Genomic DNA, 54,913 nt, shown 5'->3' on the forward strand with positions numbered 1-54,913 from the left:
CGCCGCACATGTTCCAGATCCCGATCCAGGCGGCGATCGGCGGCAAAGTGATCGCGCGCGAGACGGTCCGCGCGCTGCGCAAGGACGTCACCGCGAAGTGCTACGGCGGCGACATCACGCGCAAGCGGAAACTTCTGGAGAAGCAGAAGGAAGGCAAGAAGAAGATGCGGCAATTCGGCAAGGTCGACATTCCGCAGGAAGCCTTCATCGCCGCGCTGAAGGTCGACAGCTGAGGCGAGCGCCGAAGTCCGCCAGACGGATACATCAGCGACCGTCATGCCCGGGCTTGTCCCGGGCATTCACGTTTTTGGAGCCATGGATGGCCGGGTCGAGCCCGGCCATGACGACAACGGCGAAGTTCGGATTCCACAGCGAGATCGGGACGCGTCGCAGCGTCTTGCTGGCCCGCCGACAAAAATCTCGAAAACAACCCCATGCACAGTAGCCGCGGCCCTGCAGGTGCGATTTCTGTTTTTGCGAATATTGTTTGACGCGTCGGGCAAAACACCGGCAGAATGCCATCATCGCGGTGTGTGTGTGTGTGTGATCGCAGAGTTCCTGGCGTATGAGGTGGTCAAACCCGCGAGGGCGAGAGGCTTTCACCGCAAGAGAACTTCTTTCAGAAACGTCTTCACAAAATCGCTGACGCATTCGGCGACATAAGACTGTTTGCCGGGCCATTGGGAGAGACTGAACTCAGGCGTCCGCGGGCGATCAATCACCTTAACGCCCATGGTTGACGACGCGAGGGGACGCTCATGTGCTCGGGGACTCAAATCGGGACCAATCAAGTCGAGATCGACTCGGCGCCCACCGGAGATGAGAAACAGATCCGTCTTCTTCTCATCTTGCTGAACAACTGAAAATACCGGGATCAACCCAAAAATCATGTCAGAATCGATCGGAACCAACTTCGCGGAAACGCCATGCCGAACAATTCGAACTTGCGTAACTCGCTTTTCGCAAAGCAAAACATAGAAGTCATAGCGAGTCGTGCCCGCAGCAACGGCAGCTGACAGTTTCAATGCTTTGATGATCCGATACATCTCGGCCTTGAACTTAAAACCGTTCGCTGGGGTATCTTCAAAGACCTCGGCGCTTAATTCTCCTCCCTCGCTGATGCTTCCCGCGACTTGAACCAGGATACTCTTGATGAAGGCCTCGATGGAGGCTTGCACTGCAGCGAACAAAGCATTTCGATCCTCACGGGCTTTGTCAGCGTCTCTCTTTAATTGATTGTCCTTTTGCAATTGCTTTCGGATATCTCTGATAATTCGTTGGGATTCGTCGTCGAGCACATTTTGACGCGCAATCGACGCCCATTCGCTGATTGTAGTTAGGCCAGAAACGACTTCCGCCATTTCTATGCGGCGCTCTCTGGGCGCAACCATTCTTGCGAACAACATGCGGAGCATTTCGGCACGTTCGCCGGAAGGAAATAACGAATCATGTTCGCTCGAATGCACGTTCTCACGGTGAAACGTACGGCCGTCGCTCATGAGATAGAAGAGAAGCTGCCCGAGAGAGTAGACGTCAACGCTGGGAGCGGCATCTGAAACACCGCCCTCAATCTCCGGAGCAGAAAATCTTCGGGGTCCGATGATGGCGCCTGACGGCGTGTCACGCAGCTCCTTCTCAAGTCTGCATATTCCAAAGTCGGACAGCCAAATAGCCAGCCCTTGGTCAGGAAATAGTATGTTCCCGGGCTTAACGTCGCGATGAACGACGCCTGCCCTGTGCGCCGCCAGCAATGCCTGGGCGGCTTGCAATCCAACCTGCACAACATTTTCTACGTTGCTGACAAAAAGAGGCAGGCGTTTCTCGGCATCTCCCCCGAGAGCAAGCGGCATTACGAGATAGTGGGCCTTGTCGGCTGGATTCGAAAGATCCGAGTGATCCAGTAATGCAACGATATTTGGGTGATTGAGCCTCTTGAGCGCAGCTATTTCGTTTTGAAATCGATCGAGACGCCTGACATCTCGCAATCGCTTGAGCGCATAGTCCTCCGGCGAAGGAGCTGCCTCATCGACGACCCTGAAGACATCCCCCTGTCCTCCTCCGCCCAGAGACGCTCTGACCCTCCATCTACTTCCATAAAGCTTGCCCATAGCTCGCCGTATTGTTGCAGTGCGATTCGAGAACTCACTCTCGGAGTGCGGCCCACTTTCGAGGCCTCGTGAACCACGAGAAATCATAGCACCTGGTTCACCGCTTCCATAAGTGCTTGAAATCGTACGCTTAGACGACTCATCGGGAGCAACAGCGATACATTATGAACCTTGCTCCTGGCCCATGGATGGGTCACGATATCCCCGCGCGCACCATCAACAAGACCAAAAGCGCGAGGAAACGCATGAGCAAGTCGTCTGGCTTCGATTACGGCTGGGTGATCGTCGGCGCGGGTGCGCTGATGACGTGTGTCGGCTTCGGCACGATGCTGTCGCTGGCGGTGTTCCTGCAGCCGATCTCGGAATCGATGGGCTGGTCGCGCGCGGGCGTGTCGGCGGCCGCGACGTTCGATTTCCTCTGCATGGGCTTTGCCGCGTTCTTCTGGGGCGCGCTGTCGGACCGCTTCGGCACACGCATCGTGGTTCTTGCCGGAAGCGTGCTGCTGGGCCTCGGCCTCGTCACCGCGAGCCGGGCAACGAGCCTGTGGCAGTTCCAGCTTTTCTTCGGCGTGCTGATCGGCGTCGCCGCCGGCAGCTTCTACGCGCCGATGATGGCGCTCGCGAGCGCGTGGATCGAGCACAATCGCAGCCTCGCGGTGGCGCTGGTCTCGGCCGGCATGGGCGTCGCGCCGGTGACGATCGCGCCCAGCGCCAGCTGGCTGATCGCGGCGTATGACTGGCGCACCGCGATGCTGGTGATCGGCATCGCCGCATGGGCCCTGCTGATCCCGGCGTCCTTCCTGGTGCGCCCGGCGCCACGCGCGGCCGATGCCGCGACGGATGCCGCGCCGGAGACGGAGCTGACCGCGGCACAGGCGCTGCGCACGCCGCAGTTCATCGCGCTGGCGGCGGCACATTTCGCCTGCTGCGCTGCGCATTCCGGGCCGATCTTCCACATGGTGTCCTACGCGATGGTTTGCGGCATCGCGCCGCTCACGGCGGTGACGGTCTACAGCGTCGCCGGCCTCTCCGGCCTCGGCGGGCGCCTGCTGCTGGGCACGCTGGCCGATCGCGTCGGCGCCAAACCCGTGCTGGTCGGCGGCCTGTTCGTGCAGGCGACATGCATCGCGACCTATCTCGCGGTCGCCCAGCTCGGCGAATTCTACGCGCTCTCGGTCGTGTTCGGCCTCGCCTATGGCGGCGTCATGCCGCTCTATGCGGTGCTGGTCCGCGAATTCTTCGGGGCGCGCATCATGGGCACGGTGTTCGGCGCGGTATCGGCCTTCGCGAGCATCGGCATGGCGCTCGGACCATGGGCCGGCGGGCTCGTGTTCGACACGTTCCAGCGCTACACGTGGCTGCACGTCGGCTCCTTCGCGATCGGGCTTGCCGCCGTCGCGGTGGCGTTGAGCTTCCCGACCCGGCGCAAGCAACGGCTCGAGCTCGGCCGCGCCGCGGCCTGACGAAGCAACGACGGCCGGGCCGCCGAAACAAGCGCGCCTCAGACGTTGCGGTGAACGTAGAATTTCGAATCGACCGCCATGACCGGGAATGACGCGGGCAGATCGGCTTTCCGCACTTCGGCAAAGCCCCTTTTCTCGTAGAACCGATGCGCGGCGAGGAATTTGTCGGTCGTGCCGAGGTAGATGTCGGTGACCCGCTGCAGGCGCGCGTGCGCCAGCAGTGCATCGAGCAGCTTTCCCGCCACGCCATGGGCTGATCCGCGGAACGGCGCCGCGACGAACATCTTGCGCAGGGCGGCCTGCCCCGCGCCGATATCCTTCAACCCGATCGTGCCGACGATGCCGCCACCGGACCTCGCCACCCAGAAGCCGCCGCTACCCGTTTGATAGAAGCCGGAGATATCCGCGAGATCGGGTTGATCGGCTTCCGTGATGGCAATGCCGAATTCCTGCCGCTGGATCGGCAGGATGACGTCGACGACGCCTCGATAATCCGCGGCGCGAAACGCATCGATGTGAATGTCAGGCATGGATGTCCCGATCGCGTCCTCGAGTGAATTCCGAACGACCGAAGGCGCTCAGCCAACGGCATTCAGACAGGTGTGCCGGAAGGCGATACGCGCAAGCGGGCCATAACCGTGCAGTTTTTCGTTCCGCCTCGTTCTTCACGATCGCGAAGCGCCATTTGCTGTGCCTCATGTTCATCCAGAAACGGACTCGCAAACCATCGCCCGATTGCAGGCAATACGAAACATCTCAACAGCCCCGAACCGAAACGAGAACCTTTATCGGCCGCGTTCGGCAGACGGGGATTTACATCATCGATCCACGAGCTTGAGAAGGGCGTTTACGACCTGGGGTGCAGACTGGCGGTGGGCTCCGACAGGCGACCCCCGCTGCACTTGCAAGGCCCCCCGGCTCCCGATGCCTGCGAGCAGGCGGTCGTCGTGAAATGAGCTGAATGATCGCCGGCGCACATCACTGCGACGCTTTGTCACTCGGAATTGCATGCTGGCGTCCTCGCAGCGTCTGGGCGCGCAGTGCGGCCTCCACACGCGCACTGCATGGAGTCATGCAAAAGCACGGCACCGATCTCCGTTGAATCACGGAGGCCGCGCCGCCCTTGTTGTTAAGCATTTTCTGGGACCTTTCCGCAAAATCGCAATCTGGAAATGCCTGGGAATTCTCGATGCTCAAGATCAGATCGATCGCCGCCCGCCTGGTGCTCGCCATCGCGCTCACCGTTGCGGTCGCCTGCGCCATCCTCTCGGGCTTTTCGATCACGCAGCAGCGGGCGCTGACGCGGATGGCGCTCGATCAGCAACTCAAGCTGCAATATGAGAGCGTGATCGCCGCGATCGACTATGAGGGACGCGCCGCGCTGGCGGTCTCGTCCGTGATCGCGGCGCTGCCGCCGGTCGGCGACGCAATCGCCCGGCAGGACCGCGACGGCCTGCAGGCGCTGCTCGGCGACGCCAACAAGGCGCTGAAGACGCAGGGTATCCCGCTGATCACGTTCCAGGTGCCGCCGGCGGTCGCATTCTACCGCGTGCACGCCCCCAAGACGTTCGGCGACGACGTCTCCGCGCGCCGCGAGACGGTGGTCGAGGCGATCAAGGCCGGCCGGTCGATCGTCGGCGTCGAGCCCGGCCGCGAGGCGCTCGGCATCTTCGGCATGACGCCGATCATGCGCGACGGCAGGAGCCTCGCGAATGTCGACGTCGGAGCCGCCTTCGGCAAGGAATTCGTCGACCGCGCCAAGAAGCGTTTCGGCATCGACCTCGCCGTCTATTCCCTCGACGGCAAGAGCCTCAACAAGCTGTCCTCGACCTTCGGCAACACCGTCGTCACCACGCTGGACCAGTTGAAGGGCGCGGTCGACGGCCAGCCGCTGCTGCGCGAAGCCGAGCTCGACGGTCATCCGGTCGAAGTCTATGCCGGCCCGATCAAGAACTACGCAGGCCAGCCGGTCGGCGTTCTGGAGATCGTCAAGGACACCACGGAATATGAGGCGGCATTCGCCGCCGCCGAGCGCAACCTGATCCTCGGCACGGTGGCGATCCTCGTCGCCGCGATCCTGCTCGCGCTGCTGCTCGGACGCGGGCTGTCGCGCCCGATCGCCGCGATCACCGGCGTCATGAACCGGCTGTCGAGCGGCGACACCAGCGTGACCATTCCCGGCAGCGAGCGTCCGGACGAGCTCGGCACCATGGCCAGGGCGGTCGACGTATTCCGCCTCAACATGCTCGAGGCAGGTGCGCTGCGCGAGGCGCAGGAGGCCGACAAGACCAGGGCCGAGATCGAAAAACAGGCGCTGCAGCGCCAGATGGCCGACCGCTTCGAGGCCGACGTCAAGGGCGTGGTGGCTTCCGTGGCCAGGGCGACCGAAGGCATGCACCACGTCGCCGGCGAGATCACGTCCAGCGTCAACGGCACCTCGCAGCGCGCATCCGCGGCCGCCGCGGCCTCCGAGGAGGCCTCGACCAGCGTCAACGCCGTCGCCGCCGCGACCGAGGAGCTCGCCTCATCGGTCACCGAGATCGGCCGCCAGGTCACCCATTCCAGCGCGGTCGCCAGCAACGCCGTGCTCAAGGCGACCGAGACCACCGAGATGGTCACGAGCCTTGCCACCGCCGCCGAGCGCATCGGCGACGTGCTGCGCCTGATCAGCGAGATCGCCAGCCAGACCAATCTCTTGGCACTCAACGCCACGATCGAGGCGGCGCGCGCGGGCGAGGCCGGCCGCGGCTTCGCCGTCGTTGCCTCCGAGGTGAAGGAGCTGGCGAGCCAGACGGCGAAGGCGACCGACGAGATCGCGAGCCAGGTCAGCGCGATCCAGGCAGCGACCGGCAACTGCGTCACCGCGATCTCCGGGATCAGCGACACCATCCGTGAGATCAGCGGCATCGCCACGACGATCGCCGCCGCGGTCGAGGAGCAGGGCTCGGCGACCCGCGAGATTGCACGCAGCGTGCAGCAGGCTTCCGCCGGCACCACCGATGTTTCCGCCAACGTCGCCGGCGCAAGCCAGGCCGCCGATCAATCGCGCGCGCTGGCCGACAATGTCATGGTCGCCTCGGGCGAGCTCGGACAGCACGCATCAGCGCTGATGAAGAGCGTGGACACATTCCTGGCAGGGCTGCGCGCGGCGTAGTCTACCGCAGCAAGACTTTCACGGCGTCATGGCCGGGCTTGTCCCGGCCATCCACGCCCTTCTCGCAACGCCTGAAAACGTGGAGGCCCGGGCCTTCGCCTTGCGGGAACGCTTCGGCCGCGCAGGCGGGACGAGCCCGGGCATGACGACCTCTGGGAATCGTCGAGCGTCGCGTGCTGACCGCCGGCCATCGATCCCGATCAAACGGGTTCAGGCGACCAGTGCGGCGTCGCCGTCGATGCCGCGCTGCGCCTGCAGCAGGCCGACGATCTCGGCGTTGGGGCGTGCCTTGCTGAAGAGATAGCCCTGCCCCTCGTGGCAGCCTTCGGCGCGCAGGCAGCTCAGCTCGGCCTCGGTCTCGACGCCCTCCGCGGTGATGGTGACGCCGAGGCCTTTGCCGAGACTGACGATCGAGCGGATGATCGCCTGGGCCTCGCGGTTGGCCCCGAGATCGCGCACGAAGGACTGGTCGATCTTGATCTTGTCGAAGGGAAAGCTGCGGAGATAGCTGAGGCTGGAATAGCCGGTGCCGAAATCGTCCATCGAGATGCGCACGCCGAGCGCGCGCAGCGCATGCAGCGTCGCCAGCACCTGGGCGCTCTTCTCCAGCAGCAGCGTCTCGGTGATCTCGAGCTCGAGCCTGCGCGGCGGCAGGCCGGACTGCTTCAGCGCGTCCGTCACCATCGCGAGCAGGCTGCCGCCGCGGAACTGGAGCGGCGACAGATTGACGGCGACGCGGACGTCGTCGGGCCAGGTCGCCGCATCGAGACAGGCCCGGCGCAGCATCAGCCCGCCGAGCGGATTAATCAGCCCGGTCTCCTCGGCGACGGGAATGAACTCGGCCGGCGAGACCATCCCGCGTTCCGGATGCGGCCAGCGCACCAGCGCCTCGAAGCCGGTGATGCGCCCGCTCGAAAGATCGATCAGCGGCTGGTAGTACGGCCGCAGCACGTCGTTCTGGATCGCATCGCGCAGCTCGACCTCGATCTTGCGGCGGCTCTGCGCCCGCGCGTCGAGCGCGGCCTCGAAGAACGCGAAGGTGCCGCGGGCATCGGCCTTGGCGCGCGACAGCGCCATGTCGGCGTTCTTCAGCAGCTTTTCCGATTCGTCGCCGTCGCCGGGCGCCATCGCGATGCCGATGGAGGCCCCGATGACCACGGAATGGCCGTCGAGCAGATAGGGATCGGCGATGGCTTCCAGCAGGCGCTTGGCCATCATCACCGCGTCTTCCGGACGCGTCAGCCCGCTCTGCACGATCGCGAACTCGTCCGAGTTCAGCCGCGCCAGCGCGTCCTCCTCCCGCAGGGTCGAGCGCAGGCGCTTGGAGACGCCGCGCAGGAGCTTGTCGCCGACGCCGTGCCCCAGCGTGTCGTTGACCGCCTTGAAATTGTCGAGCCCCAGCATGAGCACCGCGACCTTGTCGGAGCTGCGCCGCGTATGCGCGAGCATGTCGTCCATCTGCTGGCGCAGCAGGTTGCGGTTCGGCAGGCCGGTGAGGCCGTCATGCTGCGCCATGAAGGCGAGCCGCGCCTCGGCGCGCTTGCGTTCGGTGATGTCCATCAGCGCGAGCAGGACCGCGGGCCGCTCGGCATAGCTCAACTCGCGGGAATAGACCGCAAGGTCGATCAGCGCGCCGTCGGCCTTGACGTGCTTCCAGGTGCGCGCGGCCTGCTCCTCTCCGGTCGGAGAGGTGGTCCAGGGCGGCTCGCTCTCGAAGGCCTGCAGCGACCGGATCGTCAGCTTCTCGAACTCGGCGCGGCTGTAGCCGTAATGCGCGACCGCGGCGTCGTTGACGCCGAGGATGCGTTCGTCGTCCAGCGCGCAGACGATCATCGGAACGGGGTTGCCGTCGAACAGCAGGCGGAACGAGGCCTCGCGCTGCTTCAACTCGGTGATGTCGACACGCAGGCCGACGACGCCGCCGTCGTCGGTCAAGCGCTCCTCGATCAGGATGACGCGGCCGTCCGACAGTTTCTGCTCGTGCCGCTCGGCGGGCTGATACAGCTTCTGCAGCCGCTCGGCGATCCATTCGTCCTCGTGGCCGGCCGCCTCGGGATAATCGCCGCGCGCGACGCCGATGCGCAGCGTGTCTTCGAGGCGCGCGCCTTCCGCAAACAGGTCGGCGGTCTTGTTGTAGATCTCGGCGTATTTCCTGTTCCAGAGCACATAGCGGCCCTCGGAATCGAGAAACACGATGCCTTGCGGCAGGATGTCGATGGCCTGGCGCAGGCGCTCATGCGCCTTGCGCGCGTCGGCAATCGCGGCTTCCGCCTCGGCGCGGCTCTGCACGAGTTCGTCGGTCGCGACGGTAGCCCGGGCGGCGGGCGCGAATCTGGGCTTGCGCGGCCGCCGGCCGGCCCGCGCGAGCGCGGCGCGCTTTCGCTTCCCTGGTTTTCGCGACTCCGAACTCAACTCACACGCCCCAATCGCGCCCTGCGGCGCAAGTCTTTGACAAAGTCATGGGGCAAGTCTCTGAAAAAAAAGTAATCCTGGCCGCGCGCGGAGCCGGATGCGTCGCGTCACGCTCGGCGCGAATCACCCGCAATGCCTGTTTGCGAGGCGCCCGCGGCAAGGAGCGGCGCGCCAGGCCTGCTTGCCCGACGCAATCGGAGCGCGATCTGACGCAAAATTACGCGCTGTCCTGAACGATTTCCGAAATCGCGCGCGATTGCATACGCGCCGCGCCATCTTCTCACGCTGCGCACGAATTTTGGTCAGTGCAGCATAAGGTTATCACGCCGTTAAAGATCGCCGACCGGCACGGCGTCGGGCGGCACGGGAACCCCGGATGTGCCGTCATCGCGCCGCCGCGACCGTCAAGAGACCGTGAGACCGCGCGCGGCCGGCGGCCCGATTCTTAACCCTGACACGGCGTTGGGCTATAAGACGCCGGCATGAGTCCCCGCCGCATCACGCCTCTCCTGCTCGTCATCGCGCTCCTGACTGCCGGCCCCGCGCTGGCCCAGGACAAGGGCAGCGTGGCTCCGAAGCCGCTGCCGCCGCTGGCCGATCCGAACGATCCCAGGATCGGCGCCAAGGAGTTGTTCGCGCGAAAGCTGCTGCCCTCGACGGGGCCCGCGCATGTCATCGGTTCCTACGCCAAGGGCTGCATCGGCGGCGCGGTCGAGATGCCGCTGAACGGCGACAATTGGCAGGTGATGCGGCTGTCGCGCAATCGCAACTGGGGGCATCCCGACATGATCGCGCTGATCAAGCGCCTCGCCGCCAGGGTGCGCAAGGATGCCGGCTGGCCCGGCATCCTGGTCGGCGACATCGGCCAGCCGCGCGGCGGGCCTGCGCTGTCCGGCCATGCCAGCCATCAGATCGGCCTCGACGCCGACATCTGGCTGACGCCGATGCCGGACCGCCGGCTCTCGCGCGAGGAGCGCGAGGAGATGTCCGCGGTGATGATGGTGCGCCGGGACCGGCTCGACGTCGATCCGAAGGTGTTCACGCCGAGCCACGTGCTGGTGCTGCGCGACGCGGCGCAGGAGCCGGCGGTGCAGCGCATCTTCGTCAACGCCGCGATCAAGAGGGCGCTGTGCCGCGAGGCCAGGGGCGATCGCTCGTGGCTGTCGAAGATCCGGCCGTGGTGGGGACATGATTATCATTTCCACATCCGCATGCATTGTCCGCCCGGTGCCGCCGACTGCGAAGGCCAGCCGTCGCAATCCGAGGACGAAGGCTGCAAGCCCTCCGACCTCGCCTACTGGTTCAGCGACGGCGTGCTGCATCCGAAGCCGCCGCCGGAGCCGCCGAAACCCAAGCCGCCGATGACGCTGGCGCAGATGCCGGCGGCCTGCAAAGCGGTGCTGCACGCGCCCGACGCAAAGCCGTAAGGTACGTGTCCAGGCACGCTCGAACCGACCCACCGCAGTCGTCCCGGACAAGCGGAGCGCAGATCCGGGAGCGATGCGCTGAGGAAAAAATCGCGGCGCGAGCCGGCAACCACGGGTCTTCGTCAGACACAATCTCGTGGTTATGGATCCCGGATCTGCGCTTCGCTTGTCCGGGATGACGAACGAGTTGTTTGGTCCGCCCGCCTGAAATGCGCTAGGATCGCCCCTGTCGCCCGGCCGCAAGCCCGGCGGCTTGCCGGGATGCGCATCCCGACCTTCGACCGCCCGACCACATCCTCCGAATGACCAATGATGGGATCTGACATGCGCGTCCTCGCCCTGCTCGCCGCGCTCTCGATCGGCACGACGTCCGCACTCGCCGCCGAGGAACCCAGCGGCTGCGACAAGTTCAAATGGCCGATCGAGCGCGAGCGGGCCGCGCTCACCGCACCCGACCGTGCCAAGGTCGCCTCGGGAAGCGAACAGGCGGCCCTGCCGGCATCGGCCATCACGCTCGGGCTGGTCGCGCCCGCGGACGCGAAGCTGCCGACGCCGCCGGAGCGCGCGCCCAAGGACGGCACCTTCGCCGGCTTCACCAGCATCAAGACCGCGAAGGCCGGGCTCTACACGATCAGCCTGTCCAGCGGCGCCTGGGTCGACGTGGTCCAGAGCGGGCATTTCCTCAAGCCAGTGGCCTTCAGCGGCGCGACGGATTGCGAGGGCATCCGCAAAACCATGAAATACCAGCTCTCGGCCGATCCCTTCGTGCTCCAGGTCAGCGGCGCCAGGGACAATTCGCTCTCGATCGCGATCCTGCCGGCGCAATAGACGCCAATACGTTGTTGTTCGCGCATGATCTTTTCGGAAAGCCGCAGCGCACTTTTTGCGGATCATGCGTTAGACAAACGGTCGCCTTTCACCTGAAGCCCCAGCCTGCTATCTTCGCAGATGCGATATTCCCGCCGGCCGTAAGCCGTTGCGGGGACACGCGGAACAGCGCTTCCGCCGGTCGCACGCCCTGACCCACCCAACGCCAGATTTGCGCGTGCGCCTGCGCGCGCGAATTCGCACGGAGCGCTATTCATGTTTCGCATTGCCGGACTTTTCGCCGCCTTCGTCATCGTCGCGGGCGCGAGCCTTTCGCCTGCCGCCGCCGAGGACAAGACCATCACCGTGTTCGCCGCCGCCTCGATGAAGAACGCGCTGGACGAGGTCGATGCCGCCTACACCGCCAAGACCGGCGTCAAGTTCAGCGTCAGCTATGCCGCGAGCTCGGTGCTGGCCAAGCAGATCGAGCAGGGCGCGCCGGCCGACGTGTTCGTCTCCGCCGACACCGACTGGATGGACTACGCGATCTCCAAGAAGACGATCAACGAAACGACCCGGGTCAATCTGCTCGGCAACAGCATCGTGCTGATCGCGCCGAAGGATTCCAAGATCGACAACGTCACCATCGCGCAGGGCTTCGACCTCGCCAAGCTCGCCGGCGACGGCAAGATCGCGACCGGCGACGTCAAGTCGGTGCCGGTCGGCAAATACGCCAAGGCCGCGCTCGAGAAGCTGGGCTCCTGGCAGGCCGCCGAGCCGAAATTCGCGATGGCCGAGAGCGTGCGCGCCGCGCTGACGCTGGTGGCTCGCGGCGAGGCCAACCTCGGCATCGTCTATTCGACCGACGCCAAGGTCGAGCCCGGCGTGAAAATCGTCGGCACCTTCCCGGCGGACTCGCACCCCGCGATCATCTATCCCGTCGCCGCGACCACGACCGCGAAGCCCGAGACCAACGATTATCTCGCCTTCCTGCGCTCGACGGCCGCCAAGACCATCCTCGAGAAATACGGCTTCAAGTTCCTGGTCAGCCCGACCACTTGATGTCCGAGATTTCTCCCGCCGAATGGACGGCGATCCTGCTTTCACTCAGGGTCGCCGTCATCGCGACGCTCGTGGCGACGCCGTTCGGCATTGCGCTGGCCTGGCTGCTGGCCCGCAAGGATTTCTGGGGTAAGGCGGTCCTCGACGCCGTGATCCACCTGCCGTTGGTGCTGCCGCCCGTCGTCACCGGCTATCTGCTGCTGCTGACCTTCGGCCGCCGCGGTCTCGTCGGCGGCTTCCTCGCCGACCATCTCGGCATCGTCTTCGCATTCCGCTGGACCGGTGCCGCACTCGCCTGCGGCGTGATGTCGTTTCCGCTGCTGGTGCGCCCGATGCGGCTTTCGATCGAGGCGATCGACCGCCGGCTCGAGCAGGCGGCGGAGACGCTCGGCGCCGCGCCCTGGAAAGTGTTCTTCACGGTGACGCTGCCTTTGGCGCTGCCGGGCGTGCTCGCCGGCATGGTGCTCGGCTTCGCCAAGGCGATCGGCGAGTTCGGCGCGACGATCACCTTCGTCTCCAACATTCCCGGCGAGACCCAGACCATCTCCTCGGCGATCTACTCGCTGATCCAGACGCCGGACGGCGACGCTGCCGCCGCGCGGCTGGTGATGATTTCCGTCGGGCTCGCGATCGGCGCGCTGATCGCCGCCGAATGGTTCGCACGCCGCGCCACGCAGCGCCTGCACGGGAACTGACCATGCTGCGCGTCGATGTCGAAAAGAAGCTCGGTGAATTCTCGCTGACCGCGTCGTTCGAGAGCGAAGGCCGCGTCACCGGCCTGTTCGGCGCCTCCGGTGCCGGCAAGAGCTCGCTGATCAACATGATCGCCGGGCTGCTGCGCCCCGACCGCGGCACCATCGTGATCGACGGCGAGACCGTCGACGACACCGCGGCGCGCCTCCACGTGCCGACCTATCGCCGGCGCATCGGCTACGTCTTCCAGGACGCGCGGCTGTTTCCGCACCTCAACGTCGCGCAGAATCTCGACTATGGACGGCGGATGAACGGCCTCCCGCCCGATCCGGCGCAGCACACGCGTGTGGTCGAACTGCTCGACATCGGTGCGCTGCTCGACCGCCGCCCCGGAAAGCTGTCGGGCGGCGAGCGCCAGCGCGTCGCCCTCGGGCGTGCGCTGTTGTCGAAGCCGCGCCTGCTGCTGCTCGACGAGCCGCTCGGCGCGCTCGACGAAGGCCGCAAGCTCGAGATCCTGCCCTACCTCGTGCGGTTGCGCGACGAGGCCAACGTGCCGATGGTCTATGTCAGCCACGACGTCGCCGAACTGCGCCAGCTCGCGACGCAGATCGTGATGCTGAAGCAGGGCCGGGTGACATCGTTCGGCGGCGTGAAGGTGCTGACATAGCAACGAGGCGGACCGCTTGTCGGCGATCCGCCTCGCTTCAGAGATCCGCAATGGGCCGCCGGCTACCAGCCGCGATCGACGTTGCGCACTTCGCCGGTCCTGGCATCGACATCGACTTCCATCCAGCGGCCGGAATAATCCCGACCCTCGATCTGCCATTCGTCACCGGCGAACTCGGTTTGCGAAATGGTCGCGACGCCGATATTGGCCGCGACGTCGAGCGCGGCCTGCATCGAGAGCTGATCGCCGCTGTCGTAGGCCATTGCCGGTGCCGCCGCTCCGAGACCGATGGCGACGATGGCCGGCAAGATGAATGTCCGCATGAAGTGCTCCTGTCGATACGTTGATCGTTACGCGGCTAAGAACGAGCAGCGGCGCGGAGCGTTCCGGTGCGGGGATCACGAAGCCGCGCAAATCCCGGGCGGTTGCGGCGATTTGGTGGCCAGCTCGCCACAATCAGGCAAATGCGACCGTCTGCTGCTCTCTGCCAAGCACTGAGCGAGGCGCTGCAGAGCCGGGGCCCGCAACACATCGTGAGTCCCCGCTTCGCGAGCAATGTTTCACGCCGGCCGCGTCCCGGGACTCGCGCGGGAATTAAACTCCTGCCACCGACGTCCAGACATCCGCGAGCTTGCGCCGCAGCGCCTGGCTGCGGGTCAGCGGCGCGGGTGTCTCGTCCTCTTCAGGCAGACGGAGGCCGACGACGCTGACGCGGCCGCCGGAGATCGAGCGCGCTACGAGCACGATCGAATCCAGCGCGAGCTCGGCGCCTTCCTTCGGCGCCCGGTCGAGATGAACGTCGAAATAGTCGGCGAGCGTGAGCTTGCTTTCGTCCTCGCCGGCCTTCACGCCGTAGATCTCGGCGAGCTCTCCCAGCGTGTGCTCGCCGGAGACCATGAAGTCGCCGAGCAGATGCGGATCCGGCGCCGAGCTCGGCTGCATGTCGACGAAGAAACGGTCGAGAGCCTCCGCCTTTTCCGGCGGCGCCAGCAGATAGATGTAGTCGCCCGGCGCGATCGGATCGGCTTCCGCCGGCGTCAAAATGTGCTCGTTGCGGATCACCAGCGTCGGCTTCGACCAAGACGGGATCAGGCCGCGGCGGAAATACAGGCTCTTGGGACGCACCGAATAGCCGACGAGCTGCTGCTCGAGCTGGCCGGGCAGATCGAGTTCGACACGCCGCGGGCCACGCTCGGCGCGCGGCAGGGCGACGTGCAGCTTGCGCGCGGCCGGCGCCAGCGTCCAACCCTGCAGCAGCAGCGAGATGATGACGACGACGAAGGCGACGTCGAAATAGAGATAGGCTTTCGACAAGCCGACCAGCATCGGGATCGACGCCAGGAAGATCGCGACGGCGCCGCGCAGGCCGGTCCAGGCGATGAAGATCTTCTCGCGCCAGTTGAAGCGGAATGGCGCCAGGCACACGAACACCGCGAGCGGCCGCGCGACCAGCATCAGCACGAACGCGATTCCGACCGCCGGCAGCACGCTGGCGCCGAGCCGGCTCGGCGACACCAGCAGGCCGAGCAGCACGAACATCACGATCTGCGCCAGCCAGGTCGCGGCGTCGAGGAAGGCCACCACCGAATTATGCGCGCGCGTCGGCCGGTTGCCGATGATGATGCCGGCCAGGTACACCGCGAGGAAGCCGGACGCGTGCATGATCTGGGAGCCGCCGAAGATCACCAGCGCCCCCGTGGTCACGAAGGGCGCGTGCAGGCCCTGCGGCAGCGCGACCTGGTTGAGCGCGATGACGACGAGACGTCCCCCGATCACACCGACGACGGCGCCCAGCACGGCTTCCTGGACGAATTCCATCAGCACGTGGCCGGGCGTGCTCGAGCCCAGCGAGATGTACTCGACCAGCATCAGGGTGAGGAAGATCGCGAACGGATCGTTGGTGCCGGATTCCGCCTCCAGCGTCGCGCCGACGCGCGGACGCAGGCGCAGGCCCTGGGTGTGCACCAGCAGGAAGACGGCGGCCGCGTCGGTCGAGGCGACCACGGCGCCGACCAGCAGTGCTTCCGCCCAGTTGAGATCGAGCGCGAATTTCGCGAACGGCGCCGTGACCAGCGCGGTGAGGAGCACGCCGACGGTCGCAAGCACGAGGGACGGGGCGAGCACGGTGCGGATGCTGGCAAAGCGCGTCTTCAGGCCGCCGTCGAACAGGATCAGGGCGAGAGCCACCGAGCCGACCAGATAGGTCGTGCCGACATCGCTGAACTGGAGCTGCCCGGGGCCGGAATCGCCGGCGAGCATGCCGATGAGAAGGAAGACGAGCAGCAGGGGGGCGCCGAAGCGCAGGGCGAGGAGGCTCGACAGGATACCGGCCATCACCAGGACGGCACCGAGCAATATTGCGAGGCTGAAGGAGTCGAGGGAAGCCATGCGGTGCTGCGGGTTACTCCAGAAAACGGATGCCATAGGGGTCAGGGAGGCACCGGCAGCGCACTCCCTCGCCCCGCTCGCGGAGAGAGGATCGGGATGAGGCAGGCTCTCGACGCGGGCGATGACGGACGGGCTCGCGGAGAGCTCCCCTCACCCGGATCGCGTCCGACGATGCGATCCGGCCTTTCCCCGCGAGCGGGGCGAGACGAGGCGCACGTTTGCCGACAGACCTGTTCAACCTACAATCATCCTGCTCAAGCATCCTTATCGTCGCGATACCGGCTCGCCAACCCATTTTCTCCCACTCGCGGCAATCTGCCCGTATTTTGCGGACTTAACGCACATCACATGCCGGTGTATCGATGGCCGGGCCGTCCCCTTTGTGGGATTCTGCGGCGTTTTCGAATCAATCTTCCCGCCCGATCGCCGACGAGACCTCCCGATGGACATGGACCTCAAAGACCTCATGGAGTTCGCGCAGACGACCGCGCGCAGCGTCGGGGCCGAGATTTCGTCCCCCTGGTTCTACCTGCAGTTCGGTCTCATTCTGGCGGCGGCCGGCCTCGCCTATGCCACGGAGGCGGCGGTCCGCAGCCGCGTCGACATGACGTCCCTGGCGACGCACTGGCCGTTGCCGCTCCGCCACTTCGTCCGGGTGATGGTGTCGAGCGCCTCGACGGCGATGTTCACCCTGCTGGTCATTATTTCGCGCGTGGTGATGTATCACGCGACCTGGCCGAGCCGCAGCTATCTGCTGATGGTCGCCGCCAAGCTCGGGCTCGCCTGGCTCGCGATCCGGCTCGTGACGTCGGTGCTGCGCAACGCCTTCATCGTCAGGCTGGTGTCGATCTCGGCGTGGTTCGTCGCGGCCCTTTCGATCATCGGCCAGCTCGATACGACGGTCGACCTGCTCGACTCCTTCGCGATCGTGCTCGGCGGCTTGCGGCTGACGCCGCTGCTGGTGATCAAGGCCGGCGCGCTGCTGATCATCGCCCTGTGGCTCACCAACATCGCCAGCAATTTCATCGAAAGCCGGATCAACAGCGCGACCGACCTGACGCCGTCGATCCAGGTGCTGCTGATCAAGATGATCCGCATGGGGCTGCTGGCCGTCGCGGTCGTGATCGCGCTCGGCGCGGTCGGCATCAACCTGTCGGCGCTGGCGGTATTTTCCGGCGCGGTCGGCGTCGGTATCGGTATCGGCCTGCAGAAGATCGTGGCCAACTTCATCTCGGGTATCATCCTGCTGGCCGACAAATCGGTGAAGCCCGGCGACCTCGTCACCATCGGCGACAACACCGGGCGCATCAGCGCCATGAAAACGCGTTATATTTCGGTCGCCGCCGGCGACGGCCGCGAATTCCTGGTTCCGAACGAGGATCTGGTGACGCAGAAGGTCGTCAACTGGACCTACACCGACAAGAACACGCTGGTGAAAATCTCCTTCGGCACCAATTACGACGCCGACCCGCGCCTAGTGTGCAAGCTCGCCGCCGAGACCGCGGCCGCCCACCCCCGCGCGCAGAAGGGCAGGCCGCCGAACAGCATCCTGACCGAGTTCGCGGAAGTCGGGATGAAGTTCTCGCTGACCTTCTGGATCGCCGATCCCGACGGCATGGACAGGGTCAAAAGCGACGTGATGCTGTCGCTGTGGGACGCCTTCAAGCGCGAGGGCATCCGGGTTCCCTACCCGGTCCGCGAAATCCGCGTCCGTGGCGGTGCCCTGCCGGTCGAAACCACCGTGGAAGTCCCGAATTAGGTCCACTTTCGGGCGCAAGGTGGCAGGCTCGGCTTGCATGAGGGCCCGCGATCATTAGATTAGGGCCTGAAATCAAGCCTTTCCGCCGATCCCCGAGCCCGTAAAGACCGTACCCCGCATGAGCTACGTCGACGCCACCGATACTTCCCTGCGCAAGACCGGACAGATCAAGCTGCACGGGCCGGGCGCCTTTGCCGGCATGCGCAAGGCGGGAGCGCTGGTGGCCAAGTGCCTCGACGAGCTCACCGACATCGTCGGGCCCGGCGTGCCGACCTCGCATATCGACGAGTTCGTCCGCGAATTCGCTTTCAGCCATGGCGCCTATCCGGCGACGCTGATGTATCGCGGCTATCGCTACTCGACCTGCACCTCGCTCAACCACGTGGTCTGCCACGGCATGCCCGGCGACCGCCCGCTCAAGGAAGGCGACATCGTCAACATCGACGTCACCTTCATCGTCGACGGGTGGTATGGCGATTCCAGCCGGATGTACGCAATCGGCCCGATCGCCCGGAAGGCCGAGCGCCTGATCGAGGTGACGTATGAGGCGATGATGCGCGGCATCGCCGCGGTGAAGCCCGGCGCCACCACCGGCGACATCGGTCACGCCATCCAGAGTTTCGTCGAGCCGCAGGGCATGAGCGTGGTGCGCGACTTCTGCGGCCATGGCCTCGGACGCCTGTTTCACGACGAGCCGAACATCATCCATATCGGCCGCCCCGGCGAAGGCGTGCAGCTCAAGCCCGGCATGTTCTTCACCATCGAGCCGATGATCAATCTCGGCAAGCCGCATGTGAAGATCCTCTCCGACGGCTGGACCGCCGTCACCCGCGACCGGTCGCTGTCGGCGCAATTCGAGCACTCCGTCGGCGTCACCGCCACGGGCGTCGAGATCTTCACGCTGTCGCAGCGACACGGCGAGAAACAGATCGGCTGATTGCCGCCATCGTCGCAACGCGATCCTGCCATGCTCCCTGCCGATGACGATATCCCGTCAGAACGACCGGAAGGCATGAGTGAGTAAGTCGACGCGCCGCGGCTTCTTAGGACTTGTATCGGCCGGCGCGGCCGGACTGCTGCCGAGCCGCGCACAGGCCGCCCCCGCCGCAACGGATGGCGAGCCGTCCTGCATCCTGACGCCGCAGGCGGAGGAAGGGCCGTTCTATTCCGATCCGAAGCTCGTCCGGTCCGACATCACCGAGGGCAGGCCCGGCATACCGCTGCGCTTGCGGCTGCGCGTGATCGAAGCCGGTCCCTGCACGCCGGTCACCGGCGCGCGCGTCGACATCTGGCACTGCGACGCAAAGGGTCTCTATTCGGCCTTCCCCGGCCAAAGCGACGGCCACGATGTCGATACCACCGGCGGCACCTTCCTGCGCGGCACCCAGATCACCGAGACCTCCGGCTGGGTCACGTTCGACACCATCTATCCCGGTTGGTACGACGGCCGCACCACGCACATCCACTTCAAGGTGTTTCTCGGCGATCGCACGGTGCTGACCGGGCAGACCTTCCTGCCCGACGCGCTGAACGAATTCATCTACACCAACGTGCCCGACTACGGCGACCGCGCGCGGCAGCGCATGGTGATCAACGCCAACGACCATGTCATCGAACGTTCCGACCCCGGGCATCGCGCCTTCTGCGCGGTGAAGGAGGAGCGCGACCGCTACGTCGCGACGCTGATCCTCGGCGTCGACCGCCGCGCCGATGCCACCATCGGGCGTGCCGGCCCGCCGCCACCACCGCCCGGCATGCGTGGCGGACCACCACCCGGCCCTCCGCCGATGGGCGGCCCGATGTTCGGCCGTCCGATCAAGGACCGGCTGGCCGCGCTGGTGCCGGGGTTGAAGCGCGACCGATAGCGCCGTCCGGGCGATCGCGGTCAACGACACTTCCCGGTTGCAAAACGCTCCGGGTGCGGCATCCTTGCCCGCGATGCCCGCCAGAAACGACACCAGCAAGACCGACGCCGGCAAGCCCAAGCCCGAGGAAGCGCCGCACTATCACGGCCATCGCGAGCGGCTGCGCGAGCGCTTCTACAGCGCCGGCGCGGAGGCGCTCAGCGATTACGAGTTGCTGGAGATGGCGCTGTTTGCCGCCCTGCCGCGGCGTGACACCAAGCCGCTCGCGAAGACGCTGATCAAGACCTTCGGCTCGTTCGCCGAGGCCGTGCACGCGCCGGTGGCGCGGCTGCGCGAGATCGACGGCATCGGGGAAGCCGCGATCAACCAGCTCAAGCTGATCGCGGCTGCGGCCCACCGCGTCGCCAAGGGCGAGGTCAAGACCCGCAGTGCGCTGTCGTCGTGGAACGAGGTGATCGACTACTGCCGCAGCAGTATGGCTTTCGCCGACAAGGAGCAATTCCGGCTGCTGTTCCTGGACAAGCGCAACCAGCTCATCGCCGACGAGGTGCAGCAGACCGGCACCGTCGACCACACGCCGGTCTATCCGCGCGAGGTGATCAAGCGCGCGCTCGAACTATCGGCCACCGCTCTCATCCTGGTGCATGACAAGCCCTGAATAGGTCTTGACAACGAAAACCCTTGTTTTTCAGGGTTTGTCGTTTTTAGGCATCGGCCATGTTGGCAGTTCTGTTGCCAGTAGCGCGTTTGATACTGGATGCCCTAAACTTCGCAATTCCTCTTACCTTTACTCGCAAATGGAAGCGTCGGAATCAAACGAATTCCGCGTTGATCATCCTGAGCCTCTGACGCCTCGCGAAGCTCAGGTGTTGCTATGGACGGCCGAAGGCAAGACGGCATGGGAAGCCGGTGCGATACTCGGTATCACGGAAGGCACGGCACGCATTCACATGAGCCGTATCCTCGCCAAGCTCCGCGCATCCAACAAGCCGCACGCCATCGCCCGCGCCTTTGGCCTTGGTATCTTGGCGGCCAAGGCGGTCGTTACGATCATGATTATTTGCTGTTCGCTCAATCCGCCCGATGACGACGCCAGCCGCGCCCCCAGGCGTCCGAACCGCCGCGCAGAGCGGTCGGAATCACTCGCAGGATTTGGCCGCCGCCTCTAGGCGCGTTTCGTATGCCTGGCGCTGCGTTATCTCGGCCGCCATGGCGCGCACGCGCTCATACAGCGAGGCATTAGCCGGCAGGGTATCGAGCGCCCACATGGGTGGCTTTATCGGCTGCACATGACACGGCACAGGCACAGGAACTTCGACGCGCTGAGTTGTGACGATGGGCGGCGCGGTAGCGCAGCCTGCAAGTATCGAGGCGGCCAACAGGGCGGCAAATCGTTTCATCGTGTGCGCTCGCGCAGAAAGTCGGCCGTGAACATATCGACGGCTTTGCATTGGTCGGGGTCAGGCGCAGGCGTTCGCAGGATATCTCGCACGCGCTTATCCGCCTCGCTGGCCCGCTGCTCGGCGTCGGCAACAGCCTTCGCGGCGGCGTCTGCCCTGGCCTGAGCCTGGCGGCGTAGATCGTCAACGGCGGCGTTGGACGCGGCCACATCAGCGGCGCACGTCTTGTTTGCGCTCTCGGCTGTCTTCGCGCGAGTATTGGCCGCCGTCAGGGCGGTATCAAGCGCATCAATGCGCAGCCCCTGAACGTACCACGCCGCGCCGGCCCCCAGGCTCAGCGCGGCGATAGCGGTTGCGGCGTATCCCTTCCAGCCGGCCAGGATGCTCAGAAGTTTTTCAATCATGGTGTATTGAGCCAATCAGGAACATCAGCGGGCGGTTTGGGCGGCGGCGGATTTGTGATGGCGTCCGTAATGGTATCGGCTGCTTTTTCGAATTTCTGAGCTGCTTGTGTCGTAGCGGTCGCCGCCTGTGTCGATGCCGTAGCCGCCTTGCGCGCCGTGGCGGTTGCCGTCTTCGCTTCCTTCGCGGCGTTCTTGGCCGTTTCTGACGCTGTGCGCGCTTGGCTGGCCGCGTCGCGCGCCGTCGATGTGGCGGTATGCAGCAACGAATACATGTCGGCCAACATGTCAGAGATAGGCGGCAACTTGCTTTCCAGCAGGTCGCGGAGCTGCTTGTTTGAATCGCGAAGGCCGACCAAGCGAGCGTCGCAAGTCGATTGCACCTGAGCTACCGCGTTATCTGTCGTGACTTTTTGGTAGAGCACGCCTGCGCAAACGCCGCCCACGAAGATAACAGCCACCATGAGCACCGCAACCATGGCGGCAACCGTCTTGCGAAACGCTACGCTCTTGCGCGCGCTATCAATTGGATTTTGCATCTACACTCTTCCGAAGCGTGGTCAATTCAGCGCGGAGTTGTTCGACAATTCCGGTCTGCTCGGTCAACTGCTGTTGCATCGTCGTGACACGCGCCATCAACTCGCCGACCTTGCCGAGCAGTTCGTTTCGCTCTTGAACAACATTTTTCGCCCACGTCTCGGCCGCATCGGCGCGCTTGTTGGCGTTCTCAACCTGCGTGTTCAGCATGTCGATAATGCCGGCCTCGGCCTTCGCGCTGCCCAACGCCGCAGCCAGGCGCGCGAACAAGATGGGAAGCGTCTTCCAAATGCCAACGCCACCCGCCAATGTCGCAATGATCAGCGCAAGCAGTTCACCGATTGATGTTTGGTCGCCAAGATTCACGCAACCCCCGTCGCGAGCTGGCCGCCCGCTTTGACGTATGCCGCCCGCAAATTCGAAATTTGCTGTTCGTGCTGTCCGTAGCCAGCACCCGGTAAGCTCGCCCATATCTTCCGTACCTTTCGCACCGCGTCATCGAAGCGTCCCGCCTTGATGTCTTCGAGCGCCCCGCATTCCTTAATCTGCTGAATGGCGATGCGGTCTTGGCTCTTCGGCGAAAAGTCGGGCAACTTCAACATGACGCGGTATGCGTCATAGTTTCTCGAAAGCTCTTGATAGCGACCCGCAGCCGTCGATTTGATTTTGTAGCGAGGAAGGTCCACCAGCACGCGCGGATGGTCCGCGTAGCCCTTGAACGTCCCGCCGCCTACAAGAACATCGTAGCCGTGATCGCTTGTCGCCTGCTTGCCATTGTCCGTCCCCTCGCTGTAAGCCAACATATCGAGGAAGGCCGGAACATTCTTGCCGGCTTCCTGCTCGGTAATCACCGCCATACCTGTTCCCCCGGTTGAAATATAACCGCGCAGCATGCGCGCCCGTGAAACGGATTATACCGATGGATGACAAACCGAAGCCGGAAAGCCGGGTAAAGCCGGGTCGTTACAGCTTGATGTGTGCGTATAAAAAGACAGTCGGTTGCATGTTGTTGTGCGCAGCGTCGCCGCCTTGCGATGCGTTGCTAATGCTCACGCCCGACGATGCGCCCGCATTGTTGAGCGTTACGCCGGTAGCCTTCGAAGCGTTGTTGATGGAAATTCCCGTGGCTGCGGCCGCTGTGTTATTTGGGGTCGAATAAAAGACACCAGCCTGCCCAGCAGCACCGCCGCCAGAAGTGCCGCCAAATTGATAGCCCATGCTGTGAACGTGGCCGGGATCGCTCAGCGTGTTTGCGTGAACGTGGCCCGGATCGTTGATGGTGTTGGCGTGCGAGTGGCCGGGATCGCTCAACGTGTTTGCGTGCGTGTGCGCTGGCATTTCGCCATTGCTGAGCACATGCGTTTCAGCGCCCACCGTTTGGGCTATGCCTCGCAGCGACAGGCCCGAACCATTGCCAGCGACGGCCAGCGCGCGGCCTAGCATCTTCGTCAGGCCGATGGACTTGTTTGCGGTCCAGTCGTCAGCAGCGGATGCGCCACGGCCGCCGACCACAGGCGCATAGGTGTTGCTAACGCCATTCCATAGCAGCTTAAACAGCGTTTCACATTCGGCGCTGCGCTTGTTCGTCGCCGAGCTGTCTTCGCTGCCTATGCTGCCATCATCACAGACAATCCATCCATCCTCGGGAGTCGGCTGCATCGTCAGCTTGAAATCGCCGGTACGCCAGGCCGGCAGAGGCGGCGGTATCAACGCTTGGATAGCGGCCAACAACTGCGCGTTGTTCGGCTTTTCAAGCGGCATCCCTGCCGCCTCAACAACGTTGACGATTTCGGTTTGAACGGCGTTGAGCCAGTCATCCGTTACGACGGTTGCCGGCGTGCCGCCGACAGGATCGCCGATGGTGAATAAGCCTTCCGGCGTCGCGGTAGAAGAATCGATTTTGTGCATTCACTTGCCCCGGTAGTTGTAGGTGCAAGTGCATTGTGTCTGCCGTTCTGCATACGCGACATTTGCAGAACGGCATATTGCGCTGAGCTATCAAGCAGGCTCATCAGGCCAAGTAATCGATGCGGGATACCCGGCCTGTTGCTCGATTCGATTGAGAGCTACGCGGTACTTTTTCCACGCAGTAAGCGACGCCTGTTCCTCGGTCGTGGAAATTCCCAAATCATCAGCGTCCTGCAAGGGAGCGATGCGCAGCGCAGCGATGCGCAAAAGGGAATCGCGATGCGCCAAAGCGGCGGCGGAAAGCTCTTCGTTCGAAGGCGGCTCTATCACGGGGTCGGCAAACTTCCCGTCCGCATAAACCTGGCCTTGCGCCGCGCTTCCTGTTGCTTCCGTCACTTCCACCAGCTCGGCCACAAATTCGGGCGTATAGCGAACAGAGATATCAATCTCCGCGCCGCTTTCGTCTTCGGCCGGTAAGATGATTTCCGCGACAATGCCGTTTTCAATTCGTGCGTATGTTTTCATTTATGCGTACTCCCAAATAACCACAGCCCCACGGAAACCGGCTCCGCCCTGCAAGGATACGCGGCTACCGCCGTTTGCCGTTCCACCGCCGCCCGCGCCGGTAGATGCCGCCGCTTGCCCGTTTGAGTTCGCAACCTGCGTACCGCCACCCCCGCCGCCAAGCTCTGATGCGCCGCCAGCCGAACCGACGCCATTGCTACCAGTATCAAACATGAACGATGTTCCGCCGACTTCGCCTATCTTTGCGCGGATAAGAAAAGTATTCGCGCCAGAGCTGCTATTGCCGCCGCCTGCGCCGCCGCCGCTTAGTTGAGGGGCGGCCGCACCACTGGCCGTAATGAATCCGCCGCCGCCTCCGTTCGCCGTGAGCAGAGCGCCGAAAGCTGATGCACTTCCAGCAGACCCCGCCGCATTCGATCCGCCGTTGCCGCCTGCGCCGACCGTTACGGCCGCCCCGGAAAATCCAGCAGTAATCAGGCCCATGATATAGCCGCCTGACGCGCCGCCGCCGCCCACGGCACAAGTACCGGCCGCAGTACCGACCGCACCACCACCACCACCGCCGCCGCCTTGAACCTCAACAACAATCAGCTTTGTGCCAGGCGTCGGCGTATAAGTGAACGTTCCGGCGTTCGTGAAACGCTGTACACCAAAAAGTCGGCCAGGTGCCAACAGCGGGATTGCATTGGCAAGTTGATTTAACGCCGTCTTGCTCGGCGCAATTCCAGCGGCCGTAAGGATGGCGATAAGCTCGGCCTGAATGCCGTTCAGAAAATCATCCGTAACGATGGTAGCCGGAACGCCGCCAACTGGATCGCCCTTCGTGAACCATCCCGGCGTGCCAGCAGCGGCCGGGGTCGGCATCGAAGCGACGGCGGTTGAATTGTCGATTTGAAACATAGTCGCCCCTTAAAGTCAGTCCACGTACCCAAACAGCAGTACGGTATGTGCAGGCTTGAGGCGGCTGAAAACGCACTCAAGCAATTCATTTCCCCACTTGCGCAACGGCTCGCCAGCGGCGCTCAGGCTCGCGCGAAAATCCGTGATGGTTGTTCCTGGCGCGTTGATGCGCCAAGCATACTGCCAGTTTTCACCCGCGAGCGGATCGCCGGCACGCGAGAACCCGGCGCGGAACGGTTCGAATTCATCGATTGTGATCGTGTAGCCAAGCGACGCAGCGAGCTGAATAAAATACGGGATCGAAGCGCCGCCGACCTCGGTAAGCTTCGAAATCAGCGCGGCACGACGCTCTTGCAGCGTCTGCCCCGATGACACGCAGTCATCAGGAAGGCCCGCCGCAGCTTCCCAATCAGGCAGCAGCTCTGAGGTTGTCGCCGGGTTCGCCTCGCGCACAAGATCATCGCCGCGAGCGTCTACGCGCGAGAACTCTTCCGCGAGTGCGCGAGTAAGCAGGCGAATTCGGGCGTCTTGCTCACGCGGCCAGGCAAGCCCTTGCGGCAACAGTGCGTCTAGCTGTTCGCCATATTGATCGCCGGTCATACCCATGTGATCGTCCCCAATCTTGGAATATGCCCCGTCGCAGATACGACGTTCGCAGACGGGGACACCAAAGTATGATCGAATTCGCCGGATGCCGTGCTGATTGCCTCATTGATGCGCGACAGATAGAGCGTCCCGCCTGGCTCGGCTTCACGACGGAAGAAATCGGCAAGCTCTGCGGCTATCGCGTTTTTGACGGCATCGGTTGATGGATTGACGGAAATCTGGAAATTCAGCGTGTCAGGCACAGGCGCAAACACAGTGACTTTAGCCGTCACGGGCCGAACGCTGTTGATGTACGTTTGCACGGCCGCCACTTCGTCGCCGCTCGGAATGGGCGACGGCGTATCGTCGTCGCGCATAAACGTGACGCCAACTGTCCCCGGCCCCAAGTGCAACGGATAGCACCAGGCCCGCGTCACGCCAGGCACATCAAGCGCCCATTGCACATAATCGTCCGCGTCGCCGCCCTGCGGCGGCTTCTGGATGCGCAGCAACAGGCGAGCGCGCAAGCTCTCATCCAGCTCAACGTCACTGCCGTTCGTCAAGCCGTCAGCATCGACGGTCGCGGAGCTGTTTACGCCGGCAATAGGAAATATCAGCGTCAGCGTAACGCCGGCCTCTGTGTTGCCCGCCGCGCCGGCATCCACGGCGCGAACGTCCGCGCTCGCCGTGCCTGCCGATATCGTCGCGTCGGCCTGCGTCGTGAACTCGACGCCATCCGAGCGCTTTACAGTAGAGCCGGCCGGAATGGTCGTTCCGTTGATCGTGCCGACGAAATTTACCGTACCTACGGCAAACTCTGCTTCGCGGCGCGCCACACCCCACACGGCCGCCCATAGCGCCAGCCAAGCGCCTTCGGCCGTGGCCGGGTTTATCTGCTTGGCGAGATAGTCAAGATGGCCGTGCAGCAAATGCGATGCGCCAGCCAGCACACGCGCCAGAACGCCGACGACGGAGCGACGCAGCAACGCGCCCTTGAGCTGCAATCGGCTTGTCAGGTCGCTGAATGTGCGCTGGATGATTTCGGGTAGGGTCGGGCGCTGAAACGGCATAACGTTTCCTATTGATCAGGTTTTTGCCGCCTGAGCCTGCCAAGCGTAATCAAACTTGAATTGTACGGGATCGCCGCTTGGCCTGTAGATTTTGCCTTGTATGACAAGCCCAAATTGTTGTCCGAAGGGAACAGCAGTCACGTCTATGTCTATACGCTTCGCTACCCGGTCATCGATCATCCATTGCAGGCATTCGCGGGCATACTCGTTAGCGCGCGTGATTACTTCGGGAGTGTTCTTTTCTCGGCTCAGCAGCCATAGGCGCGAGCCGATCATGTCGCCAGGCACTTCCGCGTCCGTGTCACCCCACCATCCGCGCCGGCTCGTTTCGCCTATCGGCAATTCCTCGCCCAACTCGGCGCGCCTATCCGAGAACAGGGAAATATAAGCGGCCGTCTGCAATCCATCGTCCGTCACAAGATCGGACGCGCCAATATCGATATCGGCGTGCATCGTTGCGTCATTCCAACTCAGTGCAATGTCGCCCATGGTCTACATTCCTTGGTTCGGCTGATTGGTGTTGCTGCCCGCGCCGTTTTCATGGTGCGTGTGCGTGTCGTAAACAGCACGCATCGAATCCATGGAACGGCCGCCCGCCGTGTCGGCCAGGTCAGTAATCGTTCCGGTTGCCTCTATGGGCATTTCAAAGCGCGCCAGCGGCGCATTTTTGAAAGTGATTTGCTTACCCGCTCCGTCAACAACGATGCCATCGCGGGTAAGGTGAACTTTCTGGCCTTGATCGTCGTAAATCGCGACCTCGCCGCCTGCCAGCGCTTTCAATCGATATCGGGTATCACCCGTTGCGATGATAACGCCGTGCCCGCGCTCGCCGCCGACGAACACGGAAACCGCTTGCGCGCCAGGTAGTGGCACGCTGGTAAATCCGTATTCGCTCATGCGCTCCATTTTATCGCGGACCTCGCCAGCAAGTAGCGACGCCTGCACCATCTGCGACGACGCACTGTCGTTCACCGCATTCAGCACGGCGCGACCTATTGCCAGCATGATGCGGCGTTGCATGGGGGCCAGCAGGCGGTTTAATTGGTCGATCATTGGAACGTGTCCCACGGGTCAGGCCCGATTCCGGTTTTTGCGTCTTTCTTGTCTTTCTTGACCTTGGCCTGGCCGAGCAAATACGCATCCGGTCGCGTCAATTGTAGTTCGGTCGTTATCCCGTTCTGCGATGACACGATGAATTTCGTTTCCGAAATCAGAAGCTCTTGATCAATGGAAAGCAGCGGGCTGCGAATGCGAACCATCGAATTCAGCGGCCACAGCTCGCCGTTGCTTTGCGTCCAGCCCTGCACGGTAACTGTGATCTTGGTTGATTTCCCCGCGCGCGATGCGGCTTCCAGTTGGGCGCGGTTCGTTGCGCTCCCGTCGCTCGCCTGAACCTCTGCCATGATGATCTTTGGCCGATAGCGCTTTACGTTCGGGTCGGTTGCCTTGCTTTCGACAGCAACCGTTGCCGGCTCCCATCCATCGCCGGACGCAGCGGCCTGGCCCTTGACGATGTACTGGCTAAATCGCTGCGAGTAATCATACTCCGCGCTCGCGGCCTTGATGTTCTGGCCTTCCATCAGCGCGTCGTTTGCGCGCGTCTTGCCGATGTCGGCGATAACCAGCGCGCCAAGACCGTCTGTTGTCACAACCATGAACCGCTGTCGCGCTGCGCGCTCGATGGCTTCCCAGGCTGTCTCAGCAGGCTGTATCGCGAACGACGGAAACTTAGGCCCGCCGTCAACTTGCGCATTCACCTTGATGCCGAATGGTTTTGCGATTGCTGCGGCGATGCCCTGTAGCGTAAGGCCGTTCAGCTCACTACCTGGCACGATGGCGGAGCAATCCACCAAATCGGCGGTTTTGTCGCGTCCCAATATCTTGATGCCGTGCGCCTGCGCGTCGTAGTTCGGGCCAGCCTTATCGACGTAGCCGGTTATCAACGTCTGCCCGTTGATGACAATCTTGCATTCGTCGCCGGGGAAGATCGTCCACCGCTGCGCCTGCGTTTCCCACTTGTCCATCGACACCAAATCGAACTTGCCCGCGATGGCATCGAGGTTGCGGGTAACGGTCGCCTCTTTCCAGCCGCCGTAAATTTTTCCCTTCACATAAAGCAGGATATCGTCAGTCATTTGTCAAAACGCGCAGAGGCTCAGCGCCAGGCACAAAGCCAGGGTAAGCGATGTCGTTTCGCGACACGATTTCGGTATCTCGGTTCGCGTCTTCGTACAGGTCGTAGGCCAGCACCAGCGCCGGCAGAGTCTTGATTGGTGTATAGGTAACCAAATTCGGGAGCGCGACGTTTGGGGGCGGAACGCCTTTCACAACCGCCGTGCGCACGTCTTGCAACGACGTGAAAACATCATCCGTCGTAGTCGGGTCTTCCGATATATCATCAACCTGCGCGGTCAGGCTGTCGCGCACTTGCTCGGCGTCTTGCTCGGTTTCGTATGTCGGTACGGTCGCGGTCGTTGTCACTCCGGCCGGCGATGTGCTCGAAACCTGATACGTAGGAATCGGAGCGATCCGGGCGGCCTCCACAACGGCAGATTGGCGCACCAAAGCAACCACGGCATTGCGGTTGACTTGCTGTTGCTCGCGCGTGGCCGTCGTTACCAAGATCGGCTTTTGGTCGCCCGTGAAGCCGGCGAACGAAGACAGCGCCACAGCGCCTTCGCGCGGCGAATCGAACAGGCTTCCAAGCGAATTCATCAGGCCGTAGAACTGGCTCGCCAGGACATTCGGCGTTCGCATCAGCGAGCCTATGGAAGCAGCAAACAGGTTGACCGTTCCAAGGAAGCCGAATTGCCCGCTTGCAAGCCCCGTAATTCCCTTGGCAATTGAAATGATTTGACTGGTTGCGCTGGTCAACATCGCTTCCGCATCGTCCAGCGCGAAGTCCGGCAGGCCGTCAATGTCGAACAGGTCGCCAAAGCTTTCGATGCTAAACCCCTTGGCGGAATCGGCGGCGTCGCCGGCAAGCGCAACAACGTCCGTCGAATCGCTCGGAAACTGCGATTCGCCAGCCTCAACGAACGTGAGAGAGAACCGCGCCATGCGGCCATCGGTCTTTGTCTCGCGCAGCGTCCAGCCCGAACAGACGGCGCTGATAGTGCCAAGGTATGGATGCACCAAATCGGCTTCGCCGTCGCCGTCGCACGCCGTAATCAGCGCGTCGCGCGCGTCGAAATAGTCATCGCCGATTACGTAGGCATCGATGGTAAACGTCTGCGCATGGCGGCCCATGTCTTCCGTGTAAGGCTTGTTGCGCCCCGGAAACTCATGCGTGACAGCTCGGCGACCGCCTTGCGCTTCGTGTGATTCAACATGGAACGCCACGCCGCGAAAAGACGCGGGGCGTAGGTTATCTTGCCAGGCCATTTAGAATCCCGTCCCCGCAGTTGAGTAGCCCATCGACAAATCCAGCGGCGCGGAATTTCCTTGCGACGGCGTGATTTCCGTTCCGCGTGGAACGTTCTTGAAATCGACTTCCACCTTTGCATTGTTCGTCCGTGTCTGCGTCTGGCCGGCGAGCGCAGAGCCTGCGATAACAGGCCCGATGCCAGCCGCCGCGCCGAGCATGCCGCGCGATGCGAACGGACTTTGCGATATCAACGGCTGGCTGTCGCCGCCGAAAGAGAACCACGAACCGACGCTATCGATAGCGCCGCCGACGCGATTCTTTATGGACGTAACCTTGTCCAGTATCGGACCGATGGCGTTGTTAAAGCTGTCCGTTATTCCCTTCCACAAGTCCGAGAAATAGGTAGCGACGTCATCCCAAGCGGCCTTGATCAACGGAAGCGGATTCATCTTCGAAATGCCGCCAGACATGGCATCCCAAAACGCACCAAGGGACGCCACTACAACATCGAACAGCTCGGAAAAGAACTTTGATATTCCACCCCATGCCGTCACGAACAGAGGGAGCGGGTTCATCTTCGCGATGTCGCGCACCATCGCATCCCAAAATCCTCCGAAGGCCGCTGCGATGCCGTCGAACAGGTCAGAGAAGAATTTCTTGATGCCGTCCCAATTTCGATAAATCACATACGCAACACCAGCCACGGCCGCGCCGATGGCCACGAATGCGCCTATGAACCATCCTGCAGGCGTCGTAAGCAGGGCTACGCCGAGCGTCACAACTGCCGCCGTGAGCGACGCAAGCGCAGCTACTAGCGGGCCAGCCATCACCACGCCGACGACTTTAAGCGCGTTTCCCCATCCGCCGATCCACTTGACGGACTCTTGAATATACGTGCCGAATTTCTTTATAGCGCCCCACGCATCAAGCGCGCCTTGCTTGATCGCCGGCCAGTTGTCTTTCAGCTTTTGTATCCACTCCGCGACCTTTTGGCCGATCAGCGCGCGGTTTTCGAGAACCCAATCCTTCGTCGCGTCGGCGGCTTTTTGCAGGTATGGCAGCAACTCAACGGCAATCGTGTTGCCAACGCCCTGCAAGATCGTCTTGAGGCGGTCCAGCGTGTCGTTGAACGTCGCGGCGGCCGATGCATTCTCGGCGGATACGATAATGCCGAATTTCTCTGCCTCGGCTACAAGGTCGCGATACTGGCCGGCAGCACCAAGGAACGCCGCGCCCTGCTTACCCAGGATGGCGCGCATAAGCGCAATTCCCTTCGCGCTTTCCTGCGGAAATTTCGCGGCAGCATCCATGACGCGGCCGAAAATTTCCTCCGGCTTTTGCGTCTTCAACTCTTTCATGCTTATGCCGGCACGCTTAAACCACACCTGCATTTCCTTGCTTCCAGTCACGGCCGCAACGATATTGCTGTTCATCTTTTGCAGACTGCCCGCGACCTCATCTTGCCCGATGCTCGCGAACTTCGCCGCGTAGGCGATGCGCTGGAAACCCTCAGTCGTGACGCCGGCTTTTTGCGCCAGGTCATCGAATTTATCCATTGTGTCGATGGACTCTTTCACGATCAGCGCCAGGCCGCCGCCGATCAGGCCGGCAGCGCCAACGACTTTCAATGCGACACCGGCAAGACTTGCGGCCTTGTCAGCGACGTTGCCAAAGGCGCTTCCCACGTTGCGCGCAGAGTCGCCAAGGCGCTCCAAGCCAGCGGCACGACCAAACAGCGTAAGCCGATTGCTCACACGCTGCACCGGAGCGGTAAGGGCCTCGACACGTCGGCCGAACGCATTGAGCGGCGCTGTTGCCTTGTCGATCATCGACAAGACAAACTCTAGCCTGCGATTTTCGTTAGACACTTTTGCGCGCCCTTACTTTTTCCAGTTGATCAAGTGCCGATGTCCAGAACCTCAATTCGTCGGCGTCCATGTCCCACAGCTCAGACGGCTGTACGCCGCGATCAAGCAACGCGGCAACGATCAGTCGCCAGTCTGAGGGGACCTCGGCAAAAAATTCCCGATCACCTCCACGGCGGCCACCATGTCTTCGACTTCGAGCGCGTCGATGACGGGCGTAGGCTGCGCGGCGCACTTGCCAAGCAGGTTCAACAGGTCATCCATGCTCGGTTTGCCCGCAGGCAGGATGCGCATTTCCTTGGCGCGCGGCTTTTTGATTTTGAATTCGGTTACCGTCTCGCTGCCAAACGTGATCGGCGTTTTGAGAGGCAATACAGTTACGTCGTTGTTCATTGATTTTCCTTTCGTCGGTAAGAAAAAATGGGCGGCGGCCGTGTGGCTTCGCCGCCCGCGTTCGGACCCGTGAACGTCCGAATATTTTACGTGATTTCTTCGGCGCTCAGGCCCTCGAAACGGAATTGGATGTTGCCCTCATCCGTGTTGCCGGTGCCTTCGGCCGCGTACCACGCATCGCGGAGAACGATGGTCTTCCCGTTCGCCAAGCGCAGCGTGAGCGTTGCGTTTTCGTAGGTAACAAGCGCTTCCAAATCCACGTCCACATTGTCCGTGAACTCGCCTTCAATGAAGGGCACTTGCGGGGTTTCTTTGTAGCCGGGAATCTCGCTCGTCCCCACGATGGCATCGCGCTTCGGCTTGCCAAGGTTGTACGTGAAATTCCCTTTGGCCGAGAAAAGCGAGCCGTCAACTTTCAGCTCGATAATCCCGCCGCGTCGCTGTTCGAATGCCATAGTCTTTCCTTTGTGTGTCCCAGGTTGAACAGCGCCTTACTCGGCGGTCGTGTCGCCTTGCAGCAGGAAGGCAATTTGCGTCGCGCCGATCATAAAATTATTTATGATGTCCGGCGACAAGAGCCAATTCATACGGTTCGGATCGGTAGCGTCACGCTCCACGATCAAGTCGCGCTTGAATTGGTCCGCGTTCTCGACCAAGCCCATGTCTTCCCACTTGCGGAAGCGCGCGATTGCCTCGGCCTTGCCAACGCTCGGCGTGATGATCGCTTGGCCCTGGCCGTAGCGCGTGCCGTCGTTCGCGAGCTTGTGGCGCGGGTACTTGGTCAAGATGTAGTTGCGCCAGTCGTACCGCAGGTAATCGACCGTATGCACGGTCATCACGTCCAGATACGATTCATCGTCCGCGCCGGTAGGCGTGGTCTTGTACGTGGTAATCGCACGCTCGATGCGCACCGTACCGTCAGCGTCAACGGTAAACGTGCTGATACCGTCGTACAGAAGCAAGTTGCGCTCTTCCAGCGTCAGGCGGTCGCTGGCCTGCGGGGCCAGGATGCCAGGCAGCGGAATGGTTCGCAGTTGGCGCGCGGGGTCGATGTTCAGGTAATAGGCGGCCGACGCGGCATACGACGCAGCGACTTCCCACGGAGCGGACAGGCCGCCAGGCATGCCCATAATCGAGCTGAACGGCGAATTGCGGCTGTTGCCGAGCGTACCCAGGTCCGCGAAGCCCGCGACAGCCGACGTATAGGACACGCCGCCAAGCATGCGCATCGGCCCCCAGCGGTCGGCCAGCTCTTGCTCAAGCGACGACAGCGAAACGGCGTCGGTATAGGGGTTCGAAATGACGTTGTACTGAACGTCGCCAAGCGCCGCGATGGCGTCGGCAAGAGCGGGATTCGACGTGCCGCCGCTGAGCGCCGTGACGGTCGCAGCGACGCCGGCCGGGAAGGCTTCGCCCGTGTTGTAGTTGAACCGCACATCAAGACCGTTTGCGGCCGTGCCCTTGTGCTTTGCCGTCAGGTTCACAGCCGACGAAGCCGCGACAGCGGTAACGGCAAGATCGGCGTTCGCGTTGATCGCGGCGGCAACGGCAGTCGCAATAGCAGTCGCGGCCTGCGCCGTGTTCACGCCGACCGTAAGGCGACGGCCGCCGACGTACAGGAACAGCGTTCCGCCAGCGGTAGCGGGGCCGGTAAATGCGATGCTGCCCGTAGCAGCCACGCCGGCCGCGTCGTCGTCCAGCGCGACCGCCCAGGTTTCCGTCAGCTTGTTGGCCTTGAAATGAAATTCCGCCATCTGCGCCAACATCGAGCCGCGACCGAAGTACGTTTGCGCTTGCTCTTTGCTGGTAATCGGCGTCGGGATTTCGGCCTGTACCGTGCCGGCCGGCAGGCGCTGCCCGATCATCAGGATTCGATACGGCTGGATGACTGCGCCCTGCACAGCGTTCTGATTGTTGATTTCAACAGCCATGAACGGCACACGAAGCGTGCTCGGAATCTGATTATAGGAAATCGTCATGTCTTATTCCCCGGACTTTTGAGCGACTTTCGCGGGCGCGGGCGCGGCGGCCTTCGCCGCTTGTTCGTTGGCAATGACAACCTCGCCGGCAGCGATGCGACGCCGCCAGTAGTTCGTCAGCGGCTTTTCCTCGCCATCCGTAGCAAGGTGTACTTTGTTGGCGGGGTCGCGCACCTTCGCTTCCCCGGCCGGCTTGAGTCGTGCAGTTTCCATGAACGCGGCCCCTTATTGCGGCAATGAAATTTGATCTTCCGCCGATACCTCAACGGACGGCGGGACTTTGTATTTCGTGTCGCCGATTTCGAACGGCGTAATTACGTTGCCATCAGGCACGCCAGGGCCTGGCAAGCCTTCGGAAACGTCTTCCGTGTCGTAGATGGCGTCGTAGGTCATGACTGCGCCACCGTGCTGATTGTCGCCCTCGCCGGTCAGCTTGATTTCGCATCCCGTGTAGTCGAAAGAGCTGCACAGCGCGCCGAGCCACTGATTTTCCGACATGATGCGCTCGACAGCGAAAGCGATATCATCCAGCACATCGTCAAGCTCATCATCTTCGCGGGCCTGAATGTGTATGGCGACCGTCAGCGTTCGGCGATCCGTGTAGATATCGAATTGCTGCGATGTCTCCGACAACGTGTACACGCTGATTGCCGGCAACTTCGGTTCGGATATCGGGCGCACGCGCGACGCAAATACGTTGCTCCCGACCTCGGAAATATTGCCGCTCAGCGCTTCGACGACGGCGTGACGGATTTTCTTGCGATGGCTGCTCATCACGGCATCCGATGCAAGATAACCTTCGTGCCGCCTTCGCTATCCACTTGCGAATCGATGCAACGATAGGTCACGCCACGAATAACGATCTTGTCGCCCTCTTCCCACTCGCCGCCAGGAATATCGGCGCGCGCCAGGCCGATAACCGGCTTTGTGCTCGATATCGCCGCGCCGTCCGGCGTCGCTTCGACAACCTGATAGTTCTCGTCAAACACGAAATCAGTGATCGGCGTTTGCACGCCGTCGCGCACGTACTGCACGGGCGCAAGCGTGCCGTCTTGCTCGCGGTCGGCAAACGTCCGCAGGCAAGTACGCAACATTCGATCAGAGAGAACACCCCAGGTCATCGCATCAGGCGGCGAGTTTCCCCGCCGCCCCTCGCCTTACGCAGCCGCAGCGGTCGGCACGCCAGCCAGGCGCACACGGATGGTGCCATCGCCAGCAGCGGGCGCGAGCACAACGACGCCGATAGGAAATAGGCCAGTCGCGGAAGTGCCCGTGACGGTCTTTGCCGTGTTGTTCCAATAGGCGACAGCGCCTTGCGTCGGCGTGACGGTCGCGGCTTTCGCCAGATCGAAAACGCCGGTCGTCTTGCCCCGGAATTCTTCGCCGGCCGCAGCCGTGCCCAACGCGATCACGAACAGAGCGCCGATGACGTAGGCTTGACCGGACACAACGCCGCCACTCGGCGCAATCAGGTCAAGCACATCACCCGGCTGTACGTAGTTCTTTGCCATGATTGGCCCCTTTCAGAAATTTGTAACGGGAGGATTCGAGATAGGGCGGCCGAAGCCGCCCCATCGTTTGCCGACTTAGGCCGGGTTTGCGCCCGCGTTGCGCAGCGCGGGCCGCCAGTCCACAGCGCCCACGGCGTAATCGAGGCGCACTTTCCATTCGACGCCATCGACGTTCCAGCCTTCGCGCGATTCCAGCACCGGGGCTTCCTGGCCGTCCAGGAAAAGAACCTTGATGGCCGGCGCCACGTCCTTGTCCGCGAACACGTACCAGGGATTGCCGGTCAGGCGCGGCGTATCGATCACGTCGGAGAACATACCGTTCACGATGTTCGGCCTCTGGAATTTGCCGGTAACGTCGGGGTCGTACTGCGCGCCGTTCAGGACACGCACCGCGCCGCCCTTGTCCAGCGGGCCGAGCCACACATCAGGCCGCAAGTCCAAGAACTCGTTGCCCCACGGGTCTTTTTGCACGGCCATCTGTTGACGCGCGGCATCGAACGACGCGACGGACGGATAGGCGGGCGTGGTCGCGATGTTGCCGTGGTCGGCGTGGAACATCGTCTTGCCGTCGCCCATCACGGGACCAAGGCCGGCGTTTTCGGCCAGCAGCGCGTACACATCGATTTCGATGGACAGACGCGCGGCGCGGCCAAGCTTGGCGGCCAGGTCCGAGAAAATGCCCATGTCATCGTTGACGATGGCCTGGCGCGACAGGTTGATGATGTTACCGACCGTCGCGAGCTGGATGGTTTCTTTCTCGGCGTCGTTGATGGCCTTGCGCTTGTACTCGCCGTTCTCGTTGATCGCATCGAGCTTGCCGAACAGGCCAAGGCGATACATGTTCAACGGGCGGAAGTCGGTAGCCGAGCCAGTGCCGACGAAACGCGACCACGTATCGGCCTGCGTGGCGTAGCCGGCCAACAGCGTCTTGTTGAGAACGTTTTCCAGCGCGATCACGAAATCCGAAGTCGATTGCGTGATGTCGCTGCGCATCGCCATTTCCACCATTTTCATGGGGGACAGGCCGCGCACCTTGACGCCGCGACGTTCCAGATAGTCGCGGGCCAGCTCTTTCAGCGTCAGGCCGCGGAATTCGCCGGGGTCGGCCTTGAATTCCTTGCCGAAGTGCTGGCGCATCATGGGCACCAGGCCGGCGCGCTGGATGATGTGCGCCTCGACGCCGGAACGCCACTTGTCGCGCTCGTCTTCGGTCGTTTCGATGACGCTTTGACCGCCGCTGCGGATGCTCGGTTGTGCGGCCGTCAGCTTTTCGATGACGGCGGCGCGCGCTTCTTCGACGGTCTTGTTACCGTCCACCAGCTCGGTTTCGGTCGCAGCGCGAATCGAATCGGGCAGCACGGCGCAGGCAGTGCGGATATCTGCGGTACGCTGGCGCTCGGCGCGCGCGCCTTCCTCGCGGGCAGCTTGCGCGGCTTGCGCGGCCCGCTGCTTTTCAGCTTCCTGCGCAACGCGCTGCGCTTCGATTTCTTCGGGCGTCATAGCTTCCCCTTTGGTTGCGGCAGCGCCGCGTTGAACAAAAACACAAGCCGTTCCCGCTTCTTCACGGCTGCGCGTCTGCGCGCCGGCATCGAAGGGGATCGGAACGAACGAAATCTCAGCAGGCTCCCAATCGACAGCGCGATAAACGGGCACTTTCGAGTCCCCTTCCATCACGATATCGACCTGCTCATATCGAGCGACGTTGTAGCCAACGGAGATATGTTTGATGATGCCGGCCTGAATGTCGCCGACGATGCCGGCGATGTCGTCTCGCTGGCTCAGCGCCACGGTTGCGCGGCCTTCCTTGCCGTCCGCCGTGGCAGTGCCAGGCACAACAGCGCCGATAACCGAATTCAGGTCGTAGGATTGATGCGAGTTGAGAACCGATGCGCCGGCGTTCATGCGGTCAAGATTGACATGATCCGCATCCATCGACAGCTCTTCGTAATACCGGCCGATGTCCCAATCGTAGCGAGCGCCACGCGCGCCGGTTGACCAAACAACATCAACCGTGCGTTTCTCGGCGTTGAAAGAGCCGGGAGCAATCGCCGCGCGCATCTGCGCCTTCGGCAATTTGGTAGTGCGCTCTTGCAAAGCAATTCCAGGCATAAGGCCCCCGTTAATTCTTGCGTGATTCTAAAACAAACTGGCACTCAGTGCGCAGTCATCGCGTGTATTTGCGTGAATTGATAAACAGCGCGCAAAAAACTAAACGTCGCCGTTGCTGTTGTTGTTTTTCGTCCCGCTTCCATCGCCGTTCGGGTCATCATCGTCGGGCGGCGAATTCGCCTGCGCCTGGCCGCCGTTCGTGATCTTGCGCGGGTCGCTATCCAGCACGATGCCGGCCGCATCTGCCTTCGCATTCCATTCCTTGGACTCTTCCAAGAATTCGTCCGGGTCTTGGCCCTGCGCTCGGATCGCTTCGGGCTGCGTCATCAAGCCACCGCGCACAGCCTTGATGATGGCCGGTACTTCGCGCGTGGGGTCCAGCATCGGGCGATGCGGCGGCGTGTACTTGGCCGTCACGCCGTCCGTGTTGTATCCGGCAAGCATCGCGGCTTCTTTGAACCATCGAACCGTGTTGCCGCAGAACTTAGGAATAAACGTCTTCCATTGCCACGTGTCGGCGATGGTATAGAATTGTCCGAAGCCGATTTTTCCCGACGTGAAGTTTACGCCGCTGTAATCGCCCGTGAGCGCTTCGTAAGGCACGCTCAAGCCTGCGGCCACGGCATGAACCGAAACGCTCATGTACTCTTGATAGCCCTGCACGCCAGGCGGCGAGGCGAGCGTAGCGGACATGCCAGTAGGCAGCGGCTGAATAAGACCAGGCTCCAGGCGGTCTATCAAATCCTCGGCATCTTTGTTGAGGTTCGTTTGCTCCGCGCCGCCGTCTGCATTGCCGATGAATACGGTAAAGCAAGCCGCAATCTTCTGGCGAATGAGCTGCGCGTCTTCGTATTCGTCAAGATCGCGCAGGCGCAGGATAACCGGCGCAAACCACGTGACGCCGCGACCCTGGCCGGGGCGATCCATGCGGAATAGGTGCGTGATGTCGTCGGCGGACACGCGCTTGGACGTGTACCGCGTCTGCGCGAGCGAGAACGCATCGCCGGGATGATCATCGAATAGATAGTACGCGACGCAACGGCCGTTCGCGTCGTATTCCTTGCCCTGAATCACGCGGTTGCCGCCGACCGTCACGGAGTCCTGCCGCGTGTCGATATAATCGGCTTCCAGCACTTGCAGCGCAATCGGAATGTCACGCGGATTCTTGCGGCGCACCCATACTCGGCGCAACAGCACTTCGCCGGACTCGGCGAGCGCGCGGGCGGCCACGTCCTGCAAGCCGTATCCGTCGTGATTTCCTTCGATGTCGCAATCCGTGCTTTCAAACCAAGCCGTGAAAGCGTCTTGCAACGGCTTCTGATTGCGCTTGTTCGTCGTGCGCAACGTCGTCTTGATTCCGTACCCGACGATAGCGCCGGCAATCACGTTGACGGCGCGCGTTGCATACGGATTGTTGCGCACCAAATCTCGCGCGCGGTCGCGCAGGATGGGAAGGGCCTTGCGCAGCTCGGCATTTGAGCTTGTGCCGCGCGTCACCCATTTGTCAGTCCGGCGCGTGCCGCGCGATGCACCCTCATACTCGCGCAGCTTGTTCAGCGCGACGCGGGCGGCCATACGGCGCGCGGCCTTTTGCGGCGAGAACGCTTCGTATACGGCGTCAATGATGTTCAATTACAGCCCCTTGCTGTAGCCGCCATATCGCCGGCCAGCAGCGAGGGACGAATTATCGCAGCAGCCGAGCGCGGCGCGGATGATGCGGCGGGCGGCCAGCAGCGCGTCAAGCGAAGCGTATTGCACCTCGCGGTCGGCATACCGAACGCGAAGCGCCCCGGTAGCTATCGCGGCTTCAATCGCTGCTAGATCGGCGCTGGTCCACGTTGTTGCGCAGTCGTCGGCCATAAATTTCCCCAATAATTGGGGATAGAGAATAACACGCAGCGGATTCACGCGGCGCGATGTGTCTTACCAAAACGACGACTTGCGACGCTCTTTCGCTGCTTTCGGCGTAATTATCTGCGCGCTTTCCTGATTTTGCTCTGCTTCCGGCTGCTCTTCGCCTTGCTTCGCAGGCTGTTCAGGCGTCGTTGCCACGTGCAGATAATCGGCGCGCTCTTGCCAATGCTTATCGGTCCATCGATCCAGGCCGAAAGCCGATGCCACGGCGCGCGCGATGATGCGGCAATCAAGAACTTCGTTGCGCTCGCGCTGCTTTACCCATTCATAGCGCATCACGCCGTAGCGTTTGTCGTACCGTCCTACTAACTGCTCGGCCGTGAGCTGCTTGAAATATTCTTCGTCATGCTGCGGGAAGTGTGCCCATCCATCAGGAAGCGGCATGCCCTCATCCGGCCGCTCAAGCCGCAGGAAGCCGTAAAGCTCAGCCTTAGCGATGCTCAAGCCAATATGCCAAACCTTCACGCCGCGCTTTGCGCGCTTGCCGTCTACCTTGGCCTCGCGCGCAACCGGGATACCGATAAGCGTTGGCGCGACCTCATCGCCCTTGGTCGCCATGACGCGGCCGCCTAGACCATTCTTGCGGACAAAGTTGTACACCGTCTGCGTGTTGTACCCGCTGTCAACGCCGAGCCGGTCAAGCCGCATATTCAATCCGCCTGCATGCTTCCAATCCTCATTCAGCATCGCCGCCAGCTCTTGCCAGCACGGGGCATCGAGCGATGACGTGTCGCCCATGAACACGCGGTACTCTACCGACCAGCTTTCACGGCGCGGACCCCAGGCGACTACCTCAACCTCGATGCGGTCTTTCTGCACGTCAGCGCCGGCCGTCAGCATCAAGGCGCGCATCGGCACAACACCCTTGGCGTACTGCTCGCGGCGCTCATACAGGCGTTTCCACTCCGGGGCCTCGCCTTTGACCTTCCACGTTTCGGCAAGCTGCGTATTGATAAACGTTTGCAACATCAGTTGCGACGCCTGCGCCTCGCGGAATTTGACGGCGAGCTGGCCGAGCGTTTCCCATGGCGAAGCAAGCTTGGACGCACGGAAGCCGGCGTGCCCTTTGAATGGCTGCGTCCCGCGCCAACCGTACCCCTCATAGAATTCGCCAAAGCGCGACGGCGTAATGAGCGGCCTTTCGCTCGCTTTCTTGATCGCCCGCAGCCGTTCAGGCTCCGACCAAAACACGCCGCACTCCGGGCAACAGTATTGCGCCTTTTCTTCCTCGCCTGGCGGCCACTTCACATTGAGCCATTGCAATTCGTGCCGATGGTCACAATGCGGGCAGTCAACTTCGAAGATGCGTTGATCGCTGTTCGCGTACTCGCGCGCGATGCGGCTCCCGCCGTGCTCGGTCGGTTCGATGGTCGGCGAGCAAGTGAATATCCGCTTGCAGTTCCAGAACGTCGCGGAACGCTCGGACAACAGTTTTATCGGGTCGCCTTCCTGGCCGGCCGTGGCCGGGTACTTGTCCACTTCGTCACACAGCACGACGCGCACCGGACGCATGGCGAGCTGTCCCGGCGCGTTTGCGCCGATCATCGTTATGTGGCCGCCCGCAAACTGCTTGTGAAGGATCGTGTTTCCGCTGTCGCGCGATTTCACGTCGGCAATCTTGCCGGTAAGCACGGGCGTATCCCGAACCATAGGCGCTATGCGGTCTTTCGAAAACGCTTCGGCAAGGTCTACGGTCGGCTGCATCACGATCATCGGCGCGGGGTCTTGATGGACAAAATAGCCGATGGTGTTGAGAATCAATTCCGTCTTTAGAAGCTGCGTGCAGCACATTGCCGAAACGGTATGCACGGCCGGGTCTGACACCGCTTCCATAGGCCCGCGAGCCACGGCAACGCGCGATGTCTTCCACCGGCCAGGCTCGGCGGCAGACTCGGCCGCGAGCATGCGGTATTCATCCGCCCATTGCGGCAACGTCAGCTTAGGCGGCGGTCGCAGCGTTCCGCGTCGCACTTCGTCAAGGCGCGCGCGCAGCGCCAATACCTGCGGCGTGTCGGCCGCATCATCGATCACGGGCGGGCGGTCCAGCACATCAAGCATTGCCGGCCACCGTGGCGGTATCCGCCGTCAGCTCGTTGAGCGCATCAACCACAGCGGCTTCGATGGCAGCGCGGCAAACGGCTGTGTCATCCATCAACGCCACTTCGGGCGCGACCTTGGATGCGATGCCTAGCAGCCGCTGGCGAACCCGCGAGTATTGTTTTTCAACTTCCTTTGCGACGGCCTCGATGGGCACAAGCGCGCCTATCTTCGCTTCGTAGTCGATGCGGGCAAGTTGCGCTTTGTAATATTTTTCCTCGGCGGCCGATTGGTTGTAGTTCCGGTCGCCACCAGGCTCAGCAGGTCCGCGCAGTGCGCCGCCAGTTTGCGGCCTTCCGCCAGTCGGGCCAGGGCGGTCGGGATGGTGCGGAGTCTCTGACGCCGAATAGGTCACGGCAGGCGGCGACGCATCCTTGTGCTGTCGCGTCGGCGCACCATCCTTGCGCGGTCGCCCGCCTTTCTTGTGGTCGCGTCGCTTTGCCGGGTTGCTGTTCGATTGCCACTCGGCTGCGGCTTTCTCGCTGTCGAACAGCATGCGCCCATTTTCATCCGGCGTCGGCGCTGTGATGCGTTCGGACGCAACAGCCTTTGCGACGGCGGTATGCGACACGCCGAGAATTCGCGCCAGCTCGGATTTATTGACTAGGGGCATAAAGCGGTTTCATTGAAACTCAGGTTTCAGAGATTATATCTATGGTTTCAAAGGGCGCGGCAGACGCGAGCGCACTTCGATTCCCCAAATTTCCCGACAAGTCATGAATGCTCTTCCGTGGATCAGGGATTTGTCTCTAAAACCCAACGAAGCGCCCTGCGACTAGCGAAGGTGCGCGGTCGCCGTCACCCGCGAGGGAGGGGGCAGGGGGAAGAACCTAATAGCCCCCGGCTATCGGCCCGCCCTACCGATAGGCTTTGCCTAAATGTTGCGTGGAAACAACAGCCAGTCGATAGCCATTCTCATTCGAGAACGGTTCGCATTCACTTGATGTAGAGCCGCAGGTATCGCGTGTAGAGCCGGGGCAGTTGCTGATAGGCCAGCTCTGCCGCGATGGGAACGAACCGCAGTCGTCGCCGCAGCCGAATGTTTTTCTTGAAAACGTAGATTGGCGACACTTCCGACTTGGCACCCCGCCCCGTCCTTTGGAATACCACGTGCCCGCCCCCCTTCGTTGGAAGGATGAATGTTCCCTTCCTGCCCCGGTATGCCCCCCCGTTCTTTTGAATCGACAGGCGGTTGATGCGCATGGATGCGGGAACGTTCTTTCCGATGACAGGCCGTGCCTTGGTCCCCGTGATGGGCACAGCTACAGCGTTGCCGCTCAATGGCCTGCGTGGCGTGTTGGCGTCTTCCAAGCCAGCGAGGAATAGCGGCGTACCCTGCACGCGATCATTGATACCTATGACTGCGATAAGGCCGTCTGCTGTCGCCCGTGGAAAGTGGGAAATGCGAATGCGGTTGTCCATGAACGATGTCTTGCGGATATGCAGGTCTCGCCGCAGCTCTCTTCGCTCGGCCTGCTGTACCTGCAAGATGGTCTGAGCCAATGCGGCCTTGCCCGCCTGTAGGATTTTCTTTGACTGTCCGCGTAGCCACTTCCCGCATTCTGCTGCGTTCGTGGTGACGACAAGCCGTGCCTGTGTGTTCGTTGCCATGTGCATCGCCCGTGTTGTCGGTCTGCGCATTATCGAGCGAAAGCGCTGCGCGCTGTGTAGTGAAAGCGTGGTGTTTCGCTCTATAGCCGCCGTAACTGGCCCGTAACTGCCCTCGAAACACAGCTAATCCCTTGATAGATATAGATATCTACTTAGTAATGTTACGTTGTTACGGTCTAATAGGATTTATAGCCCCCTACCGCGAGCTATCTGTCCATCTGTACATGTCATTCACTATGCGTCTTTCGATAGACAATGAGTGTGCAGTATGCATTACACCCCCTATCCGCGTAACAAACGCCACAAAATCGCAAGTCCATGATTTCAAAGGCCGTATCTGTCACGTGTAAACGTCACGTTGCGATTTTTTATGTAACCAGCGCAATGCAAAGGCCGATTTCGTAACGCAAATGCCGGTTTTCCACGCATGTAATACAATACGTTTTCTGGCGATTTCGCCGCCTTTTTTGGACTCGAAAATGTTCGATGCAGAGACTTTCACGGAATCTTTGAACGGATGCCGACGTGCTGGCGATTTGGTTTTTGTTCCGGTCGATGGCGCTTCGCTTGAGAAATTGCGCGCCGACGTGCGCGCCGTGCTGGAAGCGTGGTGTACCAAACACGGCATCGAGGCAGGCATCAGGGAAGAGCAACCGGAGGGGATCACGGTCATGATTGCGCACATTAAGTCGGGTAGCCCGATGCGTGCGCGCGTGATGCGGCCGTGGTTCTTGATGGACATAGGCGAGCAAAGATTTGTCAGCGACAAGGAAATTCAAGCGCCGTCGCTGCGCGCCTACGTGTCGCTGTTCTGCGCCAAGATCGGCCAGGCCATCACAGTCCAGCGCACTCGCGGCGGATGCACCATCACGCGAACACGATAGCGACCGCCCAATGCAAAAAGCCGCCCCGGTAGGAAAGCGGCTTTTTCTCGGGAGAGAAAAGTATGGGAATGGTTACTTACGCATGGGCGGGCCTCGACGGTTCGTTGATGGGAATTCGATGATAGGTGCAGCAAGAACCGCCATCCTATCACGGCGACGATTGCGCAATGACGTTCGTTTTTCTGCGTGTTGTGTTTTCACGTCGATAAAGAAAACCGCCCCATAGTTTCCCGTGAGGCGGTCATCGCCGCGCTTTCTCGGCCGTATAGGCTTTCGCCTCCCACTGCACGCCTACCCGTCCTTGCACGGCCGCTTGTGGTCTATCGTGCGCTCGCTCTCGCTGGTCCGCTTGCCTTCCGCGCCTCTCGGTAGGGCTACCGTCCACGGGCTATCTGCCGTGGCTCAGATGATCAGCGCAGGCCCTTCCCCTGCACGCCGGCTACATCGCGCCGTATGACGCCTCTTTCCCGCTGCTGTCCGACGCCAGCCGCGAGCGAATGCCCATAATACTCGAAAAAACGCCGCCCATGATGGACGGCGAAGCGGGCTGCGTGTGGGATACGGGGCAGCACAGCCCGCGCGCTGGCCGGCTTTTTACAGGGCCTGGCGCACCGCTTCGATATCGGCCTTGATGTCGGCGATGGTTTGCTCATCGCCTTGCAGGCTCGATACCTTGCCTTCGATGGCCTGCAAACGGTCGCGGGCCTCTTTCACGCGCTCGCCGTTGCCGTGTTCGGCGGCCGGGTCTTGCGTGTGCAGCACGCGGGAGGTTTGGCCGGGGTTCGGCTGTTTGGTAGTGGTAGCCATGGTGTTTTCCTCACAGAATGGATTGTTCAGGCTGCTCAGCAAGCTGTATGCCTTATCGGCCACGGGCGCGCATTGCCTCTATCTTCACGCGGTTTCGTTCGTACCAGGCGGGAGCCAGGCGGCGGTTTAGATCCGTCGTCCACATCCAATAGCTCATGCGCCGGAACATGCCGGACCAAGCCAGCAGGCCAAAGCAGATGATGACGGAAAACAGAACGGCGGAAATCATCGCATTCACCTTACGTGTAGTTGAACCTACGCAGGTATTATCGACGAAAGCCGCCGCATACAAGTGCAACGCTCGGCAACGCTGTATTACAGCGCGGCGCGGGCCTTGGCGATCAGCTCGGCGAATTCCTCGCGCAGCTCTTCGGCGATGTGCTGCAATTTGTCTTCCAGCTTTTGCAGCCACGTTTCGGCGGGATGCGCAATGCTTTCCGCCGTGCCCGTGGGCGTGCCGTCCATCTTGCCTTCGCTGTTCTCGGGCTGGATGGGGCCTTTGGCGTCTGGCACGCCGCCGATAACGGGCGCGCCTGCGTCCTGGCCTTCGGGAGTGCTCGGGTTTTGCTTCGGGCGGTCGCCATCCGCCTCGGTAGTGCTGGTGTTCGTCGTGTCGTCCATGATGTCGTCCAATAGAAAAAAGCCGGCTTCCGGCCGGCGCGGTCTTCGAATCGAATTTTACGGCTTCATGATTTCGTGCCGCTGTCAGAAACGTGGGTATTTGCGGGCGCGCTCAATCTCCCCAACAAGACAGCTCTTCGTCTGCCCATTCATCCGGCGTGTAGTCCTCGCGGGATTCGGCGTCGGCGTCGCACGCCAGTTGCCACGCCAGCCGAACACTTAGGCCGGCACGTCTCATGAAACAGCGCATGCAGCGCAGTCGCCATATCAGAGTGCCCATGATCAATACGCCTTCCCGCCTTCCTTGGCGCGGTTCTCCGGCTTGTGATCCTCGCGCACTGCGTTGAATTGCAGCTTTTCAACGATGGCCCCGCCAAGGTCCAAGCCGCACGCGCCGGCCAGGTCGAGCACGCGGATAACGGCGTCCGCCAATTCGACTTCGAACATTTTGCGATGGGGCAACTTGTCGTCGTTCAGATTCTTGCGATGCCCTTCCATCGCTTCGCTCAGCTCGGTAACGCAGAGCATGAGCTTTTCGGGGATCACGCGGGGCGAATGCGGGTCGATGGGTTCGCCGCCGATGGTATGCCACCATCCGGCCTCGCGGGACATGCCATGGCAGGCCGCAACAAGGTACATCGTCGCCGAATTGATGTTGGCTTGATATGCGCCGCTGTTCATCACGGCATCATGAGTAGGTTTATCCACGTCCTTTCCTTTGTCGGATGCCGGGTATCCGACCCGGCTGCGGTACTGCAAGTCGGATTAGATGGTGGCCGAAACCAAAGCGCTCGCGTTGAACCAGCTTTCGCACTGGCGGCCATCGGCGGCCACGTAGCGCACGTAATACGACGCCGGCAGGTCGCTGTACTCGGCTCGGCCGATCACCTGGCCGCGCTCGCTCGACATGGACAGGTGCACATCTTCACCCAAACTGAATTCCCATTGATTCATGCTCTTTCCTTGAAAGATTGCCCGTACCCGACAGGCGGCGGTACTGCGGAATCTATTGCGCTATGAAAAATTGAACGCTCGGGAGCGTGACTGCGATGTGCCGCAGAATATTCACGGCGATTGTGCCGGCGTCATCCATTACGACAACGGCGGGAAGCTCGGCCCTTATCTTAGCCATCGCAGCAATATGAGAAATCGGCGACTCGATGACGCATACTCTCTTGCCGCTCTTTTCGCACTCGCTGACGATCAGTCGAAGGCGCTTCGACTTCCCGTGCCCGCTAAGAATCGTGATGTTGCTCATTTTCGCTTGTTCCGGCGCTTCCGCGCTTCGCGCTTGTCCTGCGCAACCGTGCGCCCCGTCTTCACGCTGCGGCCGTACAGCATCACGGGGCCGAAGCCGCCGAACAGGCGTTGACGCTTGCGCTTTCGTTCCACACGGGGAGATTCGCTGCGCACCTTCGGTTGTGCCTGCGTGGTCTGTACGGCTTCCGCCGTCGCTGCACCACCGGCCGGAATAACAACGCCACCCGCCAGCGTTGCCGCTATCGCAATTGCCGAAATTCTGCTGTTTCTCACATCGATATCCTGTGCCCTTCACGGCGGTTAGAACGGCATCATAGACGCCACAAATTCAACATCTGGAAATTCGCTTGCCAGGGCCTGCACGTTCTCAAGCGCCATCGCCTCATTATCGATCAACACCACATCAGCATGACCGCCGATGATCACCACGCGCGCCGCCGTCGTATCGCGATGCGTGCTGCTCAGGACAAGAACGGTTTTGCCATCGGCTATCCGCTGCTTATAGATGTCGTGCAGCGCGGGATTTTTCCGCATGCCTGGCGGATGGTCGATGATGGTTAGGTTTTTCACGCCGTTTTCCGCGTCTTCGGCTTGATGCCAAGCGCCGCATTCAGCTCCGGCACCAGCTCGACAGGGACAAGCGCCGTCGTCGGCTTCGGAGCGCTTGCCGGCAAGAATCGCTTGCAATCGGGCCAGGCTTCCAGCAGCTTCGGCAACGTTGTTACCGAGTACACCAGCGCACGCAGCTTCGCCCGCAACACGTCTTTGTCGCGGTTGATGGCGGCGTATTCTTCCGCCACGGCTTGCGCTTGATCGTTCAGGGCATGCGCGCCGCCGATCTTTACCGGATGGCTGCTTTGATAGCGCGGCATCCGGCGCGAACTCGACATGCGGATGCCGTTATACATCTTTCCATCTTGACGGCTTCTGTAGCTAAAGCCCGCCGCGTCAATGAAAATGTCACTGCCGCTTTCGCACCAGCCTTGCGGAAGCTTATCCGCGATCTTGCCCGCCTGCGCATATTCATGCTGATACACCGCATCAGCAAGCGCCGTCGTGGCTTCCTTGTGCGCCTTTTCCCGCGCGTCGAAAGCGTGTTTCAACGCCTTGCCTATCAGCTCTTAGCGAAACTCTTTTGTCAGTCGCATTTCCCTTCCTTGATGATGCCGCGTCGGCGGCGAAATGGTTTGCGGTTTCCCGCCGTTATTCCTTTATGCCCAGGTACTCACGCCAGGGGATTTTCACGCCGTTGACCTTGAATCCCCATTCCCCGCGCAGACGCCAGGTAAAAAACAGCGTCCACACGCCGCCACCGCTTACATACGCAATTCGATGATATTCGCCGTACTTCAACGTTGATGTACTGCCGACCATGCGAACAATGATGCTCGGGAATTGCTCTCGCCTTTCGACATAAAAGCCCCGCAAGATGATCGTTCGCGCGTTCCACGGATGATCATGCAAATCCCGGTCTTGGTCTTCACGCATGATGCGATGCAGTCGAACGGACGGAAGCAACTTGCGCCACCACGAACGCGCGTCGCGATCAGTCCGGCTGTGTGGATACGGATTGAACAGCCAGTACCGATACATATAGATTTCGTCCGTGCCCTGGCCTGTGATGTGCCTGTACGGCGCGCGCTCGCCGCGTTTCACCATCCAGTCAAACACCCGTTGCTTGCAGACGATGCGGGCAAGCAGCCGCCAGAATAGAGCGTTCATAGTGTCGTGTTAGGCGTCGATTTCGATAGGAACGGCTACCGCGATGGTGTTGGCTGCGATGCTGCCAAGGCAGTTTGTCGCGCCGTCTATCGCGGCCTGCTCGACTTCGTGACGATGGTACGTGCCGTCGCTATACAGGTTCACGTATATCGTGCGCTTCGGCTTCGGAGCCATAAACAAATCATGCGTATGGTCGATAGTGCAGTACCGGCCATTTTCCGCATAAGTGGTTATGTTCGGGGCACCCTCGACAAAAGCTACGACGCGCGAGGGCTCGCGAGCTTCTGGGGTATGCGCGATAAACCGCGCCTTTCGTCCATCCCGCGTAACTAGCGCATCGCCACGCTTTGCCGCTTCCAGATCGAACGGGATGCGCACTGCATACGGGGAAACATCAACGCGGCCGACCATAATTAGCGTCCGCGCTTCGGTTATGGCTCGATCAGAGCCACGAATCGTTAGAGTCGAATTGTTTTCGCCATCTGCAATTCTTGTGAGACTATGGATTTCTTGTGAATATTTCACGTCCTTTCCTCTTCGCGCTCACGCGCACAGTTACCGCGATTCCGTCACGGCTTCGGGTTTCTTGCCGGCCTTGATCAGTTCAGCGCGATAGCGCAACACCCAATGCTTAGCCCCGCAGTTGTCGCAGGTATGCACCAGCTCGATATCAGCGTGCGCATATACGTAAGCGCTGAACAGATGATGCTTTCCGCACGTCCTGCACTTGAATCCTTTGGCGCTCACGTTGAATCCTTTTGCGCCAGCAGTCGCCGCATAGCCGCCCGTGCATTCAACAGCCGCCAGGCTACCGAATGTCGGTGCAAGCGCATTTCTGTAGCGCTGCAAATCGTGTACATGTAGTGCGGATAGCGCAGGATCACGTACACGGTTTCGCCGGCTGCGTTTACGTCTTTGGCGTTCTGCCGCGTCTTGGTCGGGTCGTATTTCTTCACGCCGCCAAGTCCCACAAAACGAACAGCGCCAGCACCAAAACGGCGATGCCAAGCAGGCCGAACGCAACAACCTTTCCGCACTCGCCCCAACTGTCGAAGTCGATAGGCTCAGGCGCGCCAAGCTCACGCGGCCACGGCTTCGGCGGCTCAACGCCGATCAGCGTCCGCGCGTCATCAATCATCGCGTCTGCGATTTTGTCGGAGTTTGGTTCATCGAAGCCGTGAGCGATAATTCGAACGATGCCGCCACCGCCATGCCTTTCGCTGTTCCAACGTTCGCATCCGCCGTTGCTATATGCGCTTTTAGTCATGTCCTTTCCCTGATTTTAGATATTGGCGCGCGACTTCCGCGCCGAAGACGATGCAGCCCGCCAGCAGGGCCGCATAGATGATGATGGCGGTTGTCATGGTCTTTCCTTGGTGGTCGGCAACAGCGCCTGTAACTGCCCCGCAAGCGAGGCAATGGTCAGGGCCGTTAAGCGGCGAGTTCGTTCTTAAGATCACGGCGCGATTTGACGCGCACTGCAAGGTTCTCGGCTTCGTGTAGGCACTTTCCAGCTTCCTGAAGCCGCACCATCAGAACCGCCCCTTCCGCGTGATCGCCAAATTCGCGATCGGCTTCGTGGATGGCCAGCATTGCGGCAGTGTGCGCAGCCTTGATCTTGTCGATAGTGGTTTGCATGGTTCTTTCCTCAGTGCTTCCCCAGCGAACCGGGGCGGGGTTGTTAGGCGGCGGTCAAATAAGCCGTATCGTTCTCACGCTTGACGCGGCGGCCGATGGACAGAACAGCATCAGAGGAAATCTTGTGCGTCGTGCCCATGTAGTTCTGACGCAGCAGTTTGGACGCGCAGATAACGCCAACGCTGGCAGTCTCGCCGCTTTCGTTTTCCAGGCCGATGGCGCGGGTCAGATTGGTTTTGCCGCAGTGATCGCACACAGGGTAATCCGACGTGCCAAGAACCTTGTACTTCGCGCCCTTGAGAAATTCCATTTCATCCACCCCGTGTCGTGCTGCGTTGTCGATGGAATGAATTATACGCATCGCGCAATTATTTGCGCATCCTCCGTCCATTGTATTTATCAATCGGCCCGATAGTCGCACGCTATCGATGCGCATAAAAAAGACCGCCTATGCAGGCGGCCCCAAATTACAACGGAGGAGACACGCGGCGGCTCGACGCCAGGTGTAATGCTATTGTAATCGCGCGGCGAATATTTTGCGGGCGATTGCTTCAACGTGTTGCGCGTGTACGTCACTACCTCGCGCCTTGATGGCCGCCAAGGCTTCGCGCCTGGCTTCCTGCGTGGTCAGCTCGGCGACCATGTGCGCTTCGTCGTGCATGTGGTTCAGCATGGCAAGCGCGGCCTTGTGCAGCCTTCCCGATGTGTCGTAGCCGTGCATGCGGCCTACCTTTTCCACGAACAAGGATTGATCCACGCTATCGAGCAATGCGATATGACGCACGTAGCATTCCATGCGCCATTCCTCGCTGTTGTCCAGAACAATGCGGCCATCGATCAGTGTTCGGTTTGACGGCTGGTATTTCACGGCTGGATATCGCCCCCGCCGTGTTGCCGCGAAAGGTAGGCGCGTGCTTGCCAGCCATACCACGCTGTATAGCTGCGATGGTCCTTGTATGCGCCGTTCGGATGTTGTTCTAGCGGAAGCTTTTCAGCCCGGATCGGCTCTTGCGCCCAAGCCTCAAACGCCGGCCGCTCATCGCCCTGCGCCAGTTCTCCGGCGCTGGGAAACTTCGCCAGCCAGGCATAGGCGCTGGCAACCCAATCGCAATCATCTATGCCGCGATCCTCCATGCACTGGATCGCCTCCATCAGCAACGACCGCGCATCGCCCTGCGCAACCGTCAAGGAATGCGGGACGCTTAGGCCGAAGAGAACGCCGGAAATCCGCGTCAGCGCTTCGGCAATGTCTTCCATGATGTTGCGCATGTCTCCGGCGCTTTGATTCATCGCGGCGTCGGCCATCTGCGCCAGCTGCTGTATCTCGCCGCGCAAAGTCGACTTCAGATCCCCGCCGGCTTCTCCCTCGGAATGTGAAGTTTGCTTCTCAGGCGGGGCGGCGTAGAGCATCGTTCCGGCTTCCAGCTTTTTTCCGTTCTTGTTCAAGGCCACGAACGGTTCGCCATTACGCCATCGCACCATGCCCATAGGAATCGCCACGGCAGGCATAGGCGGCGGCTCATTCTTGCAGGAAGGCAAGGCCGCCTCGCTGACGGCAGGACGTTGGCGAACGTGTTGCATCAGCTCGCCGAAGATGGCTCGCGCGCGGTTCGCTTCCCGCTCATAGTGCTTATCGCCGAGCTGCAAAGCGTGGGCAGCATCAGCGCGAGCGCCGCCGTATCGAAACGCGAGCGCTTCCAGCTCTTCAATCCATTTATCATCGGCGTTATCGTTCAAAGCATTCTCCAAAATTCCACGCCGCCATCGCAGCGAAATCGGCCTTGCTTCGGCCATCCGGGTTTGTGTTCAATCACCACGCAATGCCGCGCAGCTTCCCACTTGTCGCGATGCTGGATCGCGGCGTGCCAAAGCCAGATATAGGCGGCCAGCGGCGCGGCGGATGCGGCCACGGCGAGCAAGAAAAGAACGCGCCTCATCTTCGCCCCATCGCACGCTTTTGCGCATTGCTTGCGTGGCCGATGTGAAAACCGTTGCAGAACGCACAGCGGTACACGTTCATAAATCCGCTGAAACCTTTTGCTCGATGCAGCGCACGCATAGCCACAAACCCATCCGCCGCCGTCACGTGCCGTATCTTGCCGTCGCATTGCTTGCGGCGTAATCCTCGCTTCGATGCCACGTCGATTCCCTTTGCGCTTACGCGCACAGCAATTCCAGTTGTTCAAACGGCATATCGGGCCAGTACCACGCGCCTTTGCGACTGTTCTCGCGCCAGTGAATCACGCGCAGATTCCAAGGCACATGCAGGCCCGACACAGTGCGACCGCACATCGGCACGATATGGTCAACTACGTGCAGCTCGCCGGTTTCCTTGGTCAACCTGCGCGCCTCGGCGTAGATGGCGCGGATAGCCCGCATGTCTGCCCATGGCGGCGTCCGGCGCTTTATCTGCGCGCGATGCACGATGCCTTCCTTTCCCTTCGGTCGCACGCGCGGTCGCTGTTTCTGGATGATGAACAGCGGCCCCGCGTGAAAACCGCCCATCAGGTCTAAGGCTTTCGTTTTCATTTAATGTCCGCCATCCGCACTTCACCAGGCGGAAGGGAAAGAGCTTTCATCATCGCATCGGCGTACTGTACTGCCTCGCACGCCGTGTGCAGTTTGTCGGCCCCTATGTCCCAATCCGCACCATTGGACGCAAGCATACCCGACAGCGCTTGAGCCGCGATGTAGACGCGAGTTTGCTCAGGCGTCCAGGCCATGGCTCAATGCCCGCAAGCCGGCACTTCACCCGGATGCACCTTGTTGCCGCACCCGATGCAGGTACGGATAACCGGCGTGCAGTTGGACAGCAGATGTTGCCCGCGAATGCCTTCCAGCCAGATGACGGCTTGCCCCTGCATCGTCACGCCCGAATAACCGTTCGTGTTGGTCCGCATGATACTGCCGTCAGGCAATTTCAGATCAACCGCCGTGCCAGGCGGATACTTGGCGTTCCACTCTTCCATTGCTTCGAACGCCTTGGCGTCTTGTTTTCGTGTGCGCACTTTCCTTTCCTCTTGTGATGTGGCCGCTTAGGCGGCCTCGGTTTTCACGGCGATAAAACGCGATGGCGACCAATCGCATACCTCATCGCCTGCGATATGGCCGAAGATCAGATTGCAGCGGCGGAAGTGATAACAGTCGCCGCACGTCTTTCCGTCCGGCAAGCTCATTTCGTCCGCGTCGGAATACTTCGAACGCTTCATAGGCTCGCGATCTTGTGCCATCACGCCCCCGCAATCTCTTGCTGAGCTGCCTTCGCCGCCCGATCACGCTGGCGCTGTTGCTGCTTTTCACGGGCCGCCGTGACGTTCGAAAACTCGGCCACCAGGGACAGCAGCGCCGACGCCGGCACGCTCACTTCCTGGCCTTCCGGCAAGTCGCCACGCTTTACGGCATCTTCGATGCTCGCCAGGCGTTCGCGGGCGCTGTTCGGCAGAGCGCCCATGAAAACATCCAGCTCTTCAACGATGCTCTGCACGACTTTCTTAGGAAGCGCCTTTCCATTCACGACGCCGGCCGTAACCTTGCTCTTGCCCTGCGCCTTGGCCTCGACGTGCTTGGCCGACAAGAATTCGCCGGCTTGCTCGCCGTGCTTGCGAATCGCGTCTATCGCGACCTCGGCCGACACAGCGCCGGATTTCACCAGCTCTTTCACGTCGTGATTTCCGCTCGCCAGGATCAACAGGCGTTCGACGTGCTGGCGCGTGCGCTTCGGCTTTAGCCGTTCCGCAATGTCGCTCGCCGTCTGCTTGAAACGCGACAGCTTGGCGAACTGCTCGGCGAGCTGCAACGGCGTCAGCTCAAGACGTTCGGCGCTTGTGACGACGCGGTAATGCCGCTCGATGTCGTTGCCCTCGAAAGGCACGATATCAATCCACAATTCCCCGTCCCTGTCGCGCAGCGGAGCGCCGGCCTTGTCGGCAACGCCTATCATCGTCCATCGGCGATGTCCCTCCACGATCCACGCGCCGCCATCTTCACGCGGTCGCACTTCCAGG

70 protein-coding genes and 1 pseudogene (1 of these 71 cut by a window edge) are annotated in these 54,913 nt (G+C 61.8%); 14 read left to right on the forward strand and 57 right to left on the reverse strand.

All coding sequences use genetic code 11. The annotated features are described in order from the left end of the window. A pseudogene (locus QM712_RS18160) lies at positions 1-233 on the forward strand (elongation factor 4); the annotation flags it as partial. 366 nt (positions 234-599) lie between these two features. On the opposite strand, the gene QM712_RS18165 reads toward QM712_RS18160, so the two are convergent. Next, entirely contained in the window at positions 600-2,108 is a 1,509-nt protein-coding gene (locus QM712_RS18165; protein ID WP_415024500.1) for a protein kinase domain-containing protein, read from the reverse strand. A 245-nt stretch (positions 2,109-2,353) separates the two neighbouring features. On the opposite strand from QM712_RS18165, the gene QM712_RS18170 reads away from it, so the two are divergent. Beyond that, positions 2,354-3,571 carry an MFS transporter gene (locus tag QM712_RS18170; protein ID WP_415024501.1) on the forward strand — a complete coding sequence of 406 codons (1,218 nt, stop codon included), beginning with the start codon at positions 2,354-2,356 and terminating at the stop codon, positions 3,569-3,571. 38 nt (positions 3,572-3,609) lie between these two features. Here the strand turns inward: QM712_RS18170 and QM712_RS18175 are convergent, their stop codons facing one another. Continuing rightward, complete coding sequence (locus tag QM712_RS18175) at positions 3,610-4,101, reverse strand: GNAT family N-acetyltransferase (protein WP_415024502.1); 492 nt, start codon at positions 4,099-4,101, stop codon at positions 3,610-3,612. Positions 4,102-4,760: 659 nt separating this feature from the next. Here QM712_RS18175 and QM712_RS18180 point away from each other — a divergent pair. Further along, positions 4,761-6,725, forward strand: a complete 1,965-nt coding sequence (locus QM712_RS18180; RefSeq protein ID WP_415024503.1) for a methyl-accepting chemotaxis protein — start codon at positions 4,761-4,763, stop codon at positions 6,723-6,725. Between the two features lie 210 nt (positions 6,726-6,935). On the opposite strand, the gene QM712_RS18185 is transcribed toward QM712_RS18180, so the two are convergent. Beyond that, positions 6,936-9,137, reverse strand: coding sequence for a putative bifunctional diguanylate cyclase/phosphodiesterase (locus QM712_RS18185; RefSeq protein WP_415024504.1), 2,202 nt, complete (start codon positions 9,135-9,137; stop codon positions 6,936-6,938). 482 nt (positions 9,138-9,619) lie between these two features. On the opposite strand from QM712_RS18185, the gene mepA reads away from it, so the two are divergent. From mepA to modC, 5 genes are all read left to right on the forward strand, one after another. After that, the gene (mepA, locus tag QM712_RS18190) at positions 9,620-10,564 is read left to right on the forward strand and encodes a penicillin-insensitive murein endopeptidase (protein WP_415024505.1); all 945 of its coding nucleotides are present in this window, start codon (positions 9,620-9,622) and stop codon (positions 10,562-10,564) included. 324 nt (positions 10,565-10,888) lie between these two features. Next, on the forward strand, positions 10,889-11,392 hold the full coding sequence (locus QM712_RS18195) for a hypothetical protein (protein WP_415024506.1): 504 nt from the start codon (positions 10,889-10,891) through the stop codon (positions 11,390-11,392). 255 nt (positions 11,393-11,647) lie between these two features. Then, the gene (gene modA / locus QM712_RS18200) at positions 11,648-12,433 is read left to right on the forward strand and encodes a molybdate ABC transporter substrate-binding protein (protein WP_415024507.1); all 786 of its coding nucleotides are present in this window, start codon (positions 11,648-11,650) and stop codon (positions 12,431-12,433) included. After that, positions 12,433-13,128 carry a molybdate ABC transporter permease subunit gene (gene modB, locus QM712_RS18205; RefSeq protein ID WP_415024508.1) on the forward strand — a complete coding sequence of 232 codons (696 nt, stop codon included), beginning with the start codon at positions 12,433-12,435 and terminating at the stop codon, positions 13,126-13,128. The genes modA and modB overlap by 1 nt, the downstream gene beginning before the upstream one ends. 2 nt (positions 13,129-13,130) lie before the next feature. Continuing rightward, positions 13,131-13,793 carry a molybdenum ABC transporter ATP-binding protein gene (modC, locus tag QM712_RS18210; protein ID WP_415024509.1) on the forward strand — a complete coding sequence of 221 codons (663 nt, stop codon included), beginning with the start codon at positions 13,131-13,133 and terminating at the stop codon, positions 13,791-13,793. Positions 13,794-13,855: 62 nt separating this feature from the next. Here the strand turns inward: modC and QM712_RS18215 are convergent, their stop codons facing one another. After that, entirely contained in the window at positions 13,856-14,116 is a 261-nt protein-coding gene (locus QM712_RS18215; protein ID WP_415024510.1) for a PepSY domain-containing protein, read from the reverse strand. A 271-nt stretch (positions 14,117-14,387) separates the two neighbouring features. Next, on the reverse strand, positions 14,388-16,181 hold the full coding sequence (locus QM712_RS18220) for a potassium/proton antiporter (protein ID WP_415024511.1): 1,794 nt from the start codon (positions 16,179-16,181) through the stop codon (positions 14,388-14,390). Positions 16,182-16,623: 442 nt separating this feature from the next. On the opposite strand from QM712_RS18220, the gene QM712_RS18225 reads away from it, so the two are divergent. From QM712_RS18225 to QM712_RS18245, 5 genes are all read left to right on the forward strand, one after another. Continuing rightward, positions 16,624-17,940 (forward strand): mechanosensitive ion channel family protein, encoded by a 1,317-nt coding sequence (locus tag QM712_RS18225; RefSeq protein ID WP_415024512.1) that lies wholly within the window; start codon positions 16,624-16,626, stop codon positions 17,938-17,940. A gap of 118 nt (positions 17,941-18,058) precedes the next feature. After that, entirely contained in the window at positions 18,059-18,877 is an 819-nt protein-coding gene (gene map, locus QM712_RS18230; protein ID WP_415024513.1) for a type I methionyl aminopeptidase, read from the forward strand. 79 nt (positions 18,878-18,956) lie between these two features. Continuing rightward, a complete protein-coding gene (locus QM712_RS18235; RefSeq protein ID WP_415024514.1) occupies positions 18,957-19,805 on the forward strand; it encodes an intradiol ring-cleavage dioxygenase in 849 nt (282 codons plus the stop codon). A gap of 73 nt (positions 19,806-19,878) precedes the next feature. Next, the gene (locus tag QM712_RS18240) at positions 19,879-20,463 is read left to right on the forward strand and encodes a JAB domain-containing protein (protein WP_415024515.1); all 585 of its coding nucleotides are present in this window, start codon (positions 19,879-19,881) and stop codon (positions 20,461-20,463) included. Positions 20,464-20,470: 7 nt separating this feature from the next. Continuing rightward, positions 20,471-20,974: a helix-turn-helix domain-containing protein gene (locus QM712_RS18245; protein ID WP_415024516.1), complete on the forward strand. Its 504-nt coding sequence runs from the start codon at positions 20,471-20,473 to the stop codon at positions 20,972-20,974. On the opposite strand, the gene QM712_RS18250 is transcribed toward QM712_RS18245, so the two are convergent. From QM712_RS18250 to QM712_RS18385, 28 genes are all read right to left on the reverse strand, one after another. Beyond that, the gene (locus QM712_RS18250) at positions 20,945-21,205 is read right to left on the reverse strand and encodes a hypothetical protein (RefSeq protein WP_415024517.1); all 261 of its coding nucleotides are present in this window, start codon (positions 21,203-21,205) and stop codon (positions 20,945-20,947) included. The two genes, QM712_RS18245 and QM712_RS18250, sit on opposite strands and share 30 nt — an antisense overlap. Further along, a complete protein-coding gene (locus QM712_RS18255; RefSeq protein WP_415024518.1) occupies positions 21,202-21,609 on the reverse strand; it encodes a hypothetical protein in 408 nt (135 codons plus the stop codon). The genes QM712_RS18250 and QM712_RS18255 overlap by 4 nt, the downstream gene beginning before the upstream one ends. Further along, positions 21,606-22,145, reverse strand: a complete 540-nt coding sequence (locus tag QM712_RS18260) for a hypothetical protein (protein ID WP_415024519.1) — start codon at positions 22,143-22,145, stop codon at positions 21,606-21,608. The genes QM712_RS18255 and QM712_RS18260 overlap by 4 nt, the downstream gene beginning before the upstream one ends. Beyond that, positions 22,129-22,509: a hypothetical protein gene (locus tag QM712_RS18265; RefSeq protein ID WP_415024520.1), complete on the reverse strand. Its 381-nt coding sequence runs from the start codon at positions 22,507-22,509 to the stop codon at positions 22,129-22,131. The genes QM712_RS18260 and QM712_RS18265 overlap by 17 nt, the downstream gene beginning before the upstream one ends. Next, entirely contained in the window at positions 22,506-23,000 is a 495-nt protein-coding gene (locus QM712_RS18270) for a glycoside hydrolase family 104 protein (protein WP_415024521.1), read from the reverse strand. The genes QM712_RS18265 and QM712_RS18270 overlap by 4 nt, the downstream gene beginning before the upstream one ends. A 106-nt stretch (positions 23,001-23,106) precedes the next feature. Beyond that, positions 23,107-24,051: a hypothetical protein gene (locus tag QM712_RS18275; protein ID WP_415024522.1), complete on the reverse strand. Its 945-nt coding sequence runs from the start codon at positions 24,049-24,051 to the stop codon at positions 23,107-23,109. A 90-nt stretch (positions 24,052-24,141) separates the two neighbouring features. Further along, positions 24,142-24,576, reverse strand: coding sequence for a tail fiber assembly protein (locus QM712_RS18280; protein ID WP_415024523.1), 435 nt, complete (start codon positions 24,574-24,576; stop codon positions 24,142-24,144). Further along, positions 24,577-25,476, reverse strand: a complete 900-nt coding sequence (locus QM712_RS18285) for a hypothetical protein (protein ID WP_415024524.1) — start codon at positions 25,474-25,476, stop codon at positions 24,577-24,579. A 15-nt stretch (positions 25,477-25,491) separates the two neighbouring features. Then, positions 25,492-26,082 carry a YmfQ family protein gene (locus tag QM712_RS18290; RefSeq protein WP_415024525.1) on the reverse strand — a complete coding sequence of 197 codons (591 nt, stop codon included), beginning with the start codon at positions 26,080-26,082 and terminating at the stop codon, positions 25,492-25,494. Further along, positions 26,073-27,131 (reverse strand): baseplate J/gp47 family protein, encoded by a 1,059-nt coding sequence (locus tag QM712_RS18295; protein ID WP_415024526.1) that lies wholly within the window; start codon positions 27,129-27,131, stop codon positions 26,073-26,075. Before QM712_RS18295 ends, QM712_RS18290 begins: the two co-directional genes overlap by 10 nt. Before the next feature lie 15 nt (positions 27,132-27,146). Beyond that, complete coding sequence (locus tag QM712_RS18300; RefSeq protein ID WP_415024527.1) at positions 27,147-27,620, reverse strand: phage GP46 family protein; 474 nt, start codon at positions 27,618-27,620, stop codon at positions 27,147-27,149. 3 nt (positions 27,621-27,623) lie between these two features. Next, positions 27,624-28,184 (reverse strand): phage baseplate assembly protein V, encoded by a 561-nt coding sequence (locus QM712_RS18305; protein WP_415024528.1) that lies wholly within the window; start codon positions 28,182-28,184, stop codon positions 27,624-27,626. After that, entirely contained in the window at positions 28,181-29,266 is a 1,086-nt protein-coding gene (locus QM712_RS18310) for a phage baseplate assembly protein (protein WP_415024529.1), read from the reverse strand. The genes QM712_RS18305 and QM712_RS18310 overlap by 4 nt, the downstream gene beginning before the upstream one ends. Next, on the reverse strand, positions 29,259-30,515 hold the full coding sequence (locus tag QM712_RS18315) for a DNA circularization protein (RefSeq protein ID WP_415024530.1): 1,257 nt from the start codon (positions 30,513-30,515) through the stop codon (positions 29,259-29,261). Before QM712_RS18315 ends, QM712_RS18310 begins: the two co-directional genes overlap by 8 nt. Then, positions 30,516-32,333, reverse strand: a complete 1,818-nt coding sequence (locus QM712_RS18320) for a hypothetical protein (protein ID WP_415024531.1) — start codon at positions 32,331-32,333, stop codon at positions 30,516-30,518. Positions 32,334-32,486: 153 nt separating this feature from the next. Continuing rightward, entirely contained in the window at positions 32,487-32,756 is a 270-nt protein-coding gene (locus tag QM712_RS18325) for a phage tail assembly protein (protein ID WP_415024532.1), read from the reverse strand. Between the two features lie 86 nt (positions 32,757-32,842). Then, positions 32,843-33,211, reverse strand: coding sequence for a phage tail tube protein (locus QM712_RS18330; protein ID WP_415024533.1), 369 nt, complete (start codon positions 33,209-33,211; stop codon positions 32,843-32,845). A 36-nt stretch (positions 33,212-33,247) separates the two neighbouring features. After that, positions 33,248-34,735, reverse strand: coding sequence for a phage tail sheath subtilisin-like domain-containing protein (locus tag QM712_RS18335; RefSeq protein WP_415024534.1), 1,488 nt, complete (start codon positions 34,733-34,735; stop codon positions 33,248-33,250). A gap of 3 nt (positions 34,736-34,738) precedes the next feature. After that, the gene (locus QM712_RS18340; RefSeq protein ID WP_415024535.1) at positions 34,739-34,948 is read right to left on the reverse strand and encodes a DUF2635 domain-containing protein; all 210 of its coding nucleotides are present in this window, start codon (positions 34,946-34,948) and stop codon (positions 34,739-34,741) included. Positions 34,949-34,960: 12 nt separating this feature from the next. Continuing rightward, entirely contained in the window at positions 34,961-35,509 is a 549-nt protein-coding gene (gene gpU / locus QM712_RS18345) for a phage tail terminator protein (protein ID WP_415024536.1), read from the reverse strand. Next, entirely contained in the window at positions 35,509-35,856 is a 348-nt protein-coding gene (locus QM712_RS18350) for a hypothetical protein (protein ID WP_415024537.1), read from the reverse strand. Before QM712_RS18350 ends, gpU begins: the two co-directional genes overlap by 1 nt. 36 nt (positions 35,857-35,892) lie before the next feature. Beyond that, complete coding sequence (locus tag QM712_RS18355) at positions 35,893-36,246, reverse strand: DUF2190 family protein (protein ID WP_415024538.1); 354 nt, start codon at positions 36,244-36,246, stop codon at positions 35,893-35,895. Positions 36,247-36,321: 75 nt separating this feature from the next. Further along, complete coding sequence (locus tag QM712_RS18360; RefSeq protein WP_415024539.1) at positions 36,322-38,304, reverse strand: prohead protease/major capsid protein fusion protein; 1,983 nt, start codon at positions 38,302-38,304, stop codon at positions 36,322-36,324. 150 nt (positions 38,305-38,454) lie between these two features. Beyond that, complete coding sequence (locus tag QM712_RS18365; protein WP_415024540.1) at positions 38,455-39,987, reverse strand: phage portal protein; 1,533 nt, start codon at positions 39,985-39,987, stop codon at positions 38,455-38,457. Beyond that, on the reverse strand, positions 39,988-40,263 hold the full coding sequence (locus QM712_RS18370) for a phage head-tail joining protein (RefSeq protein ID WP_415024541.1): 276 nt from the start codon (positions 40,261-40,263) through the stop codon (positions 39,988-39,990). 15 nt (positions 40,264-40,278) lie between these two features. Further along, on the reverse strand, positions 40,279-42,327 hold the full coding sequence (locus QM712_RS18375) for a phage terminase large subunit family protein (RefSeq protein ID WP_415024542.1): 2,049 nt from the start codon (positions 42,325-42,327) through the stop codon (positions 40,279-40,281). Then, positions 42,320-42,979 carry a hypothetical protein gene (locus QM712_RS18380; protein WP_415024543.1) on the reverse strand — a complete coding sequence of 220 codons (660 nt, stop codon included), beginning with the start codon at positions 42,977-42,979 and terminating at the stop codon, positions 42,320-42,322. The genes QM712_RS18375 and QM712_RS18380 overlap by 8 nt, the downstream gene beginning before the upstream one ends. A gap of 323 nt (positions 42,980-43,302) precedes the next feature. Continuing rightward, positions 43,303-43,977, reverse strand: a complete 675-nt coding sequence (locus tag QM712_RS18385) for a hypothetical protein (RefSeq protein ID WP_415024544.1) — start codon at positions 43,975-43,977, stop codon at positions 43,303-43,305. 479 nt (positions 43,978-44,456) lie between these two features. Between QM712_RS18385 and QM712_RS18390 the strand changes: the two genes are divergently transcribed. Next, positions 44,457-44,861 (forward strand): hypothetical protein, encoded by a 405-nt coding sequence (locus tag QM712_RS18390; protein WP_415024545.1) that lies wholly within the window; start codon positions 44,457-44,459, stop codon positions 44,859-44,861. Between the two features lie 594 nt (positions 44,862-45,455). On the opposite strand, the gene QM712_RS18395 is transcribed toward QM712_RS18390, so the two are convergent. The 24 genes from QM712_RS18395 to QM712_RS18510 all read right to left on the reverse strand — a co-directional run. Then, entirely contained in the window at positions 45,456-45,668 is a 213-nt protein-coding gene (locus QM712_RS18395) for a hypothetical protein (RefSeq protein ID WP_415024546.1), read from the reverse strand. Positions 45,669-45,720: 52 nt separating this feature from the next. Then, positions 45,721-45,897, reverse strand: coding sequence for a hypothetical protein (locus QM712_RS18400; protein WP_415024547.1), 177 nt, complete (start codon positions 45,895-45,897; stop codon positions 45,721-45,723). An 86-nt stretch (positions 45,898-45,983) separates the two neighbouring features. Then, positions 45,984-46,289 carry a hypothetical protein gene (locus tag QM712_RS18405; RefSeq protein ID WP_415024548.1) on the reverse strand — a complete coding sequence of 102 codons (306 nt, stop codon included), beginning with the start codon at positions 46,287-46,289 and terminating at the stop codon, positions 45,984-45,986. 282 nt (positions 46,290-46,571) lie between these two features. Continuing rightward, entirely contained in the window at positions 46,572-46,997 is a 426-nt protein-coding gene (locus tag QM712_RS18410; protein WP_415024549.1) for a hypothetical protein, read from the reverse strand. 57 nt (positions 46,998-47,054) lie between these two features. Next, positions 47,055-47,243 (reverse strand): hypothetical protein, encoded by a 189-nt coding sequence (locus tag QM712_RS18415; protein ID WP_415024550.1) that lies wholly within the window; start codon positions 47,241-47,243, stop codon positions 47,055-47,057. Positions 47,244-47,295: 52 nt separating this feature from the next. Then, a complete protein-coding gene (locus QM712_RS18420) occupies positions 47,296-47,547 on the reverse strand; it encodes a hypothetical protein (protein ID WP_415024551.1) in 252 nt (83 codons plus the stop codon). After that, complete coding sequence (locus QM712_RS18425; RefSeq protein ID WP_415024552.1) at positions 47,544-47,822, reverse strand: hypothetical protein; 279 nt, start codon at positions 47,820-47,822, stop codon at positions 47,544-47,546. The genes QM712_RS18420 and QM712_RS18425 overlap by 4 nt, the downstream gene beginning before the upstream one ends. A 27-nt stretch (positions 47,823-47,849) precedes the next feature. Continuing rightward, a complete protein-coding gene (locus QM712_RS18430; protein ID WP_415024553.1) occupies positions 47,850-48,119 on the reverse strand; it encodes a hypothetical protein in 270 nt (89 codons plus the stop codon). Then, a complete protein-coding gene (locus tag QM712_RS18435; protein ID WP_415024554.1) occupies positions 48,116-48,652 on the reverse strand; it encodes an Nmad5 family putative nucleotide modification protein in 537 nt (178 codons plus the stop codon). Before QM712_RS18435 ends, QM712_RS18430 begins: the two co-directional genes overlap by 4 nt. Positions 48,653-48,752: 100 nt before the next feature. Beyond that, positions 48,753-49,271, reverse strand: coding sequence for a hypothetical protein (locus QM712_RS18440; protein ID WP_415024555.1), 519 nt, complete (start codon positions 49,269-49,271; stop codon positions 48,753-48,755). A 9-nt stretch (positions 49,272-49,280) separates the two neighbouring features. Next, the gene (locus QM712_RS18445) at positions 49,281-49,796 is read right to left on the reverse strand and encodes a hypothetical protein (protein ID WP_415024556.1); all 516 of its coding nucleotides are present in this window, start codon (positions 49,794-49,796) and stop codon (positions 49,281-49,283) included. A 30-nt stretch (positions 49,797-49,826) separates the two neighbouring features. Then, entirely contained in the window at positions 49,827-50,018 is a 192-nt protein-coding gene (locus QM712_RS18450; protein WP_415024557.1) for a hypothetical protein, read from the reverse strand. After that, positions 50,015-50,227 (reverse strand): hypothetical protein, encoded by a 213-nt coding sequence (locus QM712_RS18455; protein WP_415024558.1) that lies wholly within the window; start codon positions 50,225-50,227, stop codon positions 50,015-50,017. Before QM712_RS18455 ends, QM712_RS18450 begins: the two co-directional genes overlap by 4 nt. Further along, a complete protein-coding gene (locus QM712_RS18460; RefSeq protein ID WP_415024559.1) occupies positions 50,224-50,538 on the reverse strand; it encodes a hypothetical protein in 315 nt (104 codons plus the stop codon). The genes QM712_RS18455 and QM712_RS18460 overlap by 4 nt, the downstream gene beginning before the upstream one ends. Before the next feature lie 164 nt (positions 50,539-50,702). Continuing rightward, complete coding sequence (locus tag QM712_RS18465; RefSeq protein WP_415024560.1) at positions 50,703-50,909, reverse strand: hypothetical protein; 207 nt, start codon at positions 50,907-50,909, stop codon at positions 50,703-50,705. A gap of 43 nt (positions 50,910-50,952) precedes the next feature. Next, complete coding sequence (locus tag QM712_RS18470) at positions 50,953-51,219, reverse strand: hypothetical protein (protein ID WP_415024561.1); 267 nt, start codon at positions 51,217-51,219, stop codon at positions 50,953-50,955. 201 nt (positions 51,220-51,420) lie between these two features. Beyond that, positions 51,421-51,777 (reverse strand): hypothetical protein, encoded by a 357-nt coding sequence (locus QM712_RS18475; protein ID WP_415024562.1) that lies wholly within the window; start codon positions 51,775-51,777, stop codon positions 51,421-51,423. Beyond that, the gene (locus tag QM712_RS18480) at positions 51,774-52,646 is read right to left on the reverse strand and encodes a hypothetical protein (RefSeq protein ID WP_415024563.1); all 873 of its coding nucleotides are present in this window, start codon (positions 52,644-52,646) and stop codon (positions 51,774-51,776) included. The genes QM712_RS18475 and QM712_RS18480 overlap by 4 nt, the downstream gene beginning before the upstream one ends. After that, on the reverse strand, positions 52,643-52,846 hold the full coding sequence (locus tag QM712_RS18485; protein WP_415024564.1) for a hypothetical protein: 204 nt from the start codon (positions 52,844-52,846) through the stop codon (positions 52,643-52,645). Before QM712_RS18485 ends, QM712_RS18480 begins: the two co-directional genes overlap by 4 nt. Before the next feature lie 220 nt (positions 52,847-53,066). Beyond that, entirely contained in the window at positions 53,067-53,438 is a 372-nt protein-coding gene (locus tag QM712_RS18490; RefSeq protein ID WP_415024565.1) for a hypothetical protein, read from the reverse strand. Continuing rightward, on the reverse strand, positions 53,435-53,632 hold the full coding sequence (locus QM712_RS18495; RefSeq protein ID WP_415024566.1) for a hypothetical protein: 198 nt from the start codon (positions 53,630-53,632) through the stop codon (positions 53,435-53,437). Before QM712_RS18495 ends, QM712_RS18490 begins: the two co-directional genes overlap by 4 nt. Before the next feature lie 3 nt (positions 53,633-53,635). After that, positions 53,636-53,917, reverse strand: a complete 282-nt coding sequence (locus QM712_RS18500) for a hypothetical protein (RefSeq protein WP_415024567.1) — start codon at positions 53,915-53,917, stop codon at positions 53,636-53,638. A 27-nt stretch (positions 53,918-53,944) separates the two neighbouring features. Next, positions 53,945-54,118, reverse strand: a complete 174-nt coding sequence (locus QM712_RS18505; RefSeq protein WP_415024568.1) for a hypothetical protein — start codon at positions 54,116-54,118, stop codon at positions 53,945-53,947. Positions 54,119-54,138: 20 nt separating this feature from the next. Further along, on the reverse strand, positions 54,139-54,913 hold the 3' portion of the coding sequence (locus QM712_RS18510; protein ID WP_415024569.1) for a ParB/RepB/Spo0J family partition protein. Its footprint extends 182 nt past the window's final position; 775 of the gene's 957 nt are visible here — the last part of the coding sequence; the start codon falls outside the window, past its right edge; it ends in the stop codon at positions 54,139-54,141.

Source organism: Bradyrhizobium sp., from assembly GCF_047605465.1.
GTDB lineage: Bacteria > Pseudomonadota > Alphaproteobacteria > Rhizobiales > Xanthobacteraceae > Bradyrhizobium.

Coding starts and splice junctions, on each gene's coding strand:
- QM712_RS18220 (WP_415024511.1), bottom strand. CDS start 16,181: ATGGCTTCCCTCGACTCCTTCAGCCTCGCAATATTGCTCGGTGCCGTC.
- QM712_RS18385 (WP_415024544.1), bottom strand. CDS start 43,977: ATGGCAACGAACACACAGGCACGGCTTGTCGTCACCACGAACGCAGCA.
- QM712_RS18305 (WP_415024528.1), bottom strand. CDS start 28,184: ATGATCGACCAATTAAACCGCCTGCTGGCCCCCATGCAACGCCGCATC.
- QM712_RS18330 (WP_415024533.1), bottom strand. CDS start 33,211: ATGGCATTCGAACAGCGACGCGGCGGGATTATCGAGCTGAAAGTTGAC.
- QM712_RS18325 (WP_415024532.1), bottom strand. CDS start 32,756: ATGAACAACGACGTAACTGTATTGCCTCTCAAAACGCCGATCACGTTT.
- QM712_RS18280 (WP_415024523.1), bottom strand. CDS start 24,576: ATGAAAACATACGCACGAATTGAAAACGGCATTGTCGCGGAAATCATC.
- QM712_RS18395 (WP_415024546.1), bottom strand. CDS start 45,668: ATGGCTACCACTACCAAACAGCCGAACCCCGGCCAAACCTCCCGCGTG.
- QM712_RS18355 (WP_415024538.1), bottom strand. CDS start 36,246: ATGGCAAAGAACTACGTACAGCCGGGTGATGTGCTTGACCTGATTGCG.
- QM712_RS18250 (WP_415024517.1), bottom strand. CDS start 21,205: ATGAAACGATTTGCCGCCCTGTTGGCCGCCTCGATACTTGCAGGCTGC.
- QM712_RS18240 (WP_415024515.1), top strand. CDS start 19,879: ATGCCCGCCAGAAACGACACCAGCAAGACCGACGCCGGCAAGCCCAAG.
- map (WP_415024513.1), top strand. CDS start 18,059: ATGAGCTACGTCGACGCCACCGATACTTCCCTGCGCAAGACCGGACAG.
- gpU (WP_415024536.1), bottom strand. CDS start 35,509: ATGAGCAGCCATCGCAAGAAAATCCGTCACGCCGTCGTCGAAGCGCTG.
- QM712_RS18260 (WP_415024519.1), bottom strand. CDS start 22,145: ATGCAAAATCCAATTGATAGCGCGCGCAAGAGCGTAGCGTTTCGCAAG.
- QM712_RS18505 (WP_415024568.1), bottom strand. CDS start 54,118: ATGAAGCGTTCGAAGTATTCCGACGCGGACGAAATGAGCTTGCCGGAC.
- QM712_RS18440 (WP_415024555.1), bottom strand. CDS start 49,271: ATGAACGCTCTATTCTGGCGGCTGCTTGCCCGCATCGTCTGCAAGCAA.
- QM712_RS18180 (WP_415024503.1), top strand. CDS start 4,761: ATGCTCAAGATCAGATCGATCGCCGCCCGCCTGGTGCTCGCCATCGCG.
- QM712_RS18195 (WP_415024506.1), top strand. CDS start 10,889: ATGCGCGTCCTCGCCCTGCTCGCCGCGCTCTCGATCGGCACGACGTCC.
- mepA (WP_415024505.1), top strand. CDS start 9,620: ATGAGTCCCCGCCGCATCACGCCTCTCCTGCTCGTCATCGCGCTCCTG.
- QM712_RS18255 (WP_415024518.1), bottom strand. CDS start 21,609: ATGATTGAAAAACTTCTGAGCATCCTGGCCGGCTGGAAGGGATACGCC.
- QM712_RS18165 (WP_415024500.1), bottom strand. CDS start 2,108: ATGGGCAAGCTTTATGGAAGTAGATGGAGGGTCAGAGCGTCTCTGGGC.
- QM712_RS18490 (WP_415024565.1), bottom strand. CDS start 53,438: ATGAAAACGAAAGCCTTAGACCTGATGGGCGGTTTTCACGCGGGGCCG.
- QM712_RS18465 (WP_415024560.1), bottom strand. CDS start 50,909: ATGCAAACCACTATCGACAAGATCAAGGCTGCGCACACTGCCGCAATG.
- QM712_RS18300 (WP_415024527.1), bottom strand. CDS start 27,620: ATGGGCGACATTGCACTGAGTTGGAATGACGCAACGATGCACGCCGAT.
- QM712_RS18405 (WP_415024548.1), bottom strand. CDS start 46,289: ATGGACGACACGACGAACACCAGCACTACCGAGGCGGATGGCGACCGC.
- QM712_RS18460 (WP_415024559.1), bottom strand. CDS start 50,538: ATGACTAAAAGCGCATATAGCAACGGCGGATGCGAACGTTGGAACAGC.
- modA (WP_415024507.1), top strand. CDS start 11,648: ATGTTTCGCATTGCCGGACTTTTCGCCGCCTTCGTCATCGTCGCGGGC.
- QM712_RS18375 (WP_415024542.1), bottom strand. CDS start 42,327: ATGCTTGATGTGCTGGACCGCCCGCCCGTGATCGATGATGCGGCCGAC.
- QM712_RS18175 (WP_415024502.1), bottom strand. CDS start 4,101: ATGCCTGACATTCACATCGATGCGTTTCGCGCCGCGGATTATCGAGGC.
- QM712_RS18335 (WP_415024534.1), bottom strand. CDS start 34,735: ATGACGATTTCCTATAATCAGATTCCGAGCACGCTTCGTGTGCCGTTC.
- QM712_RS18420 (WP_415024551.1), bottom strand. CDS start 47,547: ATGAGCAACATCACGATTCTTAGCGGGCACGGGAAGTCGAAGCGCCTT.
- QM712_RS18285 (WP_415024524.1), bottom strand. CDS start 25,476: ATGTTTCAAATCGACAATTCAACCGCCGTCGCTTCGATGCCGACCCCG.
- QM712_RS18485 (WP_415024564.1), bottom strand. CDS start 52,846: ATGAGGCGCGTTCTTTTCTTGCTCGCCGTGGCCGCATCCGCCGCGCCG.
- QM712_RS18310 (WP_415024529.1), bottom strand. CDS start 29,266: ATGACTGACGATATCCTGCTTTATGTGAAGGGAAAAATTTACGGCGGC.
- modB (WP_415024508.1), top strand. CDS start 12,433: ATGTCCGAGATTTCTCCCGCCGAATGGACGGCGATCCTGCTTTCACTC.
- QM712_RS18340 (WP_415024535.1), bottom strand. CDS start 34,948: ATGGAAACTGCACGACTCAAGCCGGCCGGGGAAGCGAAGGTGCGCGAC.
- QM712_RS18170 (WP_415024501.1), top strand. CDS start 2,354: ATGAGCAAGTCGTCTGGCTTCGATTACGGCTGGGTGATCGTCGGCGCG.
- QM712_RS18470 (WP_415024561.1), bottom strand. CDS start 51,219: ATGGAATTTCTCAAGGGCGCGAAGTACAAGGTTCTTGGCACGTCGGAT.
- QM712_RS18360 (WP_415024539.1), bottom strand. CDS start 38,304: ATGCGCGCGGCGATTGCTCCCGGCTCTTTCAACGCCGAGAAACGCACG.
- QM712_RS18350 (WP_415024537.1), bottom strand. CDS start 35,856: ATGACCTGGGGTGTTCTCTCTGATCGAATGTTGCGTACTTGCCTGCGG.
- QM712_RS18400 (WP_415024547.1), bottom strand. CDS start 45,897: ATGATTTCCGCCGTTCTGTTTTCCGTCATCATCTGCTTTGGCCTGCTG.
- modC (WP_415024509.1), top strand. CDS start 13,131: ATGCTGCGCGTCGATGTCGAAAAGAAGCTCGGTGAATTCTCGCTGACC.
- QM712_RS18215 (WP_415024510.1), bottom strand. CDS start 14,116: ATGCGGACATTCATCTTGCCGGCCATCGTCGCCATCGGTCTCGGAGCG.
- QM712_RS18295 (WP_415024526.1), bottom strand. CDS start 27,131: ATGCCGTTTCAGCGCCCGACCCTACCCGAAATCATCCAGCGCACATTC.
- QM712_RS18415 (WP_415024550.1), bottom strand. CDS start 47,243: ATGAATCAATGGGAATTCAGTTTGGGTGAAGATGTGCACCTGTCCATG.
- QM712_RS18270 (WP_415024521.1), bottom strand. CDS start 23,000: ATGGCGGTGATTACCGAGCAGGAAGCCGGCAAGAATGTTCCGGCCTTC.
- QM712_RS18225 (WP_415024512.1), top strand. CDS start 16,624: ATGGACATGGACCTCAAAGACCTCATGGAGTTCGCGCAGACGACCGCG.
- QM712_RS18495 (WP_415024566.1), bottom strand. CDS start 53,632: ATGGCCTGGACGCCTGAGCAAACTCGCGTCTACATCGCGGCTCAAGCG.
- QM712_RS18380 (WP_415024543.1), bottom strand. CDS start 42,979: ATGCCCCTAGTCAATAAATCCGAGCTGGCGCGAATTCTCGGCGTGTCG.
- QM712_RS18390 (WP_415024545.1), top strand. CDS start 44,457: ATGTTCGATGCAGAGACTTTCACGGAATCTTTGAACGGATGCCGACGT.
- QM712_RS18290 (WP_415024525.1), bottom strand. CDS start 26,082: ATGGGTATGACCGGCGATCAATATGGCGAACAGCTAGACGCACTGTTG.
- QM712_RS18315 (WP_415024530.1), bottom strand. CDS start 30,515: ATGGCCTGGCAAGATAACCTACGCCCCGCGTCTTTTCGCGGCGTGGCG.
- QM712_RS18275 (WP_415024522.1), bottom strand. CDS start 24,051: ATGCACAAAATCGATTCTTCTACCGCGACGCCGGAAGGCTTATTCACC.